We start from the raw sequence: 57,671 nt of genomic DNA, 5'->3' as shown, positions 1-57,671 counted from the left end.
AGTTCACGCTGGACGTGCCTGCAGGAAAGAAAATCGTAGTCAGTTACATCGGCATGGTCACGCAGACCCTCACGCCCAAGGACGGCATGAAGGTGGGCCTCACCAACGACAACCACCAGCTCACGGAGGTCGTCGTGACGGGTATGACCCAGCAGGACAAACGCCTCTTCTCGGGTGCCGCCACGAAGATCGACGCCTCGAAGGCGAAACTCGACGGCATGGCCGACGTGAGCCGGTCGCTCGAAGGCCGCGCCGCCGGCGTGAGCGTCCAGAACGTCTCGGGTACGTTCGGAACGGCACCGAAGATCCGTGTGCGCGGCGCCACGTCCATCTACGGTTCGTCGAAACCGCTGTGGGTGGTCGACGGAGTCATCATGGAAGACGTCACCGAAGTCGATGCCGACAACCTCTCCTCGGGTGATGCGGCCACGCTGATCTCCTCTGCCATCGCCGGACTGAACGCCGACGACATCGAGAGCTTCCAGATTCTCAAGGACGGTTCCGCCACTTCCATCTACGGTGCGCGCGCCATGGGCGGCGTGATCGTCGTCACGACGAAGAAGGGCAAGGCCGGCAGCAACCGCATCAGCTACACCGGAGAATACACCATGCGGCTCCGCCCGAGCTACTCGCAGTTCAACATCATGAACTCCCAGGAGCAGATGGGCATCTACAAGGAGATGGCCGCAGACGGACTGTTCTCCTTCTCGCGCACGCTGCGTGCATCCACCAGCGGTGTCTACGGGAAGATGTACAACCTCCTCAACACCTACGACACCACCAACGGCCGCTTCGGCATCGCCCACAACGACGACGCCATCAACGCCTACCTCCGGGAGGCGGAAATGCGCAACACCAACTGGTTCAAGGAGCTGTTCAGCAATTCCATCTCGATGAACCACTCCATCTCCATGTCGTCGGGTACGGACAAGGCGCAGTACTACACCTCCTTCTCCTTCATGGACGACCCCGGATGGGCCGAGCAGAGCAAGGTACGCCGTCTGACCTACTCCATCAACGCCAACTACAACATCAGCAAGAAGGTGACGCTGAACCTCATCGGCAACACCGCCTACCGCAAGCAGCGGGCACCGGGATCGGTTAACCAGGACGTGGATGTCGTGTCGGGGGCAGTGAACCGCAACTTCGACATCAACCCCTATTCCTATGCCATCAACTCCTCAAGGGCCTTGGATCCCAACACATTCTACGTGCGCAACTACGCACCGTTCAACATCCACCACGAGCTGGCGAACAACTTCATCGACTTCGATGTCCTCGACCTCAAGATGCAGGCGGAACTGAAGTACAAGCCCGTCAGCAAAGTGCAGCTGTCCGTGCTGGGGGCCTACAAATACTCCATCACCTCGCAGGCCACACAGATCCGTGAGGGCTCCAACATGGCGATGGCCTACCGTGCCATGGACGATGCCACCATCCGCAACGCCAACCCCTGGCTCTACCTCGACCCCGACCAGCCCAACTCGCTGAAGTTCTCGGTGCTGCCGAAGGGCGGATTCTACGACGAGACGAAGTACCGCATGAACAGCTGGGACTTCCGTGCAACGGCAAGTTACAACGATGTCTTCAACGAGCGGCACATCGTCAACTTCTACGGCGGTATGGAAATCAACAACACCGTCCGCACGCAGAGCTACTTCGAGGGTGTGGGCATGCAGTACGGCATGGGCTATCTCCCCAATTACGATTACCATTACTTCAAGCATGCCATCGAGGACAACAACCTGTACTACGACCTCTACAACTCGTACAACCGCGACGTCTCCTTCTTCGGGACGGCCAACTACTCCTGGAAAGGACGCTATGCCGCCAACTTCACCACACGCTACGAGGGCAGCAACCGCCTCGGAAAGGCGCGCACGGCACGATGGCTGCCTACGTGGAACATATCCGGCGTGTGGAACGCACATGAAGAGCCGTGGTTCCAGAAGACCTTCAAGAACGCCATGACCCACGCCACGCTGCGCGCTTCCTACTCGCTGACGGGCGACAAACCGGCCGTCACCAACTCGCAGGTCATCATCCGCAGCTCGAACATCTGGCGGCCCTTCGCCGTCGACAAGGAGACGGGACTCTACATCTCCCGCTTCGCCAATCCCGACCTGACCTACGAGAAGAAGCACGAGTTCAACATCGGCATGGACCTCGGCTTCCTCAACAACCGCCTGAACGTCGTCTTCGACTGGTACACCCGCAACAACTACGACCTCATCGGGCCGCGCACGACGAACGGCACGAAGGGTACGATCACCGAATATGCCAACGTGGCCAGCATGAAGTCGCACGGAGAGGAGCTTTCCATCTCGAGCAAGAACATCCTGACAAAGAACTTCCAGTGGACAACCGACTTCATCTTCTCCCACGTGAAGACACGCGTCACCGACCTCGACAGCCGCTCGCGCATCATGTCGATGGTCAGCGGGTCGGGATTCACCATGGTGGGCTATCCCTACCGCGCCCTCTTCTCCTGGGAATTCAAGGGACTCAACAAGCACGGCATACCGCAGGTCATCAACCAGGACGGTGAACTCACCACCAGCGGCGTAGACTTCCAGAGCTACGACCTCGACCACCTGAAGTATGAAGGCCCCACCGACCCGACCGTCACCGGCTCCTTCGGCAACACCTTCTCCTACAAGGGCTGGCACCTGAGCATCTTCACCACCTACGCCTTCGGCAACAAAGTGCGCCTCGACCCCTTCTTCAGCACGAGCTATTCGGATATGTCCGCCATGCCCAAGGAGTTCCGCAACCGATGGACAAAGACCGGCGACGAGGCCCACACCACCATCCCCGCCATCGCCGACCTCCGCTCCATCCAGCAGGACGGCTATCTGCACCGTGCCTACAACGCATACAACTACTCTACAGAGCGCATCGCCAAGGGCGACTTCATCCGCATGAAGGAGATTTCCCTGGCGTATGACTTCCCCGCACAGCTGATCCGGCACATCGCACTCAGCTCGATGAGCCTGAAGCTGCAGGCGACCAACCTCTTCCTGATCTACTCTGACAAGAAACTCAACGGACAGGATCCGGAGTTCTTCAATTCAGGAGGCGTGGCCCTGCCTGTACCCCGCCAGTTCACCCTGACGCTGCGGCTTGGAATCTGATACATACAAAAACTATAAGGAGAAAACGAAAATGAAAAAGATAAGTGTTTTGCTTCTGGGGGCAGGCCTCCTCGGTCTTTCCTCCTGCAACGATTTCCTGGACCGTCTGCCTGACGACCGTGCCGAGGTGAACGACTTCGAGAAAGCGACTCAGCTCGTGTCCTCCGCCTACTCCACAGCCTCTCCGGCCTTCATGATGGAGTGGAGCAGCGACAACGTCACCGACAACGGAAAGACCTTCTACTACCAGACCGACCAGGACCAGGTGTACCGCTGGAAGGCGGTCAACACGACCGGAAACGACGACCCGCAGCACGTATGGGGCTACGCCTACTACGCCGTCGGCAACGCCAACCAGGCGCTGGAAGACCTCGGCAAGGTGAAGAGCGGCAACATCGAAGCCGTACGCGCCGAGGCGCTGCTCTGCCGGGCATGGGCGGTCTTCAGCATCGCCAATGCCTTCTGCATGGCCTACGACGAGTCGAAAGCCGACCAGTATCTCGGACTGCCTTACCCCAAGGAGGCGAACCGGTCGGTGGACAAGCGGGGTACACTGCGCGAACTCTACGAGAACATCAACGCCGACATCGAGGCGGCACTGCCCCATGTCAGCGACGAGTACATGACGGTGCCCAAGTATCACTTCAACCCGAGGGCCGCCTATGCCTTCGCCGCACGCTTCAACCTCTATTACCACAAGTGGGACAAGGCACTGGAGTATGCCACCAAGGCACTCGGCACGCAGCCGGCGTCGCTCATGCGCACCGTCTCGCACTACAAGAGCCTGTCGGGCGGCCGCCGAGAAATACACAACAACTACATCAGTTCCAGCGAGAATGCCAACTTCATGCTCCAGACGGCGGTCTCTTACCTCGGGTATGCGACCACCTCAGGCGCCTTCAACCGCTACAACTACGCCAACTACCTCGTCGACCGAGAGCTGTACTGGGCGGAGATGCCCTGGGGCACCGGCTCGATCAACAACACGCTCTATGAGACGAAGCTCCTCTACGGACCCAACCAGGTGGTTGTCTATCCGAAGCTGGCGGACGAATGGGAATACACCAATGCCGCCAAGACGAGAGGCTACATCCATGTCGTCGACCCCGTCCTCACGGCTGACGAGACCCTCCTCGTGCGTGCCGAGGCGGAGATCCTGCTGAAGAAATACACCGAGGCACTGGCCGACATGAACACATGGGTGTCCGTACACTGTGCCCCGTCCTCCGGTACGGCGACACGTCCGACGCTGACCATCGCGTCCATCAAGGCGTTCTTCGACAGCCAGGAAACGGTGCCGGAGAAGATGGAAAGCAAAGACCAGATGGGCGTCAAGAAGGCACTGCACCCACAGGGATTCACGATTGACGAGACCCAGACCAACCTGCTCTACGCCCTGCTGCAGATGCGCCGGCTGGAGACCTGCATGCAGGGACTGCGCTTCATGGACCTCAAACGCTACGGCATCGCCTTCACCCATCTGCTCGACGGCGAGAACCCCATCTACTTCAAGACGGGCGACCTCCGCGGTGCCCTGCAGCTGCCGGGCGACGTCATCGAGGCCGGAATGGAACCTAACCCACGAGAAAATTAAACAAAAGGAGGACTATACGTATGAAAACAATAAAATTCCTGCTCATGGCAGTCGTCGTAGCCCTGGCTGCCGCCTGTTCAAACGACGATGTCGACACGTCCCGCTCCATCTTCCAGAAAGGAGAGGCAAAGGCGGACAGCACGGCTTTCGACAAATGGCTGCGGAAGAACTTCGCCGACCCGTACAACATCCGGTTCGACTACCTTTACATCGACCAGAACAGCGATATGTCATACAACGTCAGTCCGGCGGACATCAAGAAGTCCATCGCCCTGGCAAAGATCATCAAGCACGTGTGGCTCGACGCCTATACCGAACTGATGGGTCCCGACTTCCTCAAGCAGCACTGCTTCCGTGAGTTCCAGCTCATCGGATCGGCGGAATACACCAGCAACGGCTCCATCGTACTGGGATTCGCCGAGGGCGGCATCCGTGTCAACCTCTTCCAGGTGAACGCACTCGACCCCACCCACATCTACATCGAGCAGACGACACCTTACGGCACGTCGGATGCCTTCGACCTGAACCGGGCCTACTTCCACACGATGCACCATGAGTTCGCACACATCCTGACCCAGCTCAAGGACTACTCGACCGACTTCCGCGGCATCTCCGCCGGCAAGTACCACACGGCCGACTGGGTGAACGTGAAGGACCTGAACTCGGGAGCGGAAGGATTTGTCACGGGCTATGCCAGCAGCGAATACAACGAGGACTTCGCCGAGGTGTTCTCCTGCTACGTGACCGACACCGACGCCATGTGGCAGAAACGGCTCGCACAGGCCGTCACGGCAGCCAACGGCGACGAGAGCGGCAAAAAGGCCATCCTTGCCAAGCTGAGCATCATCCGCACCTACCTGAAGGATGCGTGGGGCGTGGACATCGACAAGCTGCGCACCATCGTGCTGCGCCGTGCAAGCGAAGTAAGCACACTGGATCTGGAAACATTAAATTAAGACTTAAGTTATGAAAAAGACATATCGATTACTGTTTGCATTGACGGCACTCGTCTTCACGGCTTCCTGCACGCCGGAGGTGGAGGATGCCTTCGACAAGCCGTCTCCCGACCGCATCGCCGAGGCGATCAGCGAGACAAAGGATATCCTCACGGCTGCCCCGAACGGATGGAAAATGGCTTACCAGGGCTCCGGCGGATTCGGCGGATTCAACATCCTCTGCAGATTCGACAAGGAGGACAACGTGTTCTGCGAAGAGGAAAGCGATCACGCCAAGGGCACCTCGCACTACACCGTACAGCAGGGACAGGGCGTGCTGCTGTCCTTCGACTCCTTCAATGCCGCCCTGCACAAGTATTCAGACCCTGTCGGGAAGATCAACGGGAAGTCCGTCGGCAAGGACGGGAAAGGCTTCCAGGGCGACTTCGAGTTCCGCGTCATGTCCTGCACGAAGGACAGCATCGTCCTGGAAGGGCGCAAGCACGGCGACCGGGTCGTCATGACCCCTATGCCGGAAGACCTCACGTGGGACAGCTTCTTCACGCAGATTGCCACCGTTGCGTCGGGCATGAGTTCCGAACGCTACAACATCATCATCGACAAGGACACGCTGCCTGCCAGGATGAACCTGCATACCCTGCACACGACGGACAAGAACGGAAAGGCCGTCGCCATTCCGTTCATCTACACGCCGCAGGGCATCGAGGTGCTGAAGGGCGACTCGCTGAACGGAAGGAAACTGACGGCATTCACCTATTCCACAGACGACAAGTGGGTCGACCCCAATGACAAGGGCGTCATGCTGTCCCCGCGCGACATCACGCCGCTCGAAGCTTTCTTCAGCGACAACTGGACCATCAACGTGGGTTACAGCAGCACGGCGGAAATGAATATATGGAAGGCCGCCGCCGCCTATGCCGCAAGCAAGAACATGGAGATCGTCACCGTCTTCTTCAGCACTACACCGGGTTTCCTGAGCCTGTCATCCTATGTGGGCGACGACTGGGGCAACCTCCGCACGCTCTACAGCACCAGCGGGAAGAACCAGATCACCATCAAGGGCTTCAGGCCCAATCCGAAAGGTACGGCCAACGAGAGGAACGGCGCCGTCTACTACAACCAGTACAAGCTGAAGGACATCGCCAATACCTTCCTCGTCAACGGACAGGCGACAGACTATACACTGTCGATCGACGACCCGAAGCATCCGCTGTGGCTGCGCATGACGAGCAACAGCCACGACGAGGTGTCCTTCGTCTTCTACAGAGGAATCTGGAGCGCAGACTTCTGACACCCCATCCCCCGGAAGAAAGAACCAACGGGACAAGGAAGACGGACAGGAGGGATGACAGGGAACAACACAGACGGGAATCTCTGCAGAACTCCTCCGCAAGCAAATCACAGGGTATAGGGCTTTGCCGATACCCATTATAACGGGAAGAGCCCTGTCAGACTCGGACGGCGAGTTTTGACAGGGCTCTTTTTGGTTCTTCGGTTAAATGCGCGGATGCTTTCCGTATGGCTTCAACGGAAGTACCGGAGTAATTCATTCAACGAAAACATAGCCAAGGCTGTCAACTGCCTGTTCTGTCATCATCCTTTGATACAAAAACCTTTTCAGTTTAATCTGTCGGGAATACAGACAGGGTTTTGAAAAACCATTACATAATTCCAAACAGATCATCTGCAAATATAAAAAAAACGTGCAAAAGGAAGGTTTGTAACCGACAGTCAATCAACTGGTTATCAATTCATTTCTGAAAGGTGCCTGATTGGACTTCAAAAGGGCGTTGGCAACACGCTGAAAGAGCACCTTCTGCAGGTCAGTCAGGCATCTTTCAGAAGCCAGAAGGGCGTGTGCTGCTTTGCACTGCATGAAAACAGTTTACAAATACCGGCGGTATGGGAATAAGCTGTCTGTAGAAGACGGAAAGGCCTGCCGATGGACCGGCATCGTATCAATCTGCCTTTCCTGCATCTTACCTTGTAGCTCATCCCCCTTTGCAAGACCCCATCTGATTCTGGACGGCCATGCCCTGCAAGCGTAGAAGCCTTTCTTCTGTTTCCCATCTACGCATTGACCGGAAAAACCGGAAAGTCCATTTCAAAACCCGTCTGTGAGCAGAGAAATGGACTTTTCCTTGTTTTCAGAAAATTCAACTTACACGCCGGAAGCTGTCAGGCCGCCGCTTTGCAGTCTGCCTCCTCGGGGGCGATTCCCTTTTCAGAACCCTCCCCCCACAGGCGGACGACCGCCAGGACCCGGGCCGCCCGGTCTCATGCCCGGTCCGCGATGGTCGAAAGGCGGCGCATCCTTCGGTCTCGGCATGGCATTCCTGCCGCCGAACAGGTTCAGCCGGTAGGTGGCACGCAGCATGATGTAGCTGTTGATGCTGTTGTACTCCGTGTCGGTACGGCTCACGGCGCTGATGACCCGTGACAGATTGCTCTGGCGGTGCAGGATGTCATAGAACTGCAGGCTGACCGTCAGCGCATTGCCTTTCAGCAGGCTCTGCGACAGCTGTGCATTCCACAGCAGCTCGTTCGTGTTCAGCGAGGCGTCGCTGTAACCGCGGCGGCTGGTCTGGTGAAGATCGGTCGACAGGCTCATGTTCCACGGCAGGCTCAGGCTCAACGTGCCGCCGTAGGCAAACTGCCAGGTATGCAGGTTGCTGAAGCTCTGCAGGTTGTTCTTCGTCCGGGTAAAGTCGGCCGACCCGTCCAGTTCCAGTTCCAGCCAGCTGTTGCGGTAGCTGCCGGCGAGGCGTTCGCCCAGCGTCAGCGATTTCGTGATGTTCTTCTGCAGACTGCTTGCGAAGTCCGGCTGCAGAAAGCTGACATAACGGTTGAAACCGGCACGCGTGAAGGTATGGATGTTCCATACACCGGCCGAATCGATGCTCGTATTGTACATCACAGCCGCATCGGCATCCCAGTTTCCGTCCACGTTCACGGGTTTCACCGTACGTGCTCCGCTCGCCGCATCATAGCTGACGCTGTTGCCGATGGCGTTGCGTGTGGCGGAGAAATTGGCAAAGGTCATCAGTGCCTGTGCATGGCTCTGCCGGAAAGTGTTGTAGAAGAGTCGGAAACGGTTGGTGAAGGCCGGTTTCAGCCCGGGGTTGCCCACGGAAATGTTCTGCGGGTCGGTATTGTCGGTGATATTGAGCAACTGGCTCATCGTCGGCTGTGTCGCCGTTCCCTTGTAATTGATGCGCAGGTTGCTCTGCTCGCTGAAACGGTAACGGAAGTCGAACGTCGGGCTCCAGTTCACCACCGTCCGTGCCGTGTCGACGTGTACACCGAGATAATCCTGCCTATAGGTGGAACGCTGGGGCTGCAGCATCACGCCCACGTTCATCTTCCACTTGCTGCGGATCATGCGCAGCATCACCTGCACGTCGTGTGTGTAGGTGCGGTATTCCGAATAGCGGCTCAGACTGCCGTCCAGGTAACTGTCCACCGGCTGTGCCAGCAGACCGAGATAGCTGTTCCACGAGCGGTAAGCCGGATGCACACAGCTGAATGTCGCTGCGGGCAGTGCCGAGAAATCGTAGGTGTCGCGGTTGCTCTTCGAGAGACCGTACTTGAACTGATAGCTGAACTGCAGGTAGGTCTTCCGGGCTATCGGCTCGCTGTAAGTCGCCTGCACGGCATAGTCCCAGCTCCTCGTCGGCATGAGGTTGAACCGGTACGCCCGGTAGGTGGAATCGTTGCCGAGTGCGTCCCGCAGCTGGAAATACTGGAGGTCCTGTGTCGAGAAAGTCCTGGAGTCGGCATCCGTATAGTCACCGTCCATGCGCAGCGTCACGTTCCGTCCCTTTTTCCCCAGCCGGCGGTTCACCTGCAGCATCGCCCCCAGCGAGGTGTTGTCGCCGTAGGTGATGGTCGTATTCTGCTGGCTGTTCACCATCAGTCCCTTGGCTTTGAGCTGTGCGACGGCCGCTGCCGACAAGGGGTCGTCGACGGTCTCGTAAGGATCGGCGCTGTAGGCAGCCGACGTGCTGACAGTCTGTCCGTCGTTCTTGCTGACCTGTATGTTCGGGCGGAACATGATGTTCCAGACCGAATCGGGCCGCCACTCCAGACGGAACCGGCCATCCCACGAGTCGGTCCGGGTGTACTGCTGTGAGAGGCGGTTGGAGAAAGAGCCCTGCTGCGCCACGAAGTTCTCCGCTGCGATGCGTGCGTTCAGGTCGCCGTCGGCATGATTCCACCGAACACTGCCATCCCACTGCAGCGACTGTCCGTTGTCGTAGTTCATGTTCAGACCGACCATCTTCGTCGCATTCAGTCCCTGCCGTACACCGCCGAAGCCGCCGCGCGGTCCGCCGCCGAAGCCCATGTCGTTGACGTTGTTCGCCGAGACGAATCCCATCATCCGGAACTTGTCGTTGAAGTAGGCCGCCATGCCGCGTTCGGAATAACGGTGCTTCGTCCCGATGCCGAGGTCGATGTTGGAGAAAAGCCCCTTGTTCATCCCCTGTTTCACGCCGAAGTCCAGGACCGTAGACTCGTTGCCGTCGTCGATGCCCGTCACACGGGTGAGGTCGCTCTGCTGGTCGTAGGCCTTTATGGTCTGTATGATGGAAGTGGGGAGGTTCTTCATGGCGGTCTTCGTGTCGCCCACCATGAATTCCTTTCCGTTGACGAGGATCTTCTTCACTTCCTTGCCGTTAATCTTGATTGTCCCGTCGTCCGACACCTCCGCCCCGGGCAGCTTCTTCACCAGTGCCTCGATGGTCGAGCCCTCCGGTGTGCGGTAGGCCGAGGCGTTGTATTGGAAGGTGTCGGCCTTCACGACCACCTTCGGCGCGCTCGCCACCACCTTGACCTCCTTCAGCATGTGTGTGTCTGTCTGGAAGTCAAGCTGTCCGACGGAGACATCCTGCTCATTGGCAATCGTCACGTTCTGGAAGATCGTCCTGTAGCCTACATACGATGCCTTCAGGATATATCTGCCGTTTGCCGGGGCAGTCACCTTGAACGTACCGGTCTCGTCGGAGGTGGCTCCTACTACGTAACTGCTGTCCTGCTTCAGCAGCTGGACGACGGCAAAGGGCACGTGTTCCTTCATCTCTCCGTCATAGAGCGTTCCTGTAATTGTCCTGTTCTGCGCCAGCACCGCCACGGTGACGGGAAGCAGGAGGACAAGTGTCAACAGTCTTTTTACCATAAATGTCTCCTTTTTGATGATCTAAACGTGAAATATGACGTCTGAGAGGGGATAAGGTTTAATCAAGGGGGGAGTTTTTCAGGGGTGATAGGCGGGGAGGGGGCGATGATGGGCGGGGATAAGAGGGGGACGGGGAGGGGCGATGATGGGCGATGATAAGCGGGGATAGACGGGGATGGGCGGCGATGGGCGGGGATAGACAACAGGAAAACATCACGGCGTGTTGCCGCCGGTCTACTCTTCGATTTCAGACAGGCTTTTCACGAAGTTGTGGAAGAAATTGCTGGTGGTCTCGACAGGGGCATAGCCCACGTAACGCAGACTCCGGCTGAGGTTGCGACGGAGAACGGCATTGTTGTTCTGCACGAAGCCGGCGGAGTTCTGTCTGAAATGCCACTCCTGCGCCGTGTCCTTCGCCAGGTCCGACACACTGCGGAGGGTCAGCCGGTATGCCTTCGGATCGCTCTTGGTGACGAAAGGCAGCTCGTCCTGCTCGAAGCCGAAGACCGATATGAGGACGTTGCCCTGCAGTTCCGCCATCCCGTGCAGCTGAAGAGCCGTCAGCCAGTTGTCGAGTTTCACGAAGTCCACCTTGTCGCCGCGTGTCCGGAGGTATTCGCCCATCGTGATGATTCCCCCCAGGTTCATCCCCCGTGTGAACATCACCTCGGAGTTGGAGACAATGAGCTTCAGCATATCGAGCGCCTCCACAGAGGTGTCGATGCTGTGCAGTTCGCTGTAGATGAGATTCTTCAGCCGCCGGTTCAGAAAGGCATTGCTGAGCCTGACGGTCTTCGGAATCCTCGCCGCCAGCGACTTGCGCTCGTCCTGCCTTCCCCTGAGGTCGGCGATGATCCCCTCCGGGAGGTTCAGTCCCTCGTCCATGGCATGCTGGGCAATGCCGTTGATGAAGACCGGCATGACCTGCTGCGCCTCCACCATCTGCATGAGCCTCCGCCACTTGAAAGGCGACATCGGTTCGATGCTCGACTGCGTGCCGAACGCTCCTGAGCAGAGGATGCGGAAGAAATTACGCTGTATGATGTCCATTGAAGAAGAATCGATTGTCTGCATGATGATAGGCGGGGATAGGCGATGATGGGCGATGATGGGCGGTAATAAGAAGGGATGAGAGAGGGACACTATGAGTAGCGGCGGGGATAATGGAAGAGGATCGACAGCAGGGCTGCGATGCCCAGCACCATGGGATAATACAGATAAGGAATGATGCTCACGGGATTGAGCTTGGCCAGTCCGGCAGCCATCAGCAGCTGTGCGCCGTACGGAATCAGGCCCTGCGCACAGCAGGAGAAGGTGTCGAGGATGCTGGCCGCCTTGCGCCTGTCCACGCCGTACCGGTCGCCGATCTGCCGTGCTATGCCGCCCACGGTGAGGATGGCCACCGTGTTGTTGGCCGTGCAGATGTCCACCAGACTCACGAGGAAGGCAATGGTCAGCTCCGCCCCCTTCTTGCCGTTGACGTGGCGTGTGATGATGCGGATGAGATAGTCGATGCCGCCGTTCTCACGGATGATTTCCAGCATTCCGCCTGCCATCATCGTGATGATAATCAGTTCGCCCATGCCCGTGATGCCTGTCCCCATGCTCGAGAACCAGCCGAAGACATCGTAAGTGCCGTCGACGATACCGATGATGCCTGTCAGGGTGATGCCGATCGTCAGTACCGCCATGACGTTCATGCCGAAGACGGCACAGAGGAGGACGGCCATGTACGGGATGATTTTGTAAATGCTGACAGATGCCGCCTGCCCCGTCGTATGCAGGTCTTCGCCCATGAAGACATAGACAAGGAGGATGAGGACGGCCGCCGGTGCGGTGATGAAGAAGTTGACCTTGAACTTGTCGGCCATCTTGCACTCCTGCGTCCGTGTGGCGACGACCGTCGTGTCACTGATGAAGGAGAGGTTGTCGCCGAAGAACGACCCGCCTGCCACCACCGCCACGACGAAGGGCAGCGAACTGCCTGTCGAGGTGGCGACGCCGGCAGCGATGGGTGTCAGAGCGACGATGGTCCCGACACTCGTCCCGATGCTGATGGAAATGAAGCAGGCGGCAAGGAAGAGCCCCGGCAGCAGCAGGCTGCCCGGCAGGACCGACAGCGTCAGGTTGACGGTGGCGTCGATGCTGCCCATCTCCTTGGCCGAATTGGCGAAAGCCCCGGCAAGCACGAATATCCAGAGCATCATCATCATGTTGTCCGTACTGGCTCCCTTGCTGTAGATTTCGATGCGCTTCGAGAGCGGATAGCCTCCGGAGACGGCGATGGCGAAGATGCTGGAGACCATGAATGCCACGGTAATCGGCACCTTGTAGAAGTCGCCGGACACGATGGACGTGACCAGATAGAGCACGATGAATACCATGAGCGGACTCAGGGCGAGGAGGCCTTTTTTGTTTTCTGTCATTGGGGGGGATATTTGTGGGAGGGGATAAGCGATGATAGGCGGGGATGGGCGATGATAGGCGATAATAAGCGGGGATAGGCGGGGATAGGCGATGATAAGAGAGGATAAGCGATTACAAAAGGGGGAGAGGGGATACCGATCAGCCCCAGGAGCGGTGGTAGAAGTCGATGTTCTCGGGGGTCAGCAGGTCGATGGGCATGTAGTTGACCGGCTCCACCTTCTTCTTCAGCACGATGGCATGGAAGAGGGAATCGACGCTGAAGAACCCCTGCTGGTAGGCATGCTGTGCGATGAGGAAGAAGATGCTCCCGGCACGCAGGCAGTCGGCATTCTTGTGTACCATGTCGTAGCCCATAATCTGCACATTGCGGCGTCCGGTCTTCAGGAGGAACTCGCCCACGATGTGCGCCTTAGAGTTCAGCGTGATGCAGTGCCTTACCTCCGGATGGGCAGAGAAGAACTTCTCCAGGATGCGGTCGTAGCGTTTGCGCTCCTCGTCCAGCGGCAGGTTCACCTCGAGGATTTCCGTTTCCGGACAGTTCTCTTCCATGTAACGCCGGAATCCCACCTCCCGGTTCTCCTGCTGGCGGCTCGCCATCTTCCCGTCCTTCGTCTGCCGCATGAGCATGACGGCCTGTTCCTTTCCCGCCACGAGCATGAGCATCCTCGCCGCAAACCGTCCGCTCTGAATGGAGTCCTGTCCGTAGAACGACAGCGGCTGCAGGGACGGCATATAGGAATCGAGCAGGATGAAAGGGATGTTGCGTTCGTGCAGTTCGTCGGTGAAGGGACGCGTCAGCTCCAGCGTCGTAGGAACGAGAATCACGCCGTCCGGGTTCTTCTCCAGGCATTTCTGGTAGGTCGTGATAAAGGAATGGGAGTCCAGCCGGCTGTAATACATGATTTCCAGGTCGACGTCAAAGTCCCTGCGCATCTCGACCGCCTTCAGTGCCCCCGTCTCTATCTCCTCCCAGTAAGTCTCACTGGCATGCTTCGGCAGGAGACAGTAGAAGGTGTAGCTCTTGTTGTAGGCCAGCGCACTGGCATAGACGTTGGGCTGGTAGTCCATCTCCTTGAGCACCTTCTCCACCCGCTTCAGGGCTGCCGCCGACACGTTGGGGCGTTTGTGCAGCACCCTGTCAACCGTCCCGACGCTTACGCCGGCGCGCTCCGCGATGTCTTTGATTCTGATCTTTTCCGCCATAGGTAGAAAGGGATAAATGATTTCACCTTACACGGTGCAAAATTACGAATAATTGTTGGAATGCGTGTAGTCACAGACATTATTTTGCAGCAGAAGGCGCACGGAGGAAAGACGGAAAGGCGGAAGGAACAGCAAGCGGGGATGCCACCGGTGGCATCCCCGCTTGTTCGTTATCAGGAAAACAGATCGCCCGGAAACCGGCAGACCGTCGTCTGAAGTCCGGCAGACGGCCGTCTGGGAAATCAGCGAATCTGCCGTCTGAAGTCCGGCAGGCAGCTTCCTGAAGACCGGCGACCTGTTATCCGAAGTTGTCGTACATGATGGCATCCTGGTCTACGCCCAGACTGTCGAGATAGTCGGTGACGGTCTTGATGAGCATGGGAGGTCCGCAGAGGTAATACTCGCAGTCCTCGGGTGCTTCATGCTTGCTGAGATATTCGTCACGGATGCAGTTGACGGCGAAACCGGTGTAGTACTTCACGCCGGCCTCATCGGCCTTCGGGTCCTGACGGTCGAGCGAGAGGTGGAAGTGGAAGTTAGGATATTCCTTCTCCAGTTCCCAGAAGTCCTCGAGGAAGAACGCCTCGCCGAGCGAGCGTGCCCCGTAGAAGAAGTGCATCTCACGGTCGCGCACGTGCAGCGTCTTGGTCATGTGCATGATCTGCGCCCGCAGCGGAGCCATGCCGGCGCCGCCGCCGATCCATATCATCTCCTTGCCGGAAGTGAAGTTGGGATGGAAGTCGCCGTAAGGGCCGCTCATCATCACCTTGTCGCCCGGTTTGAGCGAGAAGATGTACGACGACCCGATGCCCGTCGGCACGTCCTGGAAGCCCACCTGCGGGCGCGGCAGGAACGGTGTCGAGGCGATGCGGACGGTCAGCATGATGATGTCGCCCTCGGCCGGATAGTTCGCCATGGAATAGGCACGGACGGTCGGTTCGGGGTTGTGTGCCTTGAGCGAGAGGATGTTGAACTTCTTCCACGGCCCGAGGTACTCCTCACCGATGTCGTTCTTGTCGAAGTCCTTGTCGTAGTCGATGCAGTCGTAGGCCGGAATCTTGATCTGCGCGTAGGATCCGGGCAGGAAGTCCATGTGCTCGCCCGGTGGCAGCGCCACCTTGAACTCCTTGATGAAGCTGGACACGTTCTTGTTGGAAATGACGGTACACTCCCACTCCTTGACGCCCATGACCGACTCCGGCACCTTCAGCGCCATGTCGCCCTTCACCTTGCACTGGCATCCGAGCCGCCAGTGGTCCTTGATTTCCTTGCGGCTGAAGTGCGGGCGTTCGGAGTCGAGTATCTCGCCGCCGCCTTCCACCACCTGTACCTTGCACTGTCCGCAGCTGGCCTTGCCGCCGCAGGCCGAAGGCAGGAAGACGCCGTTCTCGTTCAGCGTCGCCATGACGGAGCTGCCCTGGTCGACGGTCAGCTGCCTGTCGCCGTTGATGGTTATCGTCACCTTTCCGCTCGGGCTGAGGTACTTCTTCGCCACGAGCAGGAGGATTACCAGCACGAGGATGGTAATCAGGAATACCGCAATACTTGTTGTTATGAATTGTCCCATGATTGTTCGCTTAGATTTTAAGACCTGAGAAGCACATCATTGCCATTGCCATCAGTCCTACGGTGATAAAAGTGATGCCCAGTCCCTGCAGCGGCTTGGGCACGTCGGAATATTCCATCTTCTCGCGGATGGCGCCCATCGCCACGATGGCCAGCGTCCAGCCGAGGCCGGAGCCGAGGCCGTAGACGAGCGCGTCCCACACGGAGCCGATGTACTGCGTGCTCGAGGGGTCGAGGCCGATGCGCTGCTGCATGAAGAGCGACGCGCCCATGATGGCGCAGTTGACGGCGATCAGCGGCAGGAAGATGCCCAGTGCGCCGTAGAGGGAGGGCGAGAACTTCTCCACCGCCATCTCCACGATCTGCACGATGCCGGCGATGACCGCAATGAAGAGGATGAAACTGAGATAGGTCAGGTCGACGCCGTCGGCCAGACAGTCGGGTCCGAGCACTTTCGTCAGCAGCAGGTAGTTGACCGGCGTGGTGACGAGCAGCACGAAGGTGACGGCCGCACCCAGCCCGAGCGATGTCTTCACGTTCTTCGACACGGCGAGGAACGAGCACATGCCGAGGAAGAAAGCGAATATCATGTTGTCCACGAAGATGGACCGGAAGAATAAACTGATAAGATGTTCCATAATCACTTCTTGTCTTCTTTATAGAAATAAGCACGGTGTACCCAGATGACGCACCCGAGGAGGATGAGCGCCATGGCCGGCATCGTCATCATGCCGTTGTCCATGTAGCCGGCGTCATAGAAACGCTGCGGGAGGATCTTGAAGCCGAGCAGCGACCCGCGGCCGAAGAACTCGCGCACGGCCCCCACGGTGACGAGGATCAGGGCATAGCCCAGTCCGTTGCCGATGCCGTCGAGGAAGCTGGGCCACGGCCGGTTGGTCATGGCGAACGCCTCGAGCCGTCCCATGAGGATGCAGTTGGTGATGATCAGCCCGACGTAGACGGAGAGCTGCACGCTCACGTCGTAGGCCACGGCCTTGAGTATCTGGCTGACGATGGTCACCAGCGCCGCCACCACCACGAGCTGCACGATGATGCGGATGCGGTTGGGGATGGTGTTGCGGATGAGCGAGATGATCACGTTGGAGAATGCCGTGATGATGGTGACGGCAAGCCCCATGACAATCGCCGGCTTCAGCTGCGAAGTGACGGCGAGGGCGGAGCAGATGCCGAGCACCTGGACCAGGATGGGGTTGTCCAGGTTCAGCGGATTGCTGAACACCTCTCTATTTTGCTTTGAGAATAAATCCATTTTTCTTTACGTTCTGAATGGTTGGGATTTTCATTTGCTGTTCAGGAATTTCACGTAGGGCTGCAGACCGCCTTTTTCGGCATGGAGCATCTCCGTCACGCCGTTGCTGGTGAGCGTGGCGCCGGTCACGGCGTCCACCTGCGTGCCGGGGTCGGAGATTTTCTTCTCCACGGAGAGGGCTATCTGCCTGTCGTTGCCGCCGGCGAAGAGGTGCTTGCCCTTGAACTTCGCCTGCCAGGCCGCGTTGTCCTTGATTTCCGCGCCCAGGCCGGCCGTCTCGCTCTCGTGGTTGAAATAGGCCCCGAAGACCGTCCGCCGGTCGCCGTTGATGGCGATGAAGCCGTTGATGGGACCCCAGAGGCCGTTGCCGTAGACGGGGATGACATACTTCTCCTCGCCGTTCACCTTGCAGCGGTACAGGGCGAGCCGTCCGGCCTTGGCATCCTTGCTGTCGAGCCGGAAGCCGGCCTCCACGCCGCCCGGCCGTCCTGTCTCGACGACCTTGCCGCCGGCGTCGATGACGTCGTCGGCGACGATGATCTTCTTCCAGAGTTCCACCGCCTGCGCGTCGGTCATGTCACGGTCCTGGTTGAGCGCGAAGAGAATCTGCTTCTGCTGGTCGAGCTGCACGTTGGCATCCTGCATCGGCTTCAGCGCCTGGAACACGAAGGCCAGCAGGAAGGCCACCACCAGCACGAGGACGGCGGAATAGATGATTGTATAGGAATTGCTGTTTGTTTTCATTTCGTTTCTCCTTGTTTATTTGGCACGCTTGGCGCGCTTGCTGATGTTGGACTGTACGACACAGTAGTCGATCAACGGTGCGAACATATTACCGAAGAGGATGGCGAGCATCATGCCCTCTGGGTAACCGGGGTTGAGGACACGGATGATGATGGCCATCGCACCGATGAAGAAGCCGTAGAACCACTTGCCGGTCTCGGTGCGCGCCGAGGTGACGGGGTCGGTCGCCATGAAGACCGCGCCGAAGCAGAAGCCGCCCAGCACGAGGTGCTCGTACCACTGTACCGGGGTCGCTCCCGTCGCCTGGAAGAGGAGTCCCATGACCGTCCCGCCGAGGAACACGCTGAGCATGGTCTTCCAGCTGGCGATGTCCGTCCAGAGAAGAATGGCCGCACCGATGGCGATGGCGATGACTGACGTCTCGCCGACGGAGCCGGGAATCAGTCCGGTGATCATGTCCTGGAGCGAGGCATTGACCGTCACGCCCTGCCCTATCTGCCCCAGCGGCGTCGCCATGGTGAAGCCGTCGGGGAGCGTGTAGCCCAGTCCGAAGATGGAGTCACGGGCCACCCAGACGCTGTCGCCCGTCATCCGGCTCGGGTAGGAGAAGAAGAGGAAGGCGCGCGCCGCCAGTGCCACGTTGAAGATGTTCATGCCCGTACCGCCGAAAATCTCCTTGGTGAAGATGACGGCGAAGGCCACGGCGAGCACGAGGATCCACAGCGGCGTGGTCACGGGGATGATCAGCGGAATCAGGATGCCCGACACCAGATAGCCCTCCTGGATCTCCTCGCCCTTCCACTGTGCCCAGGCGAACTCGATGCCCAGGCCGACGATGTAAGAGACGAGGATGTTCGGCAGCAGCGCCAGCAGGCCGTAGAGGAACATCCCCCAGCAGCCTGCTTCCGCCAGCTTCCCGGCGGCGGCGGCATTCTGGTAGCCGATGTTGTACATTCCGAACAGCATGGCGGGCACCAGCGCCAGCACCACCAGGCTCATGATTCGCTTCGAGTCGATCGCATCGTGGATGGAGACGCCGCTCCTGGAAGTCTCGCTGGAGACGTAGAGGAACGAATCGAAACCATCGAAGACGCTCTTGAAAGCATGCAGCTTTCCGCCCTCTTCAAAGTTCGGGCGTATCTTATCGAGATAATTTCTTAAACTCATATTACTTTTGTTACAGGGTTCTTAAAGTCTGAAGCTCCTCTCCGGCGGAACCGTCCCGGCCGTTGGGAATCCTGTTCCCAACCGGTTGGGAATCCTGTTCCCGACCCTTGGGAACCGTGTTCCCGGCCGTCGGGAATCCCGGTCCCGGCCGTCCGGGAATCTTCCGTCCGCGCCGAGGAATGACGGCAGGCTGCCGGACAGACGGCTGCGGAGGCCGGACAGGGAGCTGAAGTTGACATCATTGCGGGTCCGTCAAGTCCCCTATGCGTTTTCTTTCCTAAGGATATCCAGTCCCCGGCGGACGATCTTCTGCAGCGGCAGCTTGGAGCTGTCGACGAACTCGGCGAGGGCGAAGTCCTCCGGACTCACCTCGTAGATGCCCAGCTGCTCCTGGCTGTCGATGTTGCCGGAGAGAATCGACTTGACGAGGTACTCGCCGTAGATGTCCATCGGCAGCACCCTGTCGTACTCGCCGCTCATGATCATGTGGCGTTCGCCGCCTTTGATGCGGGCGTCGAGGTCGTACGTCTTTCCGCCCTGCAGCCAGCTGAAGTAGCTGCGCGAGGTGGAGAAGTCGTCGAGCCGGGGGAGCATCCAGCCGAACGCCTCGTGTACGTCGTCGCCCTCCGGAATCACCGTCACCTCAGAAGTGTGGGCACCGAGCACGGCGGCCTCGTCGGCGACGGCACCGGTGAGCGGATTGCCGTTGAGGATGCGCACATGGCGGCCGCCGTCGGCGACGTTGCCGGCCAGAATCTGCTTCAGCGGCGCACCCACGAGCACGTCCGCATAACCGGTCTGCTTCACCCTGCTGCCGGCCACGGCGACACGGCGCATGAGGTTCACCCGCCCGGTGTTGAACAGGCGGCCGAAGAAGATGACGGCCGTGGGATCGACCGTCCACACCACCTCGCCCTTGTTGACCGGTGCGACGTGGTTGACCTGCACGCCGACATTGCCGGCCGGACACGGACCGTCGAAGACGTTCACCTCCACATCCTTCGCCCCGGTCAGGGCTTCCGCCGTCTGCCGCGCACCGATGCCGAGGCAGACCCGGGCGATCCTGGACAGTGCCGTAAGCCCCGTCTGGAAGTCGTGCTCCTGCCCTTTCAGCTCATACTCGAAGTCGCCCTGCAGGGGCTTGTCACGAAGAGCCGACACGAAGATGGCCTTCGGCGCCGTGTCGGGACGCGTGGCGACGGCATACGGCAGCTGGGTGATATACCCGAACAGGCCCGCCTTCAGCAGCCCGTCCTTGACCTCGTCTGCCGACAGGCCCGCCACGTCCTTCACGCCGAAGTCAGCATACTCCTGCTGCGCATCGGCAGTCACCTTCACACGCAACACCTTGCGCCGTTCTCCGCGCTCGACCGCCGAGACGGTGCCGCTCACGGGGGAGGCGAAGCTCACCTCCGGGCAGCCCTTGTCCACGAACAGCGGATCGCCGGCACGGACGTGGTCGCCTTCACGGACGGTCACCCTGGGGGTCACGCCCACGAAGTCGTCGGGCACGAGCGCATACTCCACGGCTGCCTTCACGGGCAGCAGCTGTTCCTGCGCACGTCCTGCAAGGTGAATGTCTAAGCCCTTCCGCAACTTAATTACATTTGCCATAACAATGATAAATCCGATTTTTTATATTATTTCATCTTTAAGATTCCTCTTTCGGAACAAGCCGCACAGCGCCCCGCCCTGCCGGGCGCAGCTTATTTTCTGCAAAAACAATGCAGGCGAGCGCAAAGAAAGCGTGCTTTCAATTTGCCGGGCGCAGCTTATTTTCTGCAAAAATAATGCAAGCGAGCGCAAAGAAAGCGTGCTTTCAATTTGCCGAGCGCAGCTTATTTTCTGCAAAAATAATGCAAGCGAGGGCAAAGAAAACTTGTTTTCAATTTGCCGAGCGCAGCTTATTTTCTGCAAATGTAGCAAAATTTAAATAGATTTGGCATATTTGAATGTAATAATTTGAGCATAAAACGTTTTTTTAGTAGTTTTGTAGACGAATTGAAGAAACTCAGGACATTTATCCGGTGGATGGTATGGACCGTGGCAGGTCTCTACCTCTCCGCCATCGTACTGCTGCACCTGCCGGCAGTACAGGACTTCCTCGCCCGCAAGGCGGCCGGTGCGGCAGGCCGGAAGCTGGGCACGGAGGTGCGTGTAGGACGTATCGACCTGGGCGTTTTCAACCGCTTCGTGCTGGACGATGTCCTCATCTACGACCAGCAGAAGAAGCGGATGCTCTCCGCCTCGCGCATCGGAGCGAAGGTCGACCTCTGGCACCTGCTGCGCACGGGAGAGATCGACATCTCGTCGGCACAGGTATTCGGCCTGAAGGCGGATTTCTACAAGACGGGCCGCAACGCCCGCCCCAACTTCCAGTTCGCCCTGGACTCGCTGGCCTCGAAAGACACCACCGCCCATACCCCGCTCCGCCTCTCCATCAACAGCCTTGTCGTCCGCCACGGAAGCATCCGCTACGACCGGCTGGATGCCCCCCGCACGCCCGGCCGGCTGAATCCGGACCACATCGACGTGAGCGGCATCTCGGCCTATCTCGTCCTCCACGAGCTGAAGGACACCAGCCTGTGGGCCGACCTTTGTACGTTGGCGTTCAGGGAAGCGGCAGGCCTGGAGGTGCGGCAGCTGACGTTCGGCCTGAAGGCCGACCGCCGCCATGCCTCGCTGCACGGCTTCCGCCTCGAGACTCCCGCCAGCCGCATCGCCCTGAAGGAACTGTCGGCCGACTACCGCATGAAAAGGGGACGGCCTGACGGCAGCACGCTGCACTATGCCGTCAGGGGCTTCAAGGCGACCGTCACGCCGGCCGACTTCGCCGCTCTCCTGCCCGCCCTACGCCCTTTCACGACCGCCTGCGAAGCCTCCCTGGAGGCACAGGGCACGCGCCGCTCGCTCCGCATAGAAAGCCTTTCCGTCGCCGACAGGACACTGGCCACACAGGTCAGGGCGAAAGGACGGATACGGCATCTCGACACCCGCCCCGCATGGGACATTTCCTTTACGCCGCTGCGCATCAGCCGCCCCATGATCCTACGCATCGCACAGGCGCTCCGGCAGCCGCTGCCGAAGCCGCTGGAGTCCCTCGGCGGCATCTTCTACCACGGCTCTTTCGCCCATGCCACAGGCAGATACAGCGCAAAGGGACTGCTCAGGACAGGAGCCGGCGACATCCGGCTGACGGCCGCCGTACAGGGGAAGAACGTCCGGGCGAGCGTCCGCACACAGGGATTCGACATGGCGAAAGTGCTTGACAATCCCGACTTCGGGCAGGTCAGCGCCGACCTGCTGGCGGAGGGGAGCACCGACCTCTCCCGCCTCCTTGCGAAGGGCGACATACGGTCGTTCCGCTACAAAGGCTATACCTACCGCAACATCCGGCTGGACGGTGTCTACGCCGGGGATGCCTTCAGCGGGAAGGCATCGATAGACGACCCGAACGGCAGCCTCGCCATCGACGGCAGGGCCGCCAACCTCCTCGCCTTCCTGCACCGGAAAGGAAAGCTGAAGGCCGACCTCACGGTCGACGCCCGGGCCGTCAACCTGCACCGTCTGCAGCTGACGGACGCACTGGGCGACCGCACCCTGTCGTTCAGATCCGTGATCAAAGGGCAGGGGACCGGTCTCGACGACCTGACCGGAAGCCTCGCCGTCAGCGGATTCAATCTGGCAGGCGAGGGGCAGGACATCGCCCTCGACCGGCTGGAGGCGACGGCGGACAACGGCCTCCTCGGCAGGTCGCTCGACGTACGCACTGACTTCGGCGAGGCGCACCTGGCAGGACAGTACGACCCGGCGACGCTGCCGCAGAGCCTCCTCCGGGTGCTGGGGCACTATCTCCCCGGGATCGTCTACCCCCGTCCGGAGTACAGCATCGCAAAGGGGCGGGCGGCCTACGCCTTCTCCCTGCAGCTGGACGACACACGGATGCTCAACCGCCTGCTGCGGACACCGCTCGACGCATCCCGCCCCGTCCGGGTGGAGGGAAAGGTGGACGAACGGCACAACGGCCTGGACCTGCACGTCGACGCACCCGACCTCACCTGCGCCGGACAGCGCCTCCGCCACCTGCTGCTGGATGTCGGCAGCCGGCCGCAGGGGCTGCATGCCGTCCTCTCCGCCGAACGGGAAGGCGGGACAGGGCCGCACGTCCGCATGACGGCACAGGGACACATCGCCGGAAACCGCATCGACTCGGACATCGACTTCCAGCTGCCGGGGCCGTCGCCGGTCCGCGGACACATCAGCAGCACCGCCGCCTTCGAACGCCGCCGGGGCGGACTGGAGACCCGCCTGCACTTCAACCCCTCGACCATCCACTTCGATTCCATCGCCCTGCAGGTGCAGCCGTCCGACCTCTCCTGCCACCGGAACAGGCTCATGATCGACCATTTCGAACTGTCGAACCGCAACCAGCACATCATCGTCAACGGACAGACCTCCGGCAACCCCGAGGACTCCATCCTCATCAGGTTCAGGGAGATCGACATCCCGTATGTCCTCAACCTCGTCAACTTCCACAGCGTCAGCTTCTCGGGGACGGCGACAGGGACGGCCTCCGTCAGGTCGTTCTTCCACCGCCCGCAGATGGAGGCCCGCCTCAAGGTCAACGGCTTCCAGTTCGAGAAAGGCGACATGGGCACGCTCACCGCCAGCGTCGGATACAACGGCCGCGACGGAAGAATCCACATCGACGCACGGGCCGACGACGGCGACGCCCGCACGGACATCAAGGGCTACGTGGACCTCCGCAACAGCTACATCAACCTGCCCGTCTACGCCCACGACACCCACCTCTACTTCCTCCGGAGCTTCTGCGGGTCGTTCATGGACCGGATCCAGGTGCGGGCGAACGGATGGTGCAAGGTCGTCGGGCCGCTCAGCAACGTCAACCTCGAAGGCGACATGGAGGCCTGCGGCAGCGTCTTCGTCAAGCCGGCGGGAGCCGTCTACACCCTGCGCAACGCACGCATCCGCATGATCCCGGACGAAATCCTCTTCGACAGGGACACCCTCACGGACCCGCAGTCGCACATCGGCATCGTCACCGGCGGACTGCACCACAACAGCCTGCGACACCTCACCTACGACATCAACATCGAGGCGAAGAATCTCCTGGCCTACAACTACCCGAAGAAACAGGGAAAGGAGACGTTCTGGGGAGTCGTCTACGGGACCGGCGACTGCCGCATAAAGGGCGGCCCGGGAGAGACGACGATGGACATAGAACTCACGCCGGAGAAGAACACCCGCCTCACCTACGATGCCGCCGCGGCCGGCGATGCGGGGCCGAACAACTTCATCCGGTGGACCGGACTGCCCAAGGACAGCACCGGACTGCCGGACGCCGCAACGGCCGATGCCGCCGGAAGCCCGGAAAAGGCGGCGGTCGTCCTCCCGGGATATGACGACATCCCGAGCGACCTGCGCATGAACTTCCTCCTGCACACCACCCCCGACCTCACCCTCGGCGTGCTGCTCGACGAGACGACGGGCGACAACATCCGCCTGAACGGATCGGGAATCATCCGCGCCACCTATTATAATAAGGGGGCCTTCCAGCTCTACGGGAACTACAACGTCGGACGGGGACAATACAACCTCACCATCCAGGACATCATCAAGAAGCAGTTCGTCTTCCAGCCCGGCTCGACCATCGCCTTCGGCGGCGACCCGTTCAACGCCGCCCTGAACCTGAAGGCCAGCTACATCATCAACTCCGTCCCGCTGGGCGACCTCGGGCTGGGCAGCACCTTCTCGGGCAACAACACGAAGGTGAACTGCCTGCTGGACATCGGGGGGACACCGGGCGCGCCGGCCGTCACCTTCGGGCTCGACCTCCCCTCCCTCTCGCCCGACGCGCAGCAGATGGTGCGCTCCGTCCTCAACTCCGAACAGGAGCTCAACCAGCAGGTGCTCTACCTCCTCGCCGTGGGACGCTTCTATCCGCAGACCAACAACAACAGCACGGCGCAGAAGAACGAGGAACACAGCGGCGCGGCGCTCGCCATGCAGAGCCTCCTCTCGGGGACGCTCTCGCAGCAGATCAACACCGTGCTGTCCAACGTCGTGAAGGACAACAACTGGAACTTCGGCGCGAACATCGCCACCGGCAACGAGGGATTCGACAACGCCGAATACGAGGGAATGCTCTCGGGAAGCATGTTCAACAACCGCCTCCTCTTCAACGGACAGTTCGGCTACCGCAACAACGTGGCGAAGGACAAGGCGTCGTTCATCGGCGACTTCGACATCCGCTACCTCCTCTTCCCGAGCGGCAACGTCGCCTTCCGCGTCTACAACCAGACCAACGACCGCTATTTCACCCGCAACTCGCTGACCACGCAGGGCATAGGACTGATCCTGAAAAAAGACTTCAACAACCTGGGCGACATCTTCGGGCACAGGAAGAAAAAGACAAAAAAAGCCCGGCAAGAACGTTGACGTTCAGAATATTATTCGTAACTTTGCAGCCGACTTGGGCCGTTTCAGCCCATTTCACAGGCAATATAAAGTCGAACTTTATTAATTCAATTATTTTTTAAACACTTTATGACAAATTTCAAAGACGTCCAGAATGTACAGCCTTTAGCTGACTTCAACTGGGACGAGTTCGAGAACGGTGCCAAGAACGAGGCCAGCAAGGACGACCTCACCAAGGCATACGACGAGACGCTCAACAAGATCCAGGAACACCAGGTAGTTGAAGGGACTGTCATTTCGGTCGACAAGAAGGAAGTAGTCGTCAACATCGGCTACAAGAGCGACGGCATCATCCCCGCTTCCGAGTTCCGCTACAACCCGGAGCTCAAGCCCGGCGACAAGGTCGAGGTCTATGTAGAGAACCAGGAGGACAAGCGCGGACAGCTCGTCCTCTCCCACAAGAAGGCACGCCTGCAGAAGAGCTGGGAGAACATCAACAAGGCACTGGAGAACGACGAGGTCATCCAGGGCTACATCAAGAGCCGCACCAAGGGCGGCATGATCGTTGACGTGTTCGGCATCGAAGCCTTCCTTCCCGGCAGCCAGATCGACGTTCATCCTATACGCGACTACGACGTATTCGTCGGCAAGACCATGGAGTTCAAGGTGGTCAAGATCAACCAGGAGTTCCGCAACGTAGTCGTTTCACACAAGGCACTCATCGAGGCCGAGCTGGAGGCACAGCGCAAGGAAATCATCTCCCACCTGGAGAAGGGACAGATCCTCGAGGGTACCGTCAAGAACATCACTTCCTACGGTGTATTCGTCGACCTCGGCGGTGTCGACGGACTCGTACACATCACCGACCTGTCATGGGGCCGCGTAAGCGATCCGCATGAAGTCGTTTCGCTCGACCAGAAGATCAACGTCGTCATCCTCGACTTCGACGAGGAGAAGAAGCGCATCGCACTCGGCCTGAAGCAGCTCACACCGCACCCATGGGATTCGCTCGACCCGAACCTCAAGGTGGGCGACCACGTCAAGGGCAAGGTTGTCGTCATGGCCGACTACGGCGCATTCGTCGAGATCCAGCCGGGCGTAGAGGGCCTGATCCACGTATCCGAGATGAGCTGGAGCCAGCACCTGCGTTCCGCACAGGAGTTCCTGAAGGTGGGCGACGAGGTAGAGGCTGTCATCCTGACCCTCGACCGCGAGGAGCGCAAGATGTCGCTCGGCATCAAGCAGCTCAAGGAAGACCCGTGGGAGACCATCGAGGTGAAGTACCCGGTAGGCTCGAAGCACACGGCAAAGGTACGCAACTTCACCAACTTCGGTATCTTCGTAGAGCTTGAGGAAGGCGTCGACGGCCTGATCCACATCAGCGACCTCTCCTGGACGAAGAAGGTAAAGCATCCTTCAGAGTTCACCACACAGGGTGCCGACATCGACGTCATCGTACTCGAGATAGACAAGGAGAACCGCCGTCTGAGCCTCGGCCACAAGCAGCTCGAGACCAATCCTTGGGACGAGTACGAGCGCATCTACACGCCGGGCTCCGTTCACGAGGGCAAGATCACCGAGTCCATGGACAAGGGCGCCGTCATCACGCTGAACGAAGGCGGTGAGGGCTTCGCCACGCCGAAGCACCTCGTCAAGAAGGACGGCACGCAGGCACAGCTGGGCGAGGTACTGCCGTTCATGGTCATCGAGTTCGTCAAGGACACCAAGCGCATCATCCTCTCCCACTCCCGCACGTTCGAGGAGGTGAAGGACGAACCGCGCCGCCAGCGCAACAGCAACAAGCCGCAGAAGAACGAGACAGCAGCCATCAACAACATCGCTGCCGGCACCTCTCTCGGCGACCTCGGCGTACTGGCCGACCTGAAGAAGAAAATGGAGGAAGGCAAGTAATCCTGCCCCATCACCTATCATAAAAGTACCAGGCCGTTCCGGCCTGGTACTTTTTTTTATCAACGCCTATCACCGCCTTCCCCCGCACATCCCCGCCTATCACCGCTTATCCCCGCCTACCCTCCCCCCAGAAGCCTTAAGAATCCTCCCCCTGCGAAAAACTTATGCGTTTGTTTGCCCCAACCGTTTTTTTTGTCTAATTTTGCAGTCACAAACCAATACTTCATTATAAATGGACGATTATCACGCGGAGAATTTCAATCTGTAGGCGTGAGGACCGCAACCGTGAGCTGCTGATCCCCACACCATCCCTAACTTTGGAGATTAGCAAAATGAAGACATACTGGAACATCAACGGAAACCTGAATGTCATTAAGGAATGGCAGCCGAATTGCTGGATTCAGGTGACCTGCCCGACAGAGCAGGACCAGCAGGAGCTTGAAGACACCTTCCACATCCCCGATTACTTCCTCTCGGACATCAGCGATACCGACGAGCGTGCACGTTACGAGTACGACGACGGATGGATGCTGATCATCCTCCGTATCCCCTACGTGAAGGAGATACGCTCGCGCACCCCCTACACCACCGTGCCGCTGGGCATCATCCACAAGAAGGACGTGACGATCACGGTGTGCAACTTCGAGACCAACATGATGCTCGACTTCGTCAGCTACCAGCAGAAACGGGGGGAGGGATTCACCGACTACGTCGACCTGATCTTCCGCCTCTTCCTGTCGTCCGCCGTGTGGTACCTGAAACGGCTGAAGCAGATCAACACCCTGATAGAGAAAGCCAAGCGCAACCTGGACAAGGGAGTGGACAACGAGAGCCTGGTCGGACTGAGCCGGCTGCAGGACTCGCTCACCTACTTCATTACTTCCATCCGGGGCAACGAGAACCTGCTGGCGAAACTGAAGTTCAAACTGCAGGTAGACGAGCTGGATGCCGACCTGATCGAAGACGTGAACATCGAGATGTCGCAGGCCAGGGAGACGACGAGCATCTACTCGGACATCCTCGAATCCACCATGGACACCTATTCGAGCATCATCAACAACAACATGAACACCGTGATGCGGACGCTGACCTCGGTCTCCATCGTGATGATGCTGCCGACGCTCATCTCCTCCCTCTTCGGAATGAACCTCATCAACGGCATGGAAACCTACTCCTGGGGATTCCCCATCGCACTGCTGATGTCGGTGGTCGTCTCAGCCGCCTCCTGGTGGTTCCTGCGCCGCAAACGCCTGCTTTAGAACGAAGAAACGAAAAAAATCAACGTAATATTAGGTATTTTCAAACTTTTTATATAAGTTTGCAGTTGATATATAAGATGGTGGACGACTGCTGCGCTTTCGCGCAGCAGCCGGAAACCTTAAATGCGGAAAAACCCGAATCACAAACAACAAGTGAAATGATGGACTCTCAAGAGAATGCCCTGAACCAGGGTACGGAAGAAGCTAAACTGTCTGAAGAAGTTGCCAGACCCGCAGCCGCAGAAGAGGCCGGGGCACAGAACGGACAGGCTGACACGGCTGATGAAAGCCAGGACCAGCCAGTTGAAACACAACCTGAAGACGGGAAGGAAAACCCCGCGGCGAAGGCATACGGTTCCAAGAAGGAAATCATAGAACGCCTGAAGGAAATCGCCGGCAGCGACGAGACACCCGAAAAGGCCGAAGTGGACCATCTCAAGACGGCCTTCTACAAGCTGCACTTCGCCGAGCGGGAAGCACAGCAGAAGGCCTACCTCGAAGACGGAGGCGACCCGGAGAAATTCCAGGTGCTGCCCGACGAGGACGAAGAGACCTTCAAGGCCGAGATGACCATCATCAAGGAGAAACGCCAGAAAGCGTTCCTCGCCCTCGAAGAGGAGAAACAGCAGAACCTCAAGAGGAAGGAGGGCATCATCGAACAGATCAAGGCGATGGTGACGACACCCGAGGAAGCCAACAAGAACTTCGACCAGCTCAAGAAGCTGCAGCAGGAATGGAAAGAAATCAAGATGGTGCCGGCAGAGAAAGCGAACGAACTGTGGCGGAACTACCAGCTCTACGTCGAGCAGTTCTACGACCTGCTGAACCTCAACCGGGAGGCGCGCGAATACGACTTCAAGAAGAACCTCGAGAAGAAAACCCGCCTCTGCGAGGCGGCGGAGAAACTGGCCGACGAGCCGGATGTCATCAGCGCCTTCCACCAGCTGCAGGAGCTGCACCAGGAATACCGGGAGACGGGGCCTGTCGCCAAAGAACTCCGCGAACAGATCTGGGCACGCTTCAAGGCCGCCAGCACCGTCATCAACAAACGCCACCAGCAGCACTTCGAGGAACTGCGGAGCCGTGAGGAGGAGAACCTCACGAAGAAGACCGCACTCTGCGAGAAGGTCGAGGAGATCGCCAGACAGGAGAACAAGACCTCGGCCGACTGGGAGAAGCACACCAAGGAGATCATCGCCGTCCAGCAGGAATGGAAGACCATCGGCTTCGCCCCGCAGAAGATGAACGTCAAGATCTTCGAACGCTTCCGCGCCGCCTGCGACGATTTCTTCGGACGAAAAGGAGAGTTCTTCAAGCAGCTCAAGGCACAGTTCGCCGAGAATGCGGAGAAGAAGAAGGCGCTCGTGGAGAAGGCGCAGGCGCTGACCGACTCCACGGACTGGAAGGCGACCTCCGACAAGCTCATCGCCCTGCAGAAAGAATGGAAGACCATCGGCATGGTGCCCAAGAAGCTGGGCGACCAGCTGTGGCACGACTTCCTGACGGCCTGCAACCATTTCTTCGAGGCACGCAACGCCGTACACGCCGGCACACGCAACGAGGAACACGAGAACCTGAACAGGAAGCGTGACATCATCGCCCGCTTGCAGCAGCTCCTCGAGGATGCAGGCGACGACCTCCAGGAGAAGGTACAGCAGCTGACCGAACAGTACGGCAAGATCGGCCATGTACCCTACAAGGAGAAGGACAAGCTCTACAAGGAATACCATGAGGTGCTGGACAGACTGTACAAAGACCTCCATGTGACTGCCGCACGCAGACGCATGGACAACTTCCGCAACAACCTCAAGAAGGTGGCCGACCGGGGAGCTGACGCCCTCGACAACGAGCGGGGCAGGCTCATGCGCCGGTTTGAACAGCTGAAACAGGAGGTGAACACCTACGAGAACAACCTCGGATTCCTCAACATCAGTTCAAAGAAAGGGAACAGCCTCATCGACGAGATGAACCGCCGCATCCAGAAGCTCAAGGACGACATGGAGGAAGTGAAGCAGAAGATCAAGGCCATCGATGCCGAGAACAAATAAGGGGGGACGGCACTGCCTCTGACGGGGCATCCGCCCCTTCAGAACGGCAGATGCGGCATCCGCCTGAAGGCGGCGCCATTGCCGGGCAATGTGCCGGCCACCGGCCGCAGACAGCTCCTCCCCGAACAGGAAAAGACCCTTCCGGTACTCAAAAGCGAGTGCCGGAAGGGTCTTTTTTCATGGTTCTTCCGTTAAATGCGCAGATGGGAAATGGAATAAAGGCTCATGCGCTTGCAGGGTGGGATTATCCAAGGTCAGATGGCCTTACAAAGGAAGATAGACTACAGGATAAAATGCAGAAAAGGCAGATTGATACGATGTCTGTCCATCAGCATGTCTTTCCGTCTTTTACAGACATCCAATGGCGTTTGTAAACATTTTTATGCAGTCCAAAGCTGGCACATGCTCTTTTAGCTTCTAAAAGATGCCTGATTGACTTGCAACCGGTGCTCTTTTGAGCCGTTACCAACGCCCTTTTGAAGTCCAATCAGGCACCTTTTCCGAACGGCTCAATAACCCATTGACTGACTGCTGGTTACGAACCTGCTTTTTACACGTGTTTTTCATTTTCGCAGATGATCTGTCCGAAACGGTGTAATGGTTTTTCAAAATCCTGTCTGTATTCCCGACATATTAAATTGAAAAGGTCTTTGCATCGGAGGATGATGACAGAACAGGCAGTTGACAGCCTCGCTATGTTTTCGTTGAACGACCCACGCCGGTTCTCCCGTCAAAGCTATACGAAAAGCATCCGCGCATTGAACGGAAGACCCGAAAATAAAGGCAAAGACATCCATGGGAAAGTATATTGTATTTGATTGTAACATGGACTTGCAGGAGATAACAAAGGCAAAGACATCAAAGGATAAATGGAAGTTCTTGCAAAAGGGGGTTTCCTGACGGTACGCTCGAAGTCCTTTGAATATTCGACTTTCATACCCCAAGCCAGTTTTCAAAGTCTTTCTTTTCCTCTTCGTTCAAGAATACCTGTCCGTCAGGACGGTTTTCTACCAGCCACGTATATGCTTTGCTGTCGTCATAGTCTTCCGCCACTCTGTCGAGAAGCCCCTCGATGAGACGCTTCAGGTTCGTCCCCTTGTTCGCTGCCATTAGAGAGAGGGAACGGAAAGTGTCGCCTTTCAGGTCTATGACCTTTCTTCTGTTGGGTAATACGGCTGTTTCCATAGACTTTGCTTTTAATCCACTGCAAATATATATAATATATACAAATTTCCAAAGGGATTTTTCTGGTGCATTCCCGACCATGCGATGCGCGGCTGCTGCCGTCCGGCAGACAGTCTCCGCACCAGACAGCTCCGGCTACACGTGATCCACAAACCGCTGTTCGGCCAGCTTCTCGTACTTCGTACCCTTGCGGCCGTAGTTGGCGTACGGGTAGATGCTGATGCCGCCGCGGGGAGTAAACAGTCCCGTCACCTCAATATACTTGGGATCCATCAGCCGGATGAGGTCCTTCATGATGATGTTCACGCAGTCTTCGTGGAAGTCGCCGTGATTGCGGAAGCTGAAGAGGTAGAGTTTCAGGCTCTTGCTCTCCACCATGCGGACATCGGGGACATAGGAGATGCGGATCTCGGCGAAGTCGGGCTGCCCGGTAATCGGACAGAGGCTCGTGAACTCCGGACAGTTGAACCGTACCCAGTAGTCGTTCCCGGGATGTCTGTTGGCGAAAGTCTCCAGCACTTCGGGTGCATAGTCCGTCTTGTATGCGGTCTTCGTCCCCAAGGACTTCAGACCTTCTTCGTTTCTTTCCATCTGTTTCAGGAGTTATAGGAGTTGGGCGGTGGGGGGATTCAAAGGAATCGGCGGCCGCCCGGGAAGGGAGGGAGGGGTGTGAGGAATCCGGGGTAGTCAAGGAGCCGAAGGGGGCAGGCCGGCAGCGGATTCCTGCACGACAGGGCGGCCAGAGCCGCCGGCCTGCCCCTCCAACGCCCTTGGCGTCCCTCAGTTCAATGCAAATATCTTCCAGATGCTGTAGTTCACGTCATTGTCGTAGACATCCTCCCCCTCATGCGCCTTCATCGCCTTCACGACGCGGATGGTGACCGGGAGGGCAATGACTTCATAGACGGTCTTCAGGAGCACCTGCCACAGCATCAGCTTCGGGAGTTCCTCGGCCGGCACGACGCCGCCCAGCGCCAGGGGGAAGAAGATGACCGAGTCGCAGCTCTCGCCGGCGACCGTACTCAGGATGGCGCGCCAGGAGAAGTGACGGCCCTCGTCGCGGATCTTCATCCGGCTCATCACGTAGGCATTGGCGAACGACCCCACGATGAACGCCACGAAAGAGGCTGCCGCCACCCGCGGGGCCAGTCCGAAGATGGCATGGAAACCGGCGTCGTTCGTCCAGTAAGGCGCACCCGGAATCCAGTCGCACAGCGCACCCATCGTCACGAAGAAGAAGTTCATCGCGAATCCGGTCCATATCAGCAGGCGCGCCTTCTGGAATCCCCACACCTCACAGACGCAGTCGTTGATGATGTAGGAAATCGGGAAGACGATCAGACCGCCTGTCAAGGAGATGCCTGCCACTGAAATCTGCTTTGTCTCGAGAATGTTTGCCGCAATGAGGCAAACGCAGAAGAGGATGCTGAAAAGCATAAACAGCACACTCACCTGTTGTCTGTTCTTTGTCATTGTCTTGTTTTGTTGAAGGGGGTTGAGCAAGTACCCCTGTTGAAATTAAGCGGCTGCAAAGGTACGCATTTTTATCCGGCCGGCAGGACAAAACACATAAAAAAACATAACAAGGCCTTGAGATAAGCGGAAAATCATTACTTTTGTACCCTCATCAGATTATCGAACTAAATTTAAGGAAGAACATGAGAAAGATCTTTTTAATGACCCTGCTGGCCGCCGCCGCATGGACGGCCAAGGCGCAGGACACGAAACCCTACGAGCAGAAAATGTCCCGGATCGAGGCACAGTATAAGACGCTGGAAGCCGATTTCAAGGCTTTCGGAAAGAAGGACCCCACGACATTCACCGATGCGGAAAAGGCCCGGATGAACGAGATCATGGTGAAGGCCGACTCCCTCGACAAGGTGCAGAAGGCCACCGTACTGGAGATCGTGGAGAAGTTCCGGAACACCAGGTTCCCGGCAAAGTATGTGGCGGACATCATGTACGACGTGGAGTACGACCAGCTCAAGGCACTCTGCGACCCCGGGACCGGCTACTACAACGAGCCGGAGATGACGAAGGTGAAACAGCTCTTCGACTCCTACAAGCTGCGCCAGCCGGGATCCCTGTACAAGGACCTCACCATGGACGACCTCAACGGAAAGCAGGTGAAGCTGAGCCAGTGGGCAGGCAAAGGGAAATATGTGCTGGTGGACTTCTGGGCCAGCTGGTGCGGTCCCTGCCGTGCGGAGATGCCGAACGTCGTCGAAGCCTACAAGCGTTTCAAGGACAAGGGGCTGGAAATCATCGGCGTCAGCTTCGACAGCAACAAGCTGCAGTGGTCGGCTGCCGTAGAGAAGCTGGGGATGACCTGGCCGCAGATGTCCGACCTCAAGGGATGGCAGTCGGCAGCCGGGGCCGTCTACGGCATCCGCAGCATCCCGTCCAACATCCTGCTGGATCCCGAAGGCAGGATCGTCGCCATGGATCTCAGGGAGGCAAAACTGCTGGACGTGCTGGCAGAGAAGCTGAAGCAGTAAACGTCCTCCGCGGCCATCTCCGGCAGGCCGGACTTCCGGACGTGCCGGCAGGGATGCCGAGACGGCAAATGCGAAACCGCAGCCTGACAGCTTCCGCCCCGCAGGACCGCCAGGCCCCGGAAAACAGAGAAAAGCCCCTTCCGCTACTCAGCCCGAGTAGCGGAAGGGGCTTTTCTCATTCGCATATTTCCGCAGAATCATCCCTGCCCATGCAGAGACGGCCGGCAGGGATGCAGACGGAGAATCGCACGGAATGCCTTAGACGGCAATATGTCCATGTGTCCTCATTGACGGTTCCTGTTTTCCATGCCTGGCAGCCCTTTGCTCGTTTTCAACAATATATTCATTGATGGCATTACCGACATAAGCCGCCAGGCTTACAGGAACGGCATTGCCGACCATCTGCTCCACAGCCGTCTTGTTGCCCGTCCAGTGATAGTCCGACGGGAAAGTCTGTATTGCCGCACGCTCCATCGTCGTAAGCGGACGGATGCCGTCGAGGGTCTTGACAGGATCATTGTGATGAAGTGTATAACCCGAAGGCATGGGACGGTTGACGCCCCTGACGGTCGGCGACGGTTCGTCCATGCTGAACACGCCCCGGCGGGCATAGCTGCGAGGATGACGATAATAGGCATCAATGCCGAGCCTGTCCCCGAAATAGTCGCGCATCGTCATTTCCCGGCCTGCAAGATGCCGTATGAAATACCTGTCCAGAAAACCATCGGCGGCACCGAGCCGTCCCACCATGAAGAAACGCTTGCGCCGCTGGGGGACGCCGCACAGGGCGGCATTGAGCACATGGCAGGACAGACCATACCCTGCATCGTGAAGTATCTGCATGGCTTCAAAGACCTTGCCGTACTTCATGATGTTGGATACATTTTCCATGACGAACCATCCAGGGCGTACCGCAGCGACAATCTCTGCAAAACGCACCGTCAGTATGGCACGCCCGCCTTCCTCGTTGCGTCCTCCCGCCGAACTGTAATCCTGGCACGGCGGCCCGCCTATGATTATTTCCGGTGCATACCGCGCAATGCTTTCCGATGCTTTGCCTGCATCCATCAGGTCGGCTTTATGAACAGGATGCGAGAAATTGAGGCGATAGACATCGGTCGCCGCATCCCAGTTGTCATAAGCTGCAACGACATTATATCCGGCCTGCTGGAAGCCCAGGCTCAAGCCTCCACATCCGCAAAACAAATCAACTGCTTTCATCTATTATTCTTCAATAAATCGGGACTGTTTACCAAGACCGCATCAAACCTCCTCTCCGGACTCAGCAGGTTCTGCCCCCCTCCAAGGATGACGTTCTTGATTTCCTCCTTCCGGATTCTCGGATGATGCTGCTCTTCCGATTTCAGAAAGTGATAGGAACGGTTGCCGGGAATGGAGAAAGCCTTGTCATTGGCCAGGCTGTAAGACTGCAAGCGCACGATGCGCCGGTAGTCGAAACAGCCATGGGCGACATACTCCAGCAACATCCGGAAAATCCAGACAAGGGTACGGTCGGAACGGTCTATCTCCGTGACGGGAGCGTCCTTGACGCACATCTGTATGACGGCGAGGTTCGACCAGACAAACACATCCATGCAATCGTCTTTGAGACGCATCTTCTTGCCGTCCGTTTTCCATACAGGCTGAATGACAAGGGGCCTCTGCCTGGCCGAGAGGTCAGAACAGATGTCGAGGATGCTCTGTCTGATTTCCTCGAAATGCGGCAGCACCTCACCTGCCTCCGCCCAGTTGTTGATCATAGGGACACGATTGAGAAACCTACGCAGTCTCTCTCGCCTGTTTACCGTGTCATAGGCTGAACAGATACTACAGGCGATGTTCCAGACAGTCGGCGGACGCACCACGATCTCACAGCTATACTCTTCTTCCCTCTTCCCTGCGGTGGTATTGTCGGGCATGGCAGTAAGCTTTATCTCAAATCCCGAGAGAACCTCTTTGGAGACATTGTTCATCATGACAAGATCCATTTTCTCACGCGGGCCGGTGTAAAGCGTCGAATAAAAGGGAAACTCTGCCTCGTAGCTGTAATAGGCGCTGTCCGAGAGCGGGTCAATGCCAAAGAGCTTGTCAGCCGCTATATACCCGTGCCTGACCTTGCAGTTGCGGTCTATTTTCAGATAGACCGGTTTGATGTTCCGGGAATACATATAAGCTATGAGAGAGGCAGGGAACGAACTGTTGAACATATTCTTTCCCCAGCTCCGCTTCTGCGTGTAATCACGGCTTGAATGTTTCTGCCCGAACAAAGAGGGTAGCGGCTGTGTCATACGTTTCTGTTTTTTCGGGCAAATTTAATAAATTTATTCCGTATTCGTATGTTTTTCCCTTTGAAGTTTCAAATACCCGGGGCAACAAGGACACAGGCTTCCGCTTGTCTTCCGCCTTTCAGACACTGACAATGCTTCCACCTGTTCCCTTGCTCCCATTGCCCGTCTTGCACAGTCTGCCAGAAGTCCGATGACTTTCCAGGCCGTGCTTATCCGGAGGCTGTACACACCCGCCAGAACAGAATACCGCTATCCGGCGGACGGCAGGGCGCGCGTCCCGCTCTCGATCTCCCTCAACACCTTCACGCCGTCTTCCACGGTCTTCACGTCGCCGACCACCATCGACCGCTTGCCGTTCTTCTCTTTCAGGCTGCAGCGGCGGGGATGCTGCCCGATATAGTCCAGCACCTTGCCGAAGGCGGCACTCTGATAGTACATGCTGCGGGGATTGGACACGAACTGCATCTGCATCCGTCCCTGCTTGAGGATGATCTTCTCGCAGCCCAGCCGCTTGCCCACGCGGCGCAGGGCCACGACCTGCATCAGCTCCTCGCCCTGCCGCGGGACGGGGCCGAAGCGGTCCTGCAGCCGGCGGCGGTAGGCCTCGAGGTCGCTGTCCTTCTCGATGTTGTCCAGTTCCCGGTAGAGCAGCATCCGTTCCGAGCTGCCCGGCACATAGTTGTCGGGGAAGTACATCTCGAGGTCGCTCTCCACGGCACAGTCGTCGATGAAGTCGTCGCCCGTGATCTGCTTCCCCTCGCCCATCTCCTCCGCATAAAGGTCCTGGAACTCGTCGTTCTTCAGTTCCATCACCGCCTGGCTGAGGATTTTCTGATAGGTCTCGTAGCCCAGGTCCTCCATGAATCCGCTCTGTTCCGCCCCCAGGAGGTTGCCGGCCCCCCGGATGTCAAGGTCCTGCATGGCCAGGTTGAAGCCGCTGCCGAGGTCGGAGAAGGTCTCCAGCGCCTCCAGCCGGCGGCGCGCCTCGGGGTTCAGAGCGGCCAGCGGCGGCGCCAGCAGGTAGCAGAAGGCCTTTTTGTTGGAGCGTCCCACCCGTCCGCGCATCTGGTGCAGGTCGGAGAGTCCGAAGCGGTGGGCGTCGTTGATGATGATGGTATTGGCATTGGGGATGTCGATGCCGTTCTCCACGATGGTCGTCGAGAGCAGCACGTCATAGTCGTAGTTCATGAACCCCATCACGGTCTCCTCCAGCTCCTCGGGCTTCATCTGTCCGTGCCCGACGGCGACTCGGCAGTCGGGGACGTACTTCCTGATGAGGTCGGCGATCTCCTGCAGGTTGCTGATCCGGTCGTTGACGAAGTAGATCTGTCCGTTGCGGCTCATCTCGAAGTTGACGGCGTCGGCGATCACCTCGTGCGAGAAGGAGGCTATCTCGGTCTGGATGGGATAGCGGTTGGGCGGCGGCGTGCGCATGATGCTCATGTCGCGCGCCCCCATCAGCGAGAACTGCAGTGTCCTCGGGATCGGCGTCGCCGACATGGTGAGCGTGTCGACGTTCGTCTTCAGCTGCCGCAGCTTCTCTTTTGTCGCCACGCCGAACTTCTGTTCCTCGTCGATGATGAGCAGCCCGAGGTCGTGCCACTTCACGGACTTCCCTATCAGCTTGTGCGTGCCGACGAGGATGTCGATCTTCCCCTCCGCCAGGTCGGCCAGCACCTGCCGGGTCTGCTTCGGGCTGCGGGCCCGTGAGAGGTAGTCTACCCGCACCGGCATGTCCTTCAGCCGCTTCCGGAACGTCTGGTAATGCTGGAAGGCCAGCACGGTCGTGGGCACGAGCACCGCCACCTGCTTGTTGTCGGCGGCGGCCTTGAAGGCGGCGCGGATGGCCACCTCCGTCTTGCCGAAGCCCACGTCGCCGCAGACGAGGCGGTCCATCGGGCGTGCGCTCTCCATGTCCTGCTTCAGTTCCTGCGTGGCCTTCAGCTGGTCGGGGGTGTCCTCGTAGAGGAACGAAGCCTCCAGCTCGTGCTGCATGAACGAGTCGGGCGAGAAGGCGAACCCCTTCTCCCGCCGCCGTCTGGCATAGAGGCGGATGAGGTCGCGCGCGATGTCCTTGATGCGCTTCTTCGCCTTCTCCTTCAGCCGGTCCCATGCGCCCGAACCGAGAACCGACAGGCGGGGCGGCTCGCCGGTGTCGCCGCGGCGGTACTTGCTGATCTTGTACAGCGAGTGGATGGACACGTCGACGATGTCGTTGTGCTGATAGACGAGGCGGATCATCTCCTGGTAGGAGTCGCCGGCCGGCACACGGACAAGTCCGGCGAACCGGCCGATGCCGAAGTCCACGTGGACGAGGAAGTCGCCGGGTTCCATCTCCTGAAGCTCTTTCATCGTCAGGGCCATCTTGCCCTGACGCGCCCTGTCCGACTTGAGGCTGTACTTGTGGAAACGGTCGAAGATCTGGTGGTCGGTGAAGAAGCATACCTTCAGCGTGCCGTCGACGAAGCCCTCGTGCAGCGTGCGGTTGACCGGGGTGAAGGGGATGGAGCCCCCGTTCGCCCCGGCAGAGGCGGCGACGCCGTCCGCCACCGACAGGTTCTCGGAGTCTGCCGCCGGACCGCCGCCGGACCGGGAGTCGAAAATATCTCTCAGGCGTGCCGTCTGCTTCTCGCTGTCGGCGAAGATGTAGAGCCTGTACCCCTGGAGGAGGTAGTCGCGGAGGGTCTTCGACAGGAGGTCGAAGTTCTTGTGGAAGAGGGGCTGCGGGGAGGTGGCGAAGCCGACCGCCGCCCGGCTGCCGTCGCCCTTCCCGGCCGGTTCGGGGACGGAACGGCCGGCGCCGAACTCGATGCGGCGGAAGTCCAGGGCGTCGCTCATCCAGCGCGAGGCCGGGACGAGCAGTCCCTCCCGGCGGAAGGCCTGCTCCAGCTCGCGCTGTTCCATCTCCGTCTTTCCCTCCAGCTTCTCCGTCACGGCCTGCGAGGTGAACCCCTCCTGGTAAATCCGGTCTATGGCATCGCGCACATAGAGGAAGTCCTTGAAAGCCAGCACGGCGTCTTCCGGCAGGAAATGCAGGAACGGCACCTTCTCTTCCGACAGCGTCGTCAGTTCAGGTACGATCTCCACCCGCTCCAGTTTCCTGTCAGAGAGCTGCGTCTCCACCTCGAACGTGCGGACGGTCTCGATGTCGTCGCCGAAGAAGTCGATGCGGAACGGCAGCTCGTTCGAGTAGGAATACACGTCGATGATGCTGCCGCGCACGGCGAACTGCCCCGGTTCGTAGACATAGTCGGTCTCGCTGAATCCGAACGACCGCAGGGTCTTTTCCACCTCTACGATGCCGGTGTGCTGTCCGACGGCCAGCGTCAGCCGCCGTTCGTCCAGCTGCCGCTTCGACACCACCAGCTCCGCCAGGGCCGACGGCTCGGTCACGATGAAGAGCGGCAGCGGGCGCTCCTTCTCCGAAGCCAGGGCGGAGAGCCGCGTCAGCACCTCCGTCCGCAGTATCTCGTTGCCGGCATCGCGCTGCCCGTACTTCACGGCGCGCCGGTAGGCCGAGGGGTAGAAGAGCACATCCGCCACCCTGTCCTCGCCGTCTTCCGGCATGGCGACCGTCCTGAGGTCGTTATAGAAATAGCCGGCCTCATCGCTGTCGTTCAGCACGAAGACGGTCGTCGCCTTCCACCGTTCAGCGACCGATGCAAAGAACACCGGGGCCGCCGACGCCACGAGTCCCTGCAGGAAAACCGTCTTCACCGACGCGTCTTCCTGTACCTTCCGTACCGCTTCTGCCTGCGGCAGCATAGCGTATAGTTTCCGTATATCCTGTATCTTCATCGCAAATGCGTTGTGCGTGCAAAGTTACAATAAAATTCAGACAGAGGGCACAAAACGGCCCGTCCTTTCAGGGACGGCGGCCACTTTTCCGGCGGAAGAGGCACGGCGGGGAAGAAACGGACGGGAGGGCAGAGCACGTCCCCGGGCAGGCGGGAACACGGTTCCCGACCGGTTGGGAACAGGATTCCCGGCCGCCGGTACCCGAGTTCCCGGCCGCCGGTATCCGAGCTCCCGGCAGCCCGCCGGAGAATACGACAGCGGCCCCGCCGGGAATCCTGCTCACACAGAGACACGGAGGACACGGAGAAGGAGGCAGCTCCGGTGCGGAGAGGAAGGGAGGACTGGAGGGAAAGAGAGGAGGAGGGGAAGCGAGAAGGGAGGGAGAGCCGTTTTCTAATCCCTGCCTATACATTCAGCGGAAGACCGGGATTTACAGGGTGCAGAGCAGGTACGCCGGTGAAAAACGCAGCCTCCATTAAAGAACGGACTGATCGGGACCGCATTCATCGGGAATGATCATCTTGGATCTAAATAAGGAAAACACTTCCTTTACCCGACTTTCCTCTGAAGAAAAGCAGTTTCCTTACCCAATCGGCTCATAAACCAAGGTTTTTATGTAAATTTGCTGCGGAATCAACACAAAGTCCGGCTCCGCACCTGCCTTCAGGCAGACAGGAAGCCGGTGCTGAAACATTGAAAGCGTATGACACCATTGAAGAAGCCAAGCCTTGCAGACTGGAGCAGCCGTCTTGTGGAGACGGTCGGCCGCTTTCCGGTTACTTTCGTGTATATCGTCCTTGCCACGGTGCATCTCTGGTTCGTCTGCGGGAAGATGCCGGGGGACGATTATACCTGTATCGATTTCCTGGCCGACCTGCTGACCCTGGGCGGAATCGTACTCTCCTATATGCTCCATCTGTTCATGGAGGGGCGTGCGGGAGGCCGGCAGCACGTCGTCATGCTGTCGGCGAACATCGTGTGGATTGCGGTCTGCTCGTTTTTCGCCTGCCACTATCCGCTGGACGGTGCCATGACGGCCGCCTGCATAGCCTGCTGCGTGGCCGTTGCGGTGAGCCTCTTCATCGTTCCTTTCCGCCGGCTGGGGGACGACCGGCCCGCCATCCGCTTTGCCATCGGATTCCTGGGGCGTGCGGGGCTGGCCATAGCCGTTTCGGGACTCCTGTTCCTGGGGCTGGAGCTGCTGGTGCTGTCTTTTCTCTATCTGTTCGATGCCCAGGTCAGCGACAGCCATTTCCTTTATCTTCTGGTCTTCTGCTTCGTGTTCCTGGCACCCACGCTGGTCGTCGTGCAGACACCTTCGGCCGAAAAGAACCGTACGCCCCGCGACTGGATGCAGCACAGGTTCATGAACGGCGTCATCCATTTCCTGCTCCTCCCCCTGCTCTTCGCCTATCTCGCCACGCTGTATCTCTACGTCTTCAAGATCATCCTCGAATGGACACTGCCCGACGGATGGGTAAGCTGGCTGGTAACGGCGCTGATGTTCCTTACCGTCATTGTTGTCCATCTGCTCTATCCTGTCCGTTTCCAGGCGGAAGACAGACGGTTCGACAGGAGGGTCCTCCGCTGGCTGCCGCTTGCCGTGCTGCCGCTGCTGGTGCTGATGACCATCGGCATCGTCCGCCGTTTCAGCGACTACGGCGTGTCGGTGCTGCGTGTCTATCTGCTGGCGTTCAACGTCTGGTGCTATGCCGTCTGCATAGGGCTCTGTGTGACGAGGGCGAAACGGCTGTGGTGGATAGGCGGCTCGTTTGCCGGCGTGCTGCTGCTCCTCTCGGTCCTGCCTTACAATGTCTATTCGTTCACGTGCGGCCAGCTGTGCCGGGACATCAGAAGCCTTGCGGAGAAGAAGGGCATCCGTCACTTCCCCATGCGGGATGCGGAGCTGAGACAGATATGGGAGGGTCCGGAGGACGGGCAGTCCCAGCTCCTTGAAGACAAACTCGTCTATCTCTATACCCATTATGACACAACAGACATCAGCAGGGTCGTTGATGCGAAGGCGGTCCCGATGCAGGATTTTCTTTCCGGCGAACCTTCCTTCACGACAGTCAACGATATGTATTACTTCAACATCCAGTGTTCTGCCTCCGACAGTGTATTGGAGATACCGAAGGGATATGCCGCTTTCCGGACGGTCAGGTATGATTATGAAACGGGCTTCCTGCCGTGTTACGTCAAGCATGACACCTTGAGCGTGACGATACCTTATCAGTACCGGGGCAGAAAGACGGCCGACACTGTCCGGATGCCGGTTGCGAAGCTGAAGGAACTGAACGAAAGCCGCATACAGCATCCGGCTCTTTTCTACGGCCGGCACACCTGCCTGTACCTGACGGGTCTGACCTGCTACGAGGAAGAGAAGGACGAGAACGGCTTTCTGTCGGGCATTCTCTTCGTAAAGTGAGGGACAAGCAGGGGCTTTTCAGGACGATTTCTTCTTTATCTGCTTTATTTTCTGTATCTTTGCACGCTGTAGAGTATTAACAATTAAACAATTGACAAAAGATGAAAGCATTTGTATTCCCAGGACAGGGATCTCAGTTTGTCGGCATGGGCAAGGAACTCTATGAGAGCAACCCGCTGGCAAAGGAACTTTTCGACAAGGCAGACGAGATTCTTGGCTTCAAGATAACCGGCATCATGTTTGCCGGAACGGACGAGCAGCTGAAGGAAACCAAGGTGACGCAGCCTGCCGTGTTCCTCCACAGCGTCATCTCCGCCCTCTGCTTAGGCGATGCGTTCAAACCCGACATGGTGGCCGGCCACTCTCTGGGCGAGTTCTCCGCACTGGTCGCCGCCGGCGCGCTGAGCTTCGAGGACGGACTGAAACTCGTTGCGGCACGTGCCAACGCCATGCAGAAGGCCTGCGAGAAGAACCCGGGCACGATGGCGGCCATCATCGGCCTGCCTGACGAGAAGGTGGAGGAAGTCTGCGCAACGGTATCCAAGGAAGGGAAAGTCTGCGTGGCAGCCAACTTCAACTGCCCCGGCCAGCTGGTCATCTCCGGTTCGAAGGAAGGCATCGAGGAGGCCTGCGAACTGCTGAAGGCTGCCGGTGCCAAGCGTGCATTGCCGCTGAAGGTGGGCGGTGCGTTCCACTCTCCGCTGATGCAGCCGGCCAAGGACGAGCTGCAGGCAGCCATCGAGGCGACGGAGTTCAACACGCCGAAGTGCCCTGTCTATCAGAATGTGGATGCCCTCCCGCACACCGATCCGGCCGAGATCCGGAAGAACCTCATCGCACAGCTCACCTCGAGCGTACGCTGGACGAAGAGTGCGCAGAACATGATCGCCGACGGCGCCGACGAGTTCATCGAGTGCGGTCCGGGCAAGGCCCTGCAGGGCATGCTCGCCCGCATCGACCGCAATGTCAATGCGCACGGCATAGATTAAGCCCCCACCCTGCCCTCTGGAGAGAGGGCAGGAGCCGCAGGAAAGTCAAGAACAAGAATATGGATTTGCAGGTCTGTCAGGACAGGAGGTCCGTCCGCCGGCCGGCGCACCTGCAAGAATTGTAAGCACAGACCTTTCCGCTCCGCCGTCCCGGAAGAGCGGAAAGGCGATTTCAAATGAAAACTAAATTAGTTATCTACCAGATCCTCACCCGCACCTTCGGCAACCGCAACCTTACCCGCAGAGCATACGGAACGCTGGAGGAGAACGGTGCGGGGAAGATGAACGACTTCGACGGCAAGGTGCTGCAGCGCATCCATGACCTCGGTGTCACCCATCTCTGGTTCACCGGCATCATCCGCCATGCGACGTGTACGGACTATTCCGCCTTCGGCATACCGTGCCAGAACCCCCGGGTCGTGAAGGGACGTGCCGGGTCGCCGTATGCCATTACCGACTACTATGACATCGACCCCGACATCGCCGTGGATGTAGACGCACGCATGGCAGAGTTCGAGGCGCTCGTCGGCCGCACCCATGCGGCCGGCATGAAGGTACTCATGGACTTCGTGCCCAATCACGTCGCACGCCAGTACAGAAGCATCGCCCGGCCGCAGGGCGTGGAGGACCTCGGCGAGGGAGACGACACCGGCAAGCATTTCGATGCGCAGAACAACTTTTACTACTGTCCGGGCGAACGGCTCGACCTCTCCAGCATCTCCGAAAGCGAGTACGCCCATGGTGCCGGACCCTACGAGGAGTTCCCCGCGAAGTGTACCGGCAACGACCGCTTCGACGCCCATCCGCAGCAGAACGACTGGTACGAGACGGTCAAGCTGAACTACGGTGTGGATTACTGCGACGCGGGCGGCAGAAGCTGCCACTATAATCCCGTCCCCTCCACGTGGAAGAAGATGACCGACATCCTGCTCTTCTGGGCGGCGAAGGGTGTCGACGGCTTCCGCTGCGACATGGCCGAGATGGTGCCGCATGAGTTCTGGGCATACGCCACGCGGCAGGTCAAGGCCCTTTATCCGGAAACCCTCTTCATCGGCGAAGTCTATGACCCCGGCCAGTACCGCATGTACGTGGAGTCCGGGTTCGACTATCTGTACGACAAGGTGGGGATGTACGACTGCATCCGCGGCGTGATCTGCGACCAGCGGCCGGCATCGTCCATCACCCGCGAGTGGCAGCAGGTGGACGACATCCGCGACCACATGCTCTACTTCCTCGAGAACCACGACGAGCAGCGCATCGCCTCCGACTTCTTCGCCGACAATCCGTGGAAAGGGGTGCCGGGGATGATCGTCTCCGCACTCCTCCAGCAGAACCCCGTCATGGTCTATGCAGGACAGGAGTTCGGCGAAAGGGGCATGGACAAGGAAGGCTTCTCGGGGCGTGACGGCCGTTCGACCATCTTCGACTACTGGACGTGCGAGGCCGTCTACAAGGGATTCTTCCACCGTGACACGCTGACGACCGACGAGAAGAAGCTGTCGCTGGTCTACCAGGGCATCCTCCGTTTCTGCAACCGGGAGAAGGCCGTGCGTGAAGGACAGACCTTCGACCTCATGTACGCCAACAACCAGAGCTACCAGTTCAATCCCCGCCGGCAGTTCGCCTTCCTGCGCAAGGCCGATGACGAGGTGCTGCTGGTCGTCGCCAACTTCGACGACCGCCGTGTACAAATCAGCGTCACCGTGCCGGCCCATGCCTACGATTTCCTCGGTCTGCCCGAGCAGGAGGTGGAGATGACCGACCTGCTTTCCGGCTTCACGAAGACAGCGGAACTGAAACGTGACGGACAGATCGCACTGGATGTCCCCGGGAACTATGGCCGGATTTACAAGTTCAACATAAAGAAGAAGACCGTGGAATACGTATTGAATTCGCACAACAAAGAGGAGTTCCCGCCGGCGCATACCGCCGAGCATCTGCTGAACCAGGTGATGTTCCGTCTGTTCGGCGCGGCACGCAGCACCAATGCGCACATCGAACGGAAGAAGAGCAAGATGACCTTCATCCTCGACCACAAGCCCGACCGCAAGGAAGAGAAGGCGATAGAGGACGAGATGAACCGGCTGATCGCCGACGACCTGCCGGTGACCTTCGAGCTGGTCGACCGCGACAGCCTCCCCGAAGGCGTCAGCCTTGACCGCCTGCCCGAGGACGCATCGGAAATGCTGCGTCTTGTCCGCATCGGCGACTATGACGTGTGCCCCTGCATCGGCAGGCACGTGCGCTCCACTGCACAGATCGGCCGCTTCGAGCTGTTAGGCACCAACTGGGACGAGCAGAAGCATGCCTTCCGCATCCGCTTCAAGGTGATTCCGGCGTGAGGCTTTTCCCTTTTAATTATCCACCGTCTAAATAGGTCGGATCCGAGAAAAAACATCGATGAAAACCTGGATAGTATCGGATTAAATTCCTAACTTTGCACCCGAAAGGTTGAAATAATTACAGGAATCGGACGATGCCCTATCCGGCTGTACACCAGTAGGGTGAAGCGGCCTGCAGCCACAAAAGAACAAGATTGGATTACATTATAATACAAAGACATTATGAAGAAGAAATTTATTTGCACCGTCTGTGGTTATATCCACGAAGGAACAGAGGCACCGGCAGAGTGCCCGGTATGTCACGCAAAAGCCGGCAAGTTCAAGGCTTTCGACCCGGCAGCCCTGAAGGGCACGAAGACCGAGCAGAATCTCAAGAATGCTTTTGCCGGTGAGAGCCAGGCGCACACCAAGTACCTCTACTATGCTTCCAAGGCCAAGAAGGACGGCTACGAGCAGATCGCCGGTTTCTTCGAGGAGACAGCACGCAACGAGAAGGAACACGCCAAGATCTGGTTCAAGTTCCTGCACGAGGGCGACATCCCGACAACGACCCAGAACCTCGCAGACGCCGCTGCCGGTGAGAACTGGGAGTGGACGGACATGTACGACCAGATGGCAAAGGATGCCGAGGCGGAGGGATTCCCCGAGCTGGCTGTCAAGTTCCGCGGCGTAGGCCAGGTGGAGAAGCACCACGAGGAGCGTTACCGCAAACTCCTGAAGAACATCGAGGACAGCGTGGTGTTCTCACGCGAAGGCGACTGCATCTGGCAGTGCCGCAACTGCGGACACATCGTAGTCGGCAAGAAGGCACCTGCTGTCTGCCCGGTCTGCAACCATCCGCAGAGCTTCTTCCAGGTACAGGAGAACAACTTCTAAGACCACGGCGGCAGCCTCATCCCACGGCCGCCGGGACGGCAGAAGGACATGGCGGGGCGACCCGCCGGGGGCTGCAACAGACATGAAGAAACCCCGGAAGTCTGACAAAAGGACTTCCGGGGTTTCTCGTGTCTATGCCGAAAAGGGCTGCGCCGCCGTGCACGCCGGTCCGGAGAGACGGTATGCGGACCGGTCACCGGACGGCAGCGTCGTCAGCGGATGGAGCCGTCGCCCGCCCTGCACAGCGCAAGGGCCAGGGCTTTGATTTCCGCCCGCGCAGGTTTGCCGGTCGCCGTCTGCGGGATGACGGCGGCATGGAGGATGCGGCGGGGCTGCCAGAACTTAGGCAGACACCGCCGGCAGAGCGCATCGACCGCAGGGGTGTCGGTCTGTGTGGTAAGCAATACGACCGCCTCGCCGAACCGCTCGTCCGGGCAGCTTGTGACGGCGAAACCGCCTGCGAGGAGCGGTTTCAGACGGCGTTCCACTTCCTCTGTCTGGATTTTGATGCCGCCGGAATCGATCACATTGTCCTTCCGCCCGAGGATGCGGAAGCCGCAGAGCGGAGAAGCATCCGCCGGACGGGAAGGGCGCAGTTCGGCCCTGTCGCGGGTCACCAGCGGACGGGAGCAGACCGCCGGGGCATTGACGACGAGGCAGCCGTCCTCGTCGAGCCATACCTCCACGCCCTCGAAAGGCCGGTACCAGCCGTCGGCACCGGGGCCGTTCAGCCGCCGGAGGGCAATGTGCGAGAGCGTCTCCGTCATCCCGTAGGTGCTCCATACGGCATGGGGGAAGTCGTGCAGGGCGGCAGCCAGCCTGTCGTCCACCGCTCCGCCGCCGATGATCAGATGGCGGATGCGCCGCAGCCTCTCGTGCTCCCCGGCGACCTGCAGGGAATTGTAAACCTGCAGCGGTACCATGGCGGCGAAGGTGATCTCGCCGTCAGGGTCGGGCAGCCGGGACAGTGAGGAGTCGGAGAGCGGATGCCCGGAAGGGGGTACGGAAAGCAGATGCAGCCGGCGTTCGATGCTTCGCACCACGACCATCTTCCCTGCAATGTAGTCGAGCGGCATGCAGAGCAGCGCTGTGTCGCCGGCCTTCAGTCCGAGGAAATCGCAGGTGATGCGGGCAGAGTTAAGCATCCGCCGTTTCTCCACCCACAGCGGTTTCGGCCGGCCGGTCGATCCGCTTGTATGGACGAGAAGCCGCGGACTGTCGTTCCGCCATTCGGAAAGGAAATCCTGTAGTGTCATTGCCAGCGGTTTTTGTCGGAAGCCGGCGCCGTCACGTCCGGGCGATCCTTCTCCTGACGGCATGCCCACAGCTGGTCGCCCCTTATCGCCAGCGGCATGGGAATGTTGTCTGCAAAGAGCCGGCCTGTACCCAGTCCCTGCGGCAGGCTGATGTGCGGTCCGTAGACATCGGCCGTGAGCTGGGCGACGGCGTTCAGCCCGACGTTGCTTTCCAGGGCAGAGGTTATCCACGACCCGATGTGGCGTTCCCCGGCCAGCCGGATCCATTCCCTCGTGCCCGCCATGCCGCCGTGGAGGCTCGGCTTGAGGACGATGTACTGCGGACGGAGGGTGTCGAGCAGCCTCGCTTTCTCCGTGGAATCGTTCACGCCGATGAGCTCTTCGTCGAGGGCTACCGGCAGGGGGGATGCGGCGCACAGGCGCACCATCTCCCGCCACTGGTGCTGCCGGACGGGCTGCTCGATGGAGTGGATGCCATACGGTGCCAGGGCTTCCAGCCGCTGCAGCGCCTCTTCCGGACGGAAGCCGCCGTTGGCATCTACACGCAGTTCCACCTGTTCCCGGGGGAACGTCCGGCGGATGTGCCGGACGAGGTCGAGTTCCCTGTCAAAGTCGATGGCTCCGATCTTCAGTTTCACACAGCGGAATCCCGCCTCGAGCTTCGCTTCCAGCCGCCTGTACATCTCGTCGAAAGTCCCCATCCAGACGAGGCCGTTGATGGGAATCCCCTCCTCCCCGCGCCCGAACGGCGTGCCGAAGAAGTCGGTGCTGCCCCCTGCATCCAGCTGCGCCTTCGCCGTCTCCAGACCGAAGAGCATGGACGGATAGGGGCGCAGCGCATCGATGTCCAGACGGCCTGTGCGGCAGAAGTCGGTGCAGAAGCGGCGCAGCGTCCGTTCGTATTCCCCGTCGGGCAGCGCGTCGCACGACAGATCCGGGAGGGTGGCGCACTCTCCCAGTCCCGTCACGCCCGGCCGTCCGCTGTCCGACAGGGTGAGGTAAAAACTCTTCCTTGTAGTGTAGACCCCCCTTGACGTTCCTGCCGGCTGGAGAAAGTGAAGCGTCCTTGAGGTGATTGCTATGCTGTACATTTCTGTTCCTTTTTCATCCGTTCCGGTCCCCGTTCCTTTTCCGTCTGTCCAAGACGCAGGTCCCGGTCTGCGCACGGGGGGACAGAACTGTCGGATCCGGAAGCCCCCGTGTGCAGCCGAATCCGTATCCAAAGTTACGGAAAAACAACGGATCGTACAAATTTTCAGACGATGTTCTGACAGACAGCTGTCCGGCAGACATTTCCGGTTCTTCCGTTAAATGGATAGGCGGGGATAGAATAAAGGGCTTGTGCACTTGCATAGCATGACTCTCCGAAAACGGATGGTCGTACAAAGGAGGATGGACTACAGGAAAAAATGCAGAAAAAGTAAATTGACACAATGTCCATCCATCAGCCTGTCTTTCCATCTTCTACAAACAATTTATTCCCTTACCACCGGTGTTTGTAAAAATTTTTATGCGGTTCAAAGCTGACACATGCTCTTTTAGCTCCTGAAAGATGCCTGATTGGCTTGCAACAGGTGCTCTTTTGAGGTGTTGCCAACGCCCTTTTGGAGGCCAATCAGTCATCTTTTACGAACGGATTAATAACCATTTGATAGACTGCTGGTTACAGTCCTGCTTTTTACACGTTCCTTTTATATTTGCAGATGATTTGTTTGAAATCATGTAATGCTTTTTCAAAATCTTATCTGTCTTTTTCACGTATTAAAATGAAAAGGTCTTTGTATCAGCGGAGGATCACAGAATGGATCGCTGCCAGTCCCGGCTATGTCTTTGTTGAATGAATCACCTTGGTTCATCCGTCAAGGCTATACGAAAAGCATCCACGCAGCGCAGGGAAGTCCATGACCTCCAAGTTCCTGCCGGACAGCGACCGTCCGGAAGGCTTCATGCCGCCATACCGCCAAAACGAAACTGCCCCTGTCCCGATTCCATGGAAAAAGAGCCCTGCCAGCCTCTGACGATGAGTACTGACAAGGCTCTCGATGAACGGATGTCATAAGGAATATGCAAAGGCACCTCACGTCGGTCTGCCGCTGAGGGCGATTGCCGGTTCTTTGTGCTTTCTCAGAACCGGTCTCAGGCAGGTCTGCCGGATTTCCGGAGACAACGGATCATTCGTTCTTCACATTGACAATCTTCGTCGGGGCCTGCTCTTTGTTGCGGCGGTTCACCACCGTCACGACCGACTGTGCCAGACTGAGGAAAGCCCGTCCCGTCGCAGTGTCCACCTGCGCGGCAGCCGGCGTCCCGTTGTCGCCGTTCTCGCAGATGCTCTGCACGATCGGAATCTGTGCCAGCAGCGGGCAGTCGAGTTCCCTGGCGAGGTTCTTGCCGCCGTCCTTGCCGAAGATGTAGTATTTGTTTTCAGGGAGTTCGGCCGGCGTGAACCAGGCCATGTTCTCCACCAGCCCGAGGATGGGGATGTTCACCTTGTCGTTGCGGTACATGTCGATACCTTTGCGCGCATCGGCCAGGGCGACGTTCTGCGGTGTCGATACGATGACGGCTCCCGTGATGGCGAGCGTCTGCATGAGGGTGAGGTGGATGTCGCTCGTCCCCGGCGGCGTGTCGAGGATGAAGTAGTCGAGTTCGCCCCAGTCGGCATCGGCGATGAGCTGTTTCAGTGCCGCCGTCGCCATGCCGCCGCGCCAGAGCGTGGCGGTGTCAGGACTGACGAAGAATCCGATGGAGAGGAGCTTCACGCCGTATTTCTCGATCGGTTCGATGAGCTGGCGGCCGTCCTTCCGTATGCCGTACGGCCGTTCGTCCTCCACGCCGAACATCTTGGGCATGCTCGGTCCGAAGATGTCGGTGTCGAGCAGCCCCACCTTGTAACCCAGCCGTGCCAGGGCGATGGCGAGGTTGGCGGAGACGGTGCTCTTGCCTACGCCGCCCTTGCCGGAGCTGACGGCGATGATGTTCCTCACCTCCGGGAGGAGCTTGCCCACCTCCGGCCGCGGCGCATTGCGGAACTCGGTGGTGATGTGTACCTCCACGTCCTTGCCCACGGAGTAGTGGATCTGCGCCTCGGCCGCCTTGACGGTGGACTTGAGGAACGGATCCGTCTCACGCGGGAAGATGAGCGTGATGCGCACCTTGTTGCCGTTGATGCTGGGGGTGTCCGCCAGCATCTCACTCTCGATGATGTTCTTCTTTGTGCCCGGGTAGATTACTTTCTCCAGGGCTTCTGTGATGAGTTTTGGATATAGTGTCATTGTTTTCTTGATGTCTTAGAGAGTCCCCCCTCCGACGGAGAGGAATGTCTGACGGGGTGACGGGGGATGAAGTTTCCGGGAAGCCGGGGATGGAAGGACAGGGGGTGACGGGATGATTACAGACGGGCTATCTCTTCCGGTGCAAGGCCTGTGGCCGGGGCGATGATGTCGGTCGGTGTTCCCAGTTCCCGCATCCGCTTGACAATCTCGGACATCGCCTCGGCCCATCCCGCAGCATGCCCTTCTGCAGGCCGCCCACATCGGTTACCGGCTTCCTGCACGGACTTCCTGTCTGCGAAGATAGCAACAAATTTACAATGATGCAAATTTTATCGGGAGAAATCAGGGACTTCAGGGATTTGGAGCGATGAGGTCTGTCTCGTGCGTTGATGACTTTGATGAAATACCCCATAGAGGCAGAGAGGGAGGCAAGAACCCATGACAGAGGCACTGCCAGTGCGTGGAGCAGAGGACGCAGCAGGCCAACGTCCGGGACTGCACTTCCCGCTGAAAGGACGGACCGTCTTTCCGGGCGACGGGGGCGGTCATCTGCAGACCCATGGGAAAGACGGCTGAACAGCATCCTCTTCCAGGGAACAGGTCTCCGTAAACACACCGGGAGACCGGGGACGGATAAACCGCAGAGGCAGACCGCCCGCAGAACAGCCCCCTGTAAAAAGAAACACACCGAGAGGATCCGGTCATGAATCCTGTCGGTGTGCAGCTTCCTTGAAGTCCCGTCTGTCTATATCTGGTTCCAGTTCACGCTTGTGATTCTTCCGCCCTTGACAACGGCCGAAATGACATAGCTCCGTCTGGACCTGCCGCCTTTACGCTCAATGTCGAGCGTGGCAGGCACTTTCAGGCGGAGCTCCGCCCCCTCGTCGTTGCTGTCCTTGGTAATCTCGGCCGGCGATCCGAGGCGCCAGTTGATGGTCTTGACATCAGCCTGATAGAGCCTGTCGGTCATGTAGCGGCGGATGTCCTTCGCCGTTGCACCGCCTGCACCGAGAAAACTCAGCGAGGGTGCGACGGCGCCTGCTATCTTGTCGCTGCTCTTGCTGTTCATACCCTGCAGCAGCTGCCGGACAGCCCCGAGGGCAGACGACTTCTCGTCATCTGAGACGGTATGTACCAGAAGCCGCTTCAGCTTCTCATCCGCCTCCCTGCTGTGTATGCCGTCCGCATGCTGCGCCTTGTATCCGAGGTAGGCATTCTCGTCGTCCTTCGCCGCCGCCTGCGCCCAGTCCATCTCGTCGATCCGCGCCTCTACCTCCTTGCGGTGCTTCGAGGCGGGATATTTCGCAAGAAACCGCTTCAGTTCTTCCGTCGAATTGCCCGACATGGCGGCTGCCAGCTCCCTGTCGGCAGTCTGCAGGCTGCGGTCGGCTGCCACCAGCCTCTTCAGCCGGGCGGAGACGCTGTCCCGGTGGGTCTTCGGAGCAGCGGGATGCTCGGAGAGATAGTTCTGAAGGACGGTCGGTTCGTCGCTGGAGAGCGCCAGCGCATAGGCCTCCTGCTCGCCGTTCGCCCGGCTCACCCCGGCTCCCTGGTTGTACAGAAACAGCAGGACGGCGGCCGTGATGGCCGCAATGAGCAGCGACACCGCCAGCGATACATGGCCGTGCTTCTGCGCCGGCTTCTCCGCACCGGCTTCGTCCGCTTCCTGCACCGCCTCAGCGGCAGCGATCACATCCTCATCGGCATCGTCCTCCATGAGGAAATCGGCGTCTACCGTCGCTTCATCGGCATCCGCGGACGGAGTACGCACAGTATCGCGCACAACCTCTTTCCTTTCGCCGGCCGGCTTCTGTGCGCCGGCGCCGGCAGTCTCTTTCCCGTCCGCCGGATGTTCTTCCATAGGCAGGACGACAATCGGTCCAGCCGCCTTCGTCCCGTCCGTCCCGCCTCTCTTTCCGGCAGACGGGTTCTCCGTCTCCGTATGGTGACAGTTCGGGCACGACGGTTCCTCCTTGAGGTAGAGTTCGCCGCAGTGGGAACATCTGACGATGTGTCCGGCGATCTCCACGCCGCAGCTCGGACAGACAGGTGCCTTGTCGCTCACTTGATGGCCACATTCAGGGCATTTGATGATCATTTACGTAATGTAAGATTATAGTTGTGTTGTCAATTGTCGCAGTCTCTCTCCACGCATACTATCGCCGCCGTCGGTAGCGTATCTCCCTCATGCTGTGCTTTCCCATCAGCCTCGACTTGTCCACGTAGCCGTTCACGCCGTTGATGCGTCCCTTTCCGGTGTACTGCCAGGCGAAGATGTCCCTGCCGTCCTGCAGCACCGGTTCGCGTCCGTTGTACTGTGCGATGAACAGCTTGTAGCCGTCCAGCGCACCGCTGAGGTAGCGGTCGTAGAAATTGGTGTAGGTGTACACCAGCGGCCGCACGCCGTACTCTCTCGTCATGAGGACGAGGAACCGCTGCAGGCTGTCGCGCAGCGCCTCGCGTCCCAGGCCGCCCGTCGTCTCGATGTCGACCATCGGGATGAGGTCCTGGTCCTGCGGGCGGCACTGCATACGGAAGTTGCGCAGCTGCTCTTCCTGCGGGACGGCAGGCCGGTAGAAGTGATAGGACCCTACATTCATGCCGTAGCGCTGCGCCGCCTCGATGTTGTCAAGGTAACGCTGGTCGGTGCGCGAACCGCCTTCCGTCGCCTTCAGGTAGACATAGTTGAGCTTGTGGTTGCTGTTTTCGGCCACCGTCTCCCACCATACGTCACCCTGGTAATGGCTCATGTCGAGTCCGTGGATGTGGCTGCAGGTGTCTTCGCATTGGATGTTGTATTGTGCCCGGAGTCCTGTGAAGGAGAATATGCAGAGGATAAAGAACAATAGTTTTTTCAATTCCATAAATGCAAAGGTAACATTTTAAGTTGAGACGGCGGATTGAAAAGGATATAATTTAGTTTTTCTTAAGGCAGCCCGAATCCTCAGAATCTCCAGAACGGAAGGGAGAGGGAGCGGACAGAAGGAGGCACTGCCCTTCTGCCTTGGAAGTCCGGCAGATCCGATAAATTCCCTTTGGCAGAGACCCTGCCCCACGCCCGGACAGGACGGCAGAACCGGCAATGACAGACGGGAAATGGACAGGACGGCGGATGCCGGCACGGGTCAGAAGCAGTGCCGCTTCAGGAAATCCTCGTACTGGTTGCGGTAGCCGTTGAAGACGTTGATGTCCACGTCGCCGTGGATGCCCCGCACCTTCCCGTCAGGGCTCAGCTGCCAGTAAGCCAGCTTGATGTCGGGTTTGTATTCGCCGTAGCGGGCTATCCAGACGAGGTAGTTGTCGACGAGGTCGGGTGCCAGCGGCAGGTAATTGTCGGCGAACATCTGACTGACATACAGGATGGGCCGGCGACCCGTGCGCCGCCGCACATGCGTCATCCATGCACGGATGCTGCGGAACATCGCCGCCGCACCGCCCATCCTGGCAATCTGTGCGTCGCTCGGCTCCACGTCCAGCACCGGCGGGAGGTCGCCCTTGCCGAAACGGCTGCATTGCAGGAAATGGCCGGCCTGCGCCCCGCCGGGCGACGTGGTGGAGAAGAAGTGGTAGGTCCCCGTGCGGATGCCGTGCCGCCGCGCCTCGGCATAGTCGGTGAGATAATAGGCGTTGCGCACCGTACAGCCCTCCGTCGACTTCACATAGGCGAACGAGACGGGATAGTCCACCCGGCCCCTGACGGTCTTGCTGCTCAGCGTGCCGAGGTGCGTGATGCGGATCCGGTTCCAATAGATGTGATAGTACCGGCCGCGCTGCTCGTGCTGGTGCTTCGAGAGGTCGATGCCGTAGATGCGGTCCGCATTGTACGTGAGGCGTTCGCCCTTGAACACGTCTTCCTTCCACTCGCCCACCTGCAGATACTCATGCGGGGCGACATAGATCCCGAATCCGTCACGGCGGCCGCCCTTCCAGTGGCCGTCGTAGAAGCCGCCGTCATCGCCGTAGAACCGTCCGTAGCCGTCAGGAAGCCCTTTCCGCACCTCACCGTCGTAGCGGCCGCCGGCCACGCGGATGCCCTTGGGCTGCGGCCCCGCCGCCACGGCAGGATGCTTCCGGCGGTATTTCTCCAGCTCGTCCATCGCCTTGCCGGACCGCAGGCGGGTCGTGACACGGAATGGTGTCATGCCGTCTGCCGTCTGCAAGAGCACGGCACCGCGTTCCTTGTAGATTCTCAGGCGGTTGCAGACGGTACGCTCCCCCGGACCGGAGGCGATGGAATAACGGTTCACCTGCCGGACACGGAGGCGGACAGGCGAGGCGGACAGGTCGTGTACCGTCTTCAGCACGCTGCGGAGCGAGTCCATCCGGCGCACGACCTCCGCATGATAGCCGGCGATTCTGTTGTACCCGTAGTCCTGCACGCTGTGTACGCGGAGGTAATAGCCCGTCTCGTTGCGCACGGTCTGCAGCCCGCCCAGCTCCGTATCCATCCTGGCCAGCGTGCGGAAGAGCACCCGGCGCAGAGCGGCGTCCCTGAGATTGACGACCGGGTCGGGACGGCAGTTCCAGCGGATGACGATCCGGCCGAAGCAGGAGGGGACGACAGGCAGCCGGTTCACCCAGTAGCCGCGCTGTACGATGCGCCGGGCAGGGATGGAGTCCCGGCCGACCGTCCCGCCCGTGAAGACCGAATCGGCATAGTCGGCGAAGCAGGCCGCCGTCTTTCCGTCCGCCTCCAGCACGTAGTACGAGGTCTGGGCGACAGACACGGCACTCTCTTCCACCTCCCGCTGCGAGGGAGGAAGACTACGGATGATGAGACAGGCAAATAGGAGAACGGCCGTCATGCCGCCTCCTATGTATGCGAGCCGCCTGCCAAGGCGCAGTTGAGACATCTGTCTAATTATTTAAAAACACTGCAAAATTACACAAAGACTGTGATTTATCAGCCCATCGGACAAAGAAAGTTTTTTTTCTTCAGAGGAAAGATACGGATTATTTTCATTCCGTTGGACTTCAGTTTTTTTGTCCGTCTCGTCCCGGATTCCTGCATCGACAGGTCATGAGAAATACCTTTGATGGATTTTGGCCTTTTGTGCGGCATCTGCAGTCCGACTGATGGGCAGGGGTCTGCCGCAATTTGACAATGCCCATATAAACAAAAGCCTAATGCGGAATCTCCAGAATCTGCTTCGAAATGGACGGAGCCGTGACCTGAAGTTTTACATCTGCATGATGGATTTTCTCTTCCCGGATTCCCTTGCGGCTTTCTGTGTCCCGACTGCGGGCACAGCCTGGTGTCCTGTCGAGGCCTGGACGGAACGAGAAAGAGGGTGTGTCAAAGTCCGATTCCCACTAAAGACAGCAGTCATTTGTAAAGAACAACCGCTACCAAAGAGTCAACAACTCAATGATAGCGGTTGTTCTGATATTTATGAGGGGTTGAAACTGTCAACATGAAAGGAGACTTTTCTGAATTTTAGCTTTTACTTTCCCTTTTATTTTGTATATTATTGCCAAAAGTCATTTGATATTTTTTCATAATGCCTTTGAGTCAGTGCATCTGGTAAAGCATCAAGAGAAGGGAACTCTAACTGCATCTCTTCTGATAATGTGTTAAGCAACTTGCTTGCCAGTAATTCAGAGTAAGTGCCTGTTAAGGCTTTCTTATACCATTTTATCAACTCTTTTTCTGTGACAATATTTTGTATTTTGCTTTTCCAGCCTATCTGATTTAGGAGGGAAACTATGGTTTTTTCTTCAGCATCCTTACATACTAAGTAGATGTTGAAAAACACTTTATATCATATTTTTTGCGTACCTTTGTGCGAACATATAAAAGAAGTACAACTATCGGAAAGATCAAGATTATAGAACTGACAGAC

The 57,671-nt window shown here is 58.7% G+C and carries 38 protein-coding genes (1 of these 38 cut by a window edge); 14 read left to right on the top strand and 24 right to left on the bottom strand.

From position 1 onward, the window contains the following. The 4 genes in view from HMPREF9141_RS03475 to HMPREF9141_RS03460 are tightly spaced (at most 31 nt apart) and all read left to right on the top strand, a layout consistent with a single transcriptional unit that may run on beyond the window. A protein-coding gene (locus tag HMPREF9141_RS03475) for a SusC/RagA family TonB-linked outer membrane protein (RefSeq protein WP_007367103.1) crosses the window boundary here: on the top strand, positions 1-3,134 show its 3' portion. 175 nt of this gene lie to the left of the window's left edge; 3,134 of the gene's 3,309 nt are visible here — the last part of the coding sequence; its start codon lies off the left edge, out of view; its stop codon occupies positions 3,132-3,134. A gap of 31 nt (positions 3,135-3,165) precedes the next feature. Then, positions 3,166-4,728, top strand: coding sequence for a RagB/SusD family nutrient uptake outer membrane protein (locus HMPREF9141_RS03470; RefSeq protein WP_040554427.1), 1,563 nt, complete (start codon positions 3,166-3,168; stop codon positions 4,726-4,728). A 20-nt stretch (positions 4,729-4,748) separates the two neighbouring features. Then, positions 4,749-5,684 (top strand): zinc-binding metallopeptidase, encoded by a 936-nt coding sequence (locus HMPREF9141_RS03465; RefSeq protein ID WP_007367101.1) that lies wholly within the window; start codon positions 4,749-4,751, stop codon positions 5,682-5,684. Between the two features lie 10 nt (positions 5,685-5,694). Beyond that, the gene (locus HMPREF9141_RS03460; protein WP_007367100.1) at positions 5,695-6,975 is read left to right on the top strand and encodes a DUF4302 domain-containing protein; all 1,281 of its coding nucleotides are present in this window, start codon (positions 5,695-5,697) and stop codon (positions 6,973-6,975) included. A gap of 933 nt (positions 6,976-7,908) precedes the next feature. On the opposite strand, the gene HMPREF9141_RS03455 is transcribed toward HMPREF9141_RS03460, so the two are convergent. The 10 genes from HMPREF9141_RS03455 to HMPREF9141_RS03410 all read right to left on the bottom strand — a co-directional run bounded on the left by HMPREF9141_RS03455 (position 7,909) and on the right by HMPREF9141_RS03410 (position 20,851). Then, positions 7,909-10,860, bottom strand: coding sequence for a TonB-dependent receptor (locus tag HMPREF9141_RS03455; RefSeq protein WP_007367097.1), 2,952 nt, complete (start codon positions 10,858-10,860; stop codon positions 7,909-7,911). A gap of 234 nt (positions 10,861-11,094) precedes the next feature. Continuing rightward, entirely contained in the window at positions 11,095-11,910 is an 816-nt protein-coding gene (locus HMPREF9141_RS03450) for a hypothetical protein (protein ID WP_007367096.1), read from the bottom strand. Between the two features lie 92 nt (positions 11,911-12,002). After that, a complete protein-coding gene (locus tag HMPREF9141_RS03445; RefSeq protein WP_007367095.1) occupies positions 12,003-13,286 on the bottom strand; it encodes a Na+/H+ antiporter NhaC family protein in 1,284 nt (427 codons plus the stop codon). Between the two features lie 139 nt (positions 13,287-13,425). Next, positions 13,426-14,490 carry a LacI family DNA-binding transcriptional regulator gene (locus HMPREF9141_RS03440; protein WP_007367094.1) on the bottom strand — a complete coding sequence of 355 codons (1,065 nt, stop codon included), beginning with the start codon at positions 14,488-14,490 and terminating at the stop codon, positions 13,426-13,428. A gap of 298 nt (positions 14,491-14,788) precedes the next feature. Next, positions 14,789-16,057 (bottom strand): NADH:ubiquinone reductase (Na(+)-transporting) subunit F, encoded by a 1,269-nt coding sequence (gene nqrF / locus HMPREF9141_RS03435; RefSeq protein ID WP_007367092.1) that lies wholly within the window; start codon positions 16,055-16,057, stop codon positions 14,789-14,791. Positions 16,058-16,067: 10 nt separating this feature from the next. Beyond that, positions 16,068-16,694 (bottom strand): NADH:ubiquinone reductase (Na(+)-transporting) subunit E, encoded by a 627-nt coding sequence (gene nqrE, locus HMPREF9141_RS03430; protein WP_013671860.1) that lies wholly within the window; start codon positions 16,692-16,694, stop codon positions 16,068-16,070. Positions 16,695-16,696: 2 nt separating this feature from the next. Beyond that, positions 16,697-17,326, bottom strand: a complete 630-nt coding sequence (locus HMPREF9141_RS03425) for an NADH:ubiquinone reductase (Na(+)-transporting) subunit D (protein WP_007367090.1) — start codon at positions 17,324-17,326, stop codon at positions 16,697-16,699. Between the two features lie 30 nt (positions 17,327-17,356). Continuing rightward, positions 17,357-18,070: an NADH:ubiquinone reductase (Na(+)-transporting) subunit C gene (gene nqrC, locus HMPREF9141_RS03420; protein ID WP_007367089.1), complete on the bottom strand. Its 714-nt coding sequence runs from the start codon at positions 18,068-18,070 to the stop codon at positions 17,357-17,359. Between the two features lie 15 nt (positions 18,071-18,085). Beyond that, positions 18,086-19,237, bottom strand: coding sequence for an NADH:ubiquinone reductase (Na(+)-transporting) subunit B (locus HMPREF9141_RS03415; RefSeq protein WP_007367088.1), 1,152 nt, complete (start codon positions 19,235-19,237; stop codon positions 18,086-18,088). 261 nt (positions 19,238-19,498) lie between these two features. After that, complete coding sequence (locus HMPREF9141_RS03410; protein WP_007367087.1) at positions 19,499-20,851, bottom strand: Na(+)-translocating NADH-quinone reductase subunit A; 1,353 nt, start codon at positions 20,849-20,851, stop codon at positions 19,499-19,501. 4 nt (positions 20,852-20,855) lie between these two features. On the opposite strand from HMPREF9141_RS03410, the gene HMPREF9141_RS03405 reads away from it, so the two are divergent. From HMPREF9141_RS03405 to HMPREF9141_RS03385, 5 genes are all read left to right on the top strand, one after another. Next, positions 20,856-21,170 (top strand): hypothetical protein, encoded by a 315-nt coding sequence (locus HMPREF9141_RS03405; RefSeq protein ID WP_156792413.1) that lies wholly within the window; start codon positions 20,856-20,858, stop codon positions 21,168-21,170. Between the two features lie 98 nt (positions 21,171-21,268). Next, positions 21,269-25,696, top strand: coding sequence for a translocation/assembly module TamB domain-containing protein (locus tag HMPREF9141_RS03400; protein ID WP_007367085.1), 4,428 nt, complete (start codon positions 21,269-21,271; stop codon positions 25,694-25,696). A 108-nt stretch (positions 25,697-25,804) separates the two neighbouring features. Beyond that, entirely contained in the window at positions 25,805-27,586 is a 1,782-nt protein-coding gene (gene rpsA, locus HMPREF9141_RS03395) for a 30S ribosomal protein S1 (protein ID WP_007367084.1), read from the top strand. A gap of 332 nt (positions 27,587-27,918) precedes the next feature. Continuing rightward, positions 27,919-28,845 carry a magnesium transporter CorA family protein gene (locus tag HMPREF9141_RS03390; RefSeq protein WP_007367083.1) on the top strand — a complete coding sequence of 309 codons (927 nt, stop codon included), beginning with the start codon at positions 27,919-27,921 and terminating at the stop codon, positions 28,843-28,845. Positions 28,846-29,003: 158 nt separating this feature from the next. After that, positions 29,004-30,893: a DUF349 domain-containing protein gene (locus tag HMPREF9141_RS03385; protein ID WP_040554426.1), complete on the top strand. Its 1,890-nt coding sequence runs from the start codon at positions 29,004-29,006 to the stop codon at positions 30,891-30,893. A 933-nt stretch (positions 30,894-31,826) separates the two neighbouring features. Here the strand turns inward: HMPREF9141_RS03385 and HMPREF9141_RS03380 are convergent. The 3 genes from HMPREF9141_RS03380 to HMPREF9141_RS03370 all read right to left on the bottom strand — a co-directional run bounded on the left by HMPREF9141_RS03380 (position 31,827) and on the right by HMPREF9141_RS03370 (position 33,551). After that, the gene (locus tag HMPREF9141_RS03380; RefSeq protein ID WP_040554188.1) at positions 31,827-32,078 is read right to left on the bottom strand and encodes a hypothetical protein; all 252 of its coding nucleotides are present in this window, start codon (positions 32,076-32,078) and stop codon (positions 31,827-31,829) included. A 135-nt stretch (positions 32,079-32,213) separates the two neighbouring features. After that, positions 32,214-32,669 (bottom strand): preQ(1) synthase, encoded by a 456-nt coding sequence (gene queF / locus HMPREF9141_RS03375; protein ID WP_007367078.1) that lies wholly within the window; start codon positions 32,667-32,669, stop codon positions 32,214-32,216. Between the two features lie 189 nt (positions 32,670-32,858). Then, the gene (locus HMPREF9141_RS03370; RefSeq protein WP_007367077.1) at positions 32,859-33,551 is read right to left on the bottom strand and encodes a queuosine precursor transporter; all 693 of its coding nucleotides are present in this window, start codon (positions 33,549-33,551) and stop codon (positions 32,859-32,861) included. A 185-nt stretch (positions 33,552-33,736) separates the two neighbouring features. Between HMPREF9141_RS03370 and HMPREF9141_RS03365 the strand changes: the two genes are divergently transcribed. Further along, a complete protein-coding gene (locus HMPREF9141_RS03365; RefSeq protein WP_040554187.1) occupies positions 33,737-34,576 on the top strand; it encodes a peroxiredoxin family protein in 840 nt (279 codons plus the stop codon). A gap of 258 nt (positions 34,577-34,834) precedes the next feature. Here the strand turns inward: HMPREF9141_RS03365 and HMPREF9141_RS03360 are convergent, their stop codons facing one another. The 3 genes from HMPREF9141_RS03360 to mfd form a co-directional block, all read right to left on the bottom strand. Next, positions 34,835-35,797 (bottom strand): DNA cytosine methyltransferase, encoded by a 963-nt coding sequence (locus tag HMPREF9141_RS03360; RefSeq protein WP_007367075.1) that lies wholly within the window; start codon positions 35,795-35,797, stop codon positions 34,835-34,837. Next, positions 35,794-36,864 (bottom strand): HindVP family restriction endonuclease, encoded by a 1,071-nt coding sequence (locus tag HMPREF9141_RS03355; protein WP_007367074.1) that lies wholly within the window; start codon positions 36,862-36,864, stop codon positions 35,794-35,796. The genes HMPREF9141_RS03360 and HMPREF9141_RS03355 overlap by 4 nt, the downstream gene beginning before the upstream one ends. 249 nt (positions 36,865-37,113) lie before the next feature. Further along, the gene (mfd, locus tag HMPREF9141_RS03350; protein ID WP_007367072.1) at positions 37,114-40,662 is read right to left on the bottom strand and encodes a transcription-repair coupling factor; all 3,549 of its coding nucleotides are present in this window, start codon (positions 40,660-40,662) and stop codon (positions 37,114-37,116) included. A gap of 703 nt (positions 40,663-41,365) precedes the next feature. Here mfd and HMPREF9141_RS03340 point away from each other — a divergent pair. From HMPREF9141_RS03340 to rbr, 4 genes are all read left to right on the top strand, one after another. Continuing rightward, entirely contained in the window at positions 41,366-43,090 is a 1,725-nt protein-coding gene (locus tag HMPREF9141_RS03340; RefSeq protein ID WP_007367070.1) for a DUF4153 domain-containing protein, read from the top strand. A gap of 101 nt (positions 43,091-43,191) precedes the next feature. Next, complete coding sequence (gene fabD, locus HMPREF9141_RS03335; RefSeq protein ID WP_004353593.1) at positions 43,192-44,079, top strand: ACP S-malonyltransferase; 888 nt, start codon at positions 43,192-43,194, stop codon at positions 44,077-44,079. Between the two features lie 176 nt (positions 44,080-44,255). Continuing rightward, positions 44,256-46,421, top strand: coding sequence for an alpha-amylase family glycosyl hydrolase (locus HMPREF9141_RS03325; protein ID WP_007367069.1), 2,166 nt, complete (start codon positions 44,256-44,258; stop codon positions 46,419-46,421). Positions 46,422-46,643: 222 nt separating this feature from the next. Continuing rightward, positions 46,644-47,297, top strand: coding sequence for a rubrerythrin (gene rbr / locus HMPREF9141_RS03320; RefSeq protein ID WP_007367068.1), 654 nt, complete (start codon positions 46,644-46,646; stop codon positions 47,295-47,297). 212 nt (positions 47,298-47,509) lie between these two features. Here rbr and HMPREF9141_RS03315 read toward each other — a convergent pair whose 3' ends face one another. The 8 genes from HMPREF9141_RS03315 to HMPREF9141_RS03280 form a co-directional block, all read right to left on the bottom strand. Continuing rightward, the gene (locus HMPREF9141_RS03315) at positions 47,510-48,553 is read right to left on the bottom strand and encodes an AMP-binding protein (RefSeq protein ID WP_007367067.1); all 1,044 of its coding nucleotides are present in this window, start codon (positions 48,551-48,553) and stop codon (positions 47,510-47,512) included. Beyond that, positions 48,550-49,644, bottom strand: coding sequence for an o-succinylbenzoate synthase (locus HMPREF9141_RS03310; protein WP_007367066.1), 1,095 nt, complete (start codon positions 49,642-49,644; stop codon positions 48,550-48,552). The genes HMPREF9141_RS03315 and HMPREF9141_RS03310 overlap by 4 nt, the downstream gene beginning before the upstream one ends. A 1,080-nt stretch (positions 49,645-50,724) precedes the next feature. Then, positions 50,725-51,828, bottom strand: coding sequence for an Mrp/NBP35 family ATP-binding protein (locus HMPREF9141_RS03305; RefSeq protein ID WP_007367061.1), 1,104 nt, complete (start codon positions 51,826-51,828; stop codon positions 50,725-50,727). A gap of 116 nt (positions 51,829-51,944) precedes the next feature. Further along, entirely contained in the window at positions 51,945-52,154 is a 210-nt protein-coding gene (locus HMPREF9141_RS13300) for a hypothetical protein (RefSeq protein ID WP_007367060.1), read from the bottom strand. Between the two features lie 419 nt (positions 52,155-52,573). Then, on the bottom strand, positions 52,574-53,926 hold the full coding sequence (locus HMPREF9141_RS03300) for a zinc ribbon domain-containing protein (protein WP_007367058.1): 1,353 nt from the start codon (positions 53,924-53,926) through the stop codon (positions 52,574-52,576). Positions 53,927-53,984: 58 nt separating this feature from the next. After that, a complete protein-coding gene (locus HMPREF9141_RS03295; protein WP_007367057.1) occupies positions 53,985-54,692 on the bottom strand; it encodes a glycoside hydrolase family 25 protein in 708 nt (235 codons plus the stop codon). A 261-nt stretch (positions 54,693-54,953) separates the two neighbouring features. Then, positions 54,954-56,681 (bottom strand): GH25 family lysozyme, encoded by a 1,728-nt coding sequence (locus HMPREF9141_RS03290; protein ID WP_007367056.1) that lies wholly within the window; start codon positions 56,679-56,681, stop codon positions 54,954-54,956. 615 nt (positions 56,682-57,296) lie between these two features. Continuing rightward, positions 57,297-57,584 (bottom strand): HaeII family restriction endonuclease, encoded by a 288-nt coding sequence (locus tag HMPREF9141_RS03280; RefSeq protein WP_007367053.1) that lies wholly within the window; start codon positions 57,582-57,584, stop codon positions 57,297-57,299. Positions 57,585-57,671: the final 87 nt, after the last annotated feature.

The sequence above is a fragment of the Prevotella multiformis DSM 16608 genome (assembly GCF_000191065.1).
Taxonomy (GTDB): domain Bacteria; phylum Bacteroidota; class Bacteroidia; order Bacteroidales; family Bacteroidaceae; genus Prevotella; species Prevotella multiformis.
Note: the sequence above shows the minus strand (reverse complement) of the source record. Positions and strands in the feature narration are given on the sequence as shown.

Excerpts from the sequence above, each read along its gene's own strand:
- HMPREF9141_RS03455 (WP_007367097.1), bottom strand. The coding sequence starts at position 10,860 with ATGGTAAAAAGACTGTTGACACTTGTCCTCCTGCTTCCCGTCACCGTG.
- HMPREF9141_RS03355 (WP_007367074.1), bottom strand. The coding sequence starts at position 36,864 with ATGACACAGCCGCTACCCTCTTTGTTCGGGCAGAAACATTCAAGCCGT.
- HMPREF9141_RS03385 (WP_040554426.1), top strand. The coding sequence starts at position 29,004 with ATGATGGACTCTCAAGAGAATGCCCTGAACCAGGGTACGGAAGAAGCT.
- HMPREF9141_RS03400 (WP_007367085.1), top strand. The coding sequence starts at position 21,269 with ATGGTATGGACCGTGGCAGGTCTCTACCTCTCCGCCATCGTACTGCTG.
- HMPREF9141_RS03325 (WP_007367069.1), top strand. The coding sequence starts at position 44,256 with ATGAAAACTAAATTAGTTATCTACCAGATCCTCACCCGCACCTTCGGC.
- nqrC (WP_007367089.1), bottom strand. The coding sequence starts at position 18,070 with ATGAAAACAAACAGCAATTCCTATACAATCATCTATTCCGCCGTCCTC.
- queF (WP_007367078.1), bottom strand. The coding sequence starts at position 32,669 with ATGGAAAGAAACGAAGAAGGTCTGAAGTCCTTGGGGACGAAGACCGCA.
- HMPREF9141_RS03315 (WP_007367067.1), bottom strand. The coding sequence starts at position 48,553 with ATGACACTACAGGATTTCCTTTCCGAATGGCGGAACGACAGTCCGCGG.
- HMPREF9141_RS03460 (WP_007367100.1), top strand. The coding sequence starts at position 5,695 with ATGAAAAAGACATATCGATTACTGTTTGCATTGACGGCACTCGTCTTC.
- HMPREF9141_RS03340 (WP_007367070.1), top strand. The coding sequence starts at position 41,366 with ATGACACCATTGAAGAAGCCAAGCCTTGCAGACTGGAGCAGCCGTCTT.
- rbr (WP_007367068.1), top strand. The coding sequence starts at position 46,644 with ATGAAGAAGAAATTTATTTGCACCGTCTGTGGTTATATCCACGAAGGA.
- HMPREF9141_RS03425 (WP_007367090.1), bottom strand. The coding sequence starts at position 17,326 with ATGGATTTATTCTCAAAGCAAAATAGAGAGGTGTTCAGCAATCCGCTG.
- HMPREF9141_RS03370 (WP_007367077.1), bottom strand. The coding sequence starts at position 33,551 with ATGACAAAGAACAGACAACAGGTGAGTGTGCTGTTTATGCTTTTCAGC.
- HMPREF9141_RS03450 (WP_007367096.1), bottom strand. The coding sequence starts at position 11,910 with ATGGACATCATACAGCGTAATTTCTTCCGCATCCTCTGCTCAGGAGCG.
- HMPREF9141_RS03440 (WP_007367094.1), bottom strand. The coding sequence starts at position 14,490 with ATGGCGGAAAAGATCAGAATCAAAGACATCGCGGAGCGCGCCGGCGTA.
- HMPREF9141_RS03405 (WP_156792413.1), top strand. The coding sequence starts at position 20,856 with ATGATAAATCCGATTTTTTATATTATTTCATCTTTAAGATTCCTCTTT.
- HMPREF9141_RS03390 (WP_007367083.1), top strand. The coding sequence starts at position 27,919 with ATGAAGACATACTGGAACATCAACGGAAACCTGAATGTCATTAAGGAA.
- fabD (WP_004353593.1), top strand. The coding sequence starts at position 43,192 with ATGAAAGCATTTGTATTCCCAGGACAGGGATCTCAGTTTGTCGGCATG.
- HMPREF9141_RS03295 (WP_007367057.1), bottom strand. The coding sequence starts at position 54,692 with ATGGAATTGAAAAAACTATTGTTCTTTATCCTCTGCATATTCTCCTTC.
- HMPREF9141_RS03465 (WP_007367101.1), top strand. The coding sequence starts at position 4,749 with ATGAAAACAATAAAATTCCTGCTCATGGCAGTCGTCGTAGCCCTGGCT.
- mfd (WP_007367072.1), bottom strand. The coding sequence starts at position 40,662 with ATGAAGATACAGGATATACGGAAACTATACGCTATGCTGCCGCAGGCA.
- nqrE (WP_013671860.1), bottom strand. The coding sequence starts at position 16,694 with ATGGAACATCTTATCAGTTTATTCTTCCGGTCCATCTTCGTGGACAAC.
- HMPREF9141_RS03415 (WP_007367088.1), bottom strand. The coding sequence starts at position 19,237 with ATGAGTTTAAGAAATTATCTCGATAAGATACGCCCGAACTTTGAAGAG.
- HMPREF9141_RS03410 (WP_007367087.1), bottom strand. The coding sequence starts at position 20,851 with ATGGCAAATGTAATTAAGTTGCGGAAGGGCTTAGACATTCACCTTGCA.
- HMPREF9141_RS03445 (WP_007367095.1), bottom strand. The coding sequence starts at position 13,286 with ATGACAGAAAACAAAAAAGGCCTCCTCGCCCTGAGTCCGCTCATGGTA.
- rpsA (WP_007367084.1), top strand. The coding sequence starts at position 25,805 with ATGACAAATTTCAAAGACGTCCAGAATGTACAGCCTTTAGCTGACTTC.
- HMPREF9141_RS03360 (WP_007367075.1), bottom strand. The coding sequence starts at position 35,797 with ATGAAAGCAGTTGATTTGTTTTGCGGATGTGGAGGCTTGAGCCTGGGC.
- HMPREF9141_RS03305 (WP_007367061.1), bottom strand. The coding sequence starts at position 51,828 with ATGACACTATATCCAAAACTCATCACAGAAGCCCTGGAGAAAGTAATC.
- HMPREF9141_RS03290 (WP_007367056.1), bottom strand. The coding sequence starts at position 56,681 with ATGTCTCAACTGCGCCTTGGCAGGCGGCTCGCATACATAGGAGGCGGC.
- HMPREF9141_RS03380 (WP_040554188.1), bottom strand. The coding sequence starts at position 32,078 with ATGGAAACAGCCGTATTACCCAACAGAAGAAAGGTCATAGACCTGAAA.
- HMPREF9141_RS03365 (WP_040554187.1), top strand. The coding sequence starts at position 33,737 with ATGAGAAAGATCTTTTTAATGACCCTGCTGGCCGCCGCCGCATGGACG.
- nqrF (WP_007367092.1), bottom strand. The coding sequence starts at position 16,057 with ATGGGACAATTCATAACAACAAGTATTGCGGTATTCCTGATTACCATC.
- HMPREF9141_RS03310 (WP_007367066.1), bottom strand. The coding sequence starts at position 49,644 with ATGTACAGCATAGCAATCACCTCAAGGACGCTTCACTTTCTCCAGCCG.
- HMPREF9141_RS03300 (WP_007367058.1), bottom strand. The coding sequence starts at position 53,926 with ATGATCATCAAATGCCCTGAATGTGGCCATCAAGTGAGCGACAAGGCA.
- HMPREF9141_RS03470 (WP_040554427.1), top strand. The coding sequence starts at position 3,166 with ATGAAAAAGATAAGTGTTTTGCTTCTGGGGGCAGGCCTCCTCGGTCTT.